The organism is Caballeronia hypogeia (assembly GCF_001544875.2).
Lineage (GTDB): Bacteria > Pseudomonadota > Gammaproteobacteria > Burkholderiales > Burkholderiaceae > Caballeronia > Caballeronia hypogeia.
The window spans coordinates 57,541-114,852 of the sequence record NZ_FCOA02000023.1 but is presented as its reverse complement, the minus strand read 5'-3'; the positions used below and the strand labels follow the sequence as shown (position 1 = coordinate 114,852).

General features: G+C 57.6%; 52 protein-coding genes and 1 pseudogene (2 of these 53 cut by a window edge). 13 read left to right on the top strand and 40 right to left on the bottom strand.

The features are described 5' to 3' along the window. The 10 genes from AWB79_RS27260 to AWB79_RS27215 form a co-directional block, all read right to left on the bottom strand. Positions 1–1,389 carry the 5' portion of a serine hydrolase gene (locus AWB79_RS27260; protein WP_157695862.1) on the bottom strand. It extends 351 nt beyond the left edge of the window, so 1,389 of the gene's 1,740 nt are visible here — the first part of the coding sequence; its start codon is at positions 1,387–1,389; its stop codon lies beyond the left edge, outside the window. A gap of 70 nt (positions 1,390–1,459) precedes the next feature. Further along, a complete protein-coding gene (locus AWB79_RS27255) occupies positions 1,460–2,785 on the bottom strand; it encodes an MFS transporter (RefSeq protein ID WP_061170557.1) in 1,326 nt (441 codons plus the stop codon). A gap of 232 nt (positions 2,786–3,017) precedes the next feature. Beyond that, on the bottom strand, positions 3,018–4,496 hold the full coding sequence (locus AWB79_RS27250) for an N-acyl-D-amino-acid deacylase family protein (RefSeq protein ID WP_061170556.1): 1,479 nt from the start codon (positions 4,494–4,496) through the stop codon (positions 3,018–3,020). A 181-nt stretch (positions 4,497–4,677) separates the two neighbouring features. Then, entirely contained in the window at positions 4,678–5,919 is a 1,242-nt protein-coding gene (locus AWB79_RS27245; RefSeq protein WP_061170555.1) for a M20 aminoacylase family protein, read from the bottom strand. A 193-nt stretch (positions 5,920–6,112) separates the two neighbouring features. Continuing rightward, entirely contained in the window at positions 6,113–6,781 is a 669-nt protein-coding gene (locus AWB79_RS27240; RefSeq protein ID WP_061170554.1) for a type 1 glutamine amidotransferase, read from the bottom strand. A 212-nt stretch (positions 6,782–6,993) separates the two neighbouring features. Further along, complete coding sequence (locus AWB79_RS27235; protein WP_061170553.1) at positions 6,994–7,278, bottom strand: hypothetical protein; 285 nt, start codon at positions 7,276–7,278, stop codon at positions 6,994–6,996. 60 nt (positions 7,279–7,338) lie between these two features. Beyond that, a complete protein-coding gene (locus tag AWB79_RS27230) occupies positions 7,339–8,676 on the bottom strand; it encodes an aspartate aminotransferase family protein (RefSeq protein WP_061170552.1) in 1,338 nt (445 codons plus the stop codon). 28 nt (positions 8,677–8,704) lie between these two features. Continuing rightward, the gene (locus AWB79_RS27225; protein WP_061170551.1) at positions 8,705–9,781 is read right to left on the bottom strand and encodes a phosphotransferase enzyme family protein; all 1,077 of its coding nucleotides are present in this window, start codon (positions 9,779–9,781) and stop codon (positions 8,705–8,707) included. A gap of 118 nt (positions 9,782–9,899) precedes the next feature. Next, a complete protein-coding gene (locus AWB79_RS27220) occupies positions 9,900–11,114 on the bottom strand; it encodes an MFS transporter (RefSeq protein ID WP_063963556.1) in 1,215 nt (404 codons plus the stop codon). 74 nt (positions 11,115–11,188) lie between these two features. Continuing rightward, positions 11,189–12,376, bottom strand: coding sequence for a porin (locus AWB79_RS27215; protein WP_157695861.1), 1,188 nt, complete (start codon positions 12,374–12,376; stop codon positions 11,189–11,191). Between the two features lie 364 nt (positions 12,377–12,740). Between AWB79_RS27215 and AWB79_RS27210 the strand changes: the two genes are divergently transcribed. Both AWB79_RS27210 and AWB79_RS27205 read left to right on the top strand, forming a co-directional pair. Further along, entirely contained in the window at positions 12,741–13,733 is a 993-nt protein-coding gene (locus AWB79_RS27210; protein WP_232471040.1) for an AraC family transcriptional regulator, read from the top strand. A 243-nt stretch (positions 13,734–13,976) separates the two neighbouring features. Continuing rightward, positions 13,977–14,864: a polysaccharide deacetylase family protein gene (locus AWB79_RS27205; protein ID WP_061170588.1), complete on the top strand. Its 888-nt coding sequence runs from the start codon at positions 13,977–13,979 to the stop codon at positions 14,862–14,864. A gap of 74 nt (positions 14,865–14,938) precedes the next feature. On the opposite strand, the gene AWB79_RS38495 is transcribed toward AWB79_RS27205, so the two are convergent. The 10 genes from AWB79_RS38495 to AWB79_RS27160 form a co-directional block, all read right to left on the bottom strand. Continuing rightward, positions 14,939–15,289, bottom strand: coding sequence for a DUF4148 domain-containing protein (locus tag AWB79_RS38495; protein ID WP_096031620.1), 351 nt, complete (start codon positions 15,287–15,289; stop codon positions 14,939–14,941). Between the two features lie 84 nt (positions 15,290–15,373). Then, positions 15,374–16,804, bottom strand: coding sequence for an aldehyde dehydrogenase family protein (locus AWB79_RS27200; RefSeq protein ID WP_061170547.1), 1,431 nt, complete (start codon positions 16,802–16,804; stop codon positions 15,374–15,376). Between the two features lie 191 nt (positions 16,805–16,995). Continuing rightward, the gene (gene paaK, locus AWB79_RS27195) at positions 16,996–18,306 is read right to left on the bottom strand and encodes a phenylacetate--CoA ligase PaaK (RefSeq protein WP_061170587.1); all 1,311 of its coding nucleotides are present in this window, start codon (positions 18,304–18,306) and stop codon (positions 16,996–16,998) included. Positions 18,307–18,577: 271 nt separating this feature from the next. Beyond that, positions 18,578–19,246 carry an RraA family protein gene (locus AWB79_RS27190; protein ID WP_061170546.1) on the bottom strand — a complete coding sequence of 223 codons (669 nt, stop codon included), beginning with the start codon at positions 19,244–19,246 and terminating at the stop codon, positions 18,578–18,580. A 4-nt stretch (positions 19,247–19,250) separates the two neighbouring features. Continuing rightward, positions 19,251–20,081: a carbon-nitrogen hydrolase family protein gene (locus AWB79_RS27185; RefSeq protein WP_061170545.1), complete on the bottom strand. Its 831-nt coding sequence runs from the start codon at positions 20,079–20,081 to the stop codon at positions 19,251–19,253. A 109-nt stretch (positions 20,082–20,190) separates the two neighbouring features. Further along, on the bottom strand, positions 20,191–21,573 hold the full coding sequence (locus AWB79_RS27180; RefSeq protein ID WP_157695860.1) for an MFS transporter: 1,383 nt from the start codon (positions 21,571–21,573) through the stop codon (positions 20,191–20,193). A gap of 17 nt (positions 21,574–21,590) precedes the next feature. Beyond that, on the bottom strand, positions 21,591–22,361 hold the full coding sequence (locus AWB79_RS27175) for an HpcH/HpaI aldolase family protein (RefSeq protein WP_061170543.1): 771 nt from the start codon (positions 22,359–22,361) through the stop codon (positions 21,591–21,593). Positions 22,362–22,463: 102 nt separating this feature from the next. Then, positions 22,464–23,915, bottom strand: coding sequence for an APC family permease (locus AWB79_RS27170; protein WP_232471039.1), 1,452 nt, complete (start codon positions 23,913–23,915; stop codon positions 22,464–22,466). A gap of 229 nt (positions 23,916–24,144) precedes the next feature. Beyond that, entirely contained in the window at positions 24,145–25,344 is a 1,200-nt protein-coding gene (locus AWB79_RS27165) for an MFS transporter (protein WP_061170541.1), read from the bottom strand. A gap of 88 nt (positions 25,345–25,432) precedes the next feature. Further along, positions 25,433–26,545, bottom strand: coding sequence for a histone deacetylase-like amidohydrolase (locus AWB79_RS27160; protein WP_061170586.1), 1,113 nt, complete (start codon positions 26,543–26,545; stop codon positions 25,433–25,435). Between the two features lie 368 nt (positions 26,546–26,913). On the opposite strand from AWB79_RS27160, the gene AWB79_RS27155 reads away from it, so the two are divergent. Beyond that, on the top strand, positions 26,914–27,702 hold the full coding sequence (locus AWB79_RS27155; protein ID WP_061170585.1) for an inositol monophosphatase family protein: 789 nt from the start codon (positions 26,914–26,916) through the stop codon (positions 27,700–27,702). A gap of 34 nt (positions 27,703–27,736) precedes the next feature. On the opposite strand, the gene AWB79_RS27150 is transcribed toward AWB79_RS27155, so the two are convergent. Beyond that, positions 27,737–29,005 carry a D-amino acid dehydrogenase gene (locus AWB79_RS27150; protein ID WP_061170540.1) on the bottom strand — a complete coding sequence of 423 codons (1,269 nt, stop codon included), beginning with the start codon at positions 29,003–29,005 and terminating at the stop codon, positions 27,737–27,739. 310 nt (positions 29,006–29,315) lie between these two features. On the opposite strand from AWB79_RS27150, the gene AWB79_RS27145 reads away from it, so the two are divergent. The 3 genes from AWB79_RS27145 (at position 29,316) to AWB79_RS27135 (ending at position 31,639) form a co-directional block, all read left to right on the top strand. Next, complete coding sequence (locus tag AWB79_RS27145; protein WP_061170539.1) at positions 29,316–30,218, top strand: LysR family transcriptional regulator; 903 nt, start codon at positions 29,316–29,318, stop codon at positions 30,216–30,218. A 358-nt stretch (positions 30,219–30,576) separates the two neighbouring features. Further along, complete coding sequence (locus AWB79_RS27140) at positions 30,577–31,386, top strand: enoyl-CoA hydratase-related protein (protein WP_061170584.1); 810 nt, start codon at positions 30,577–30,579, stop codon at positions 31,384–31,386. Between the two features lie 58 nt (positions 31,387–31,444). Next, positions 31,445–31,639, top strand: coding sequence for a hypothetical protein (locus AWB79_RS27135; RefSeq protein WP_061170538.1), 195 nt, complete (start codon positions 31,445–31,447; stop codon positions 31,637–31,639). Positions 31,640–31,813: 174 nt separating this feature from the next. Here the strand turns inward: AWB79_RS27135 and AWB79_RS27130 are convergent, their stop codons facing one another. Beyond that, the gene (locus AWB79_RS27130) at positions 31,814–32,050 is read right to left on the bottom strand and encodes a hypothetical protein (RefSeq protein ID WP_157695859.1); all 237 of its coding nucleotides are present in this window, start codon (positions 32,048–32,050) and stop codon (positions 31,814–31,816) included. A gap of 269 nt (positions 32,051–32,319) precedes the next feature. On the opposite strand from AWB79_RS27130, the gene AWB79_RS39710 reads away from it, so the two are divergent. The 3 genes and pseudogenes from AWB79_RS39710 to AWB79_RS39175 all read left to right on the top strand — a co-directional run. After that, on the top strand, positions 32,320–32,715 hold the full coding sequence (locus AWB79_RS39710; RefSeq protein ID WP_157695858.1) for a hypothetical protein: 396 nt from the start codon (positions 32,320–32,322) through the stop codon (positions 32,713–32,715). 260 nt (positions 32,716–32,975) lie between these two features. Then, the gene (locus AWB79_RS27125; RefSeq protein ID WP_061170536.1) at positions 32,976–33,434 is read left to right on the top strand and encodes an HU family DNA-binding protein; all 459 of its coding nucleotides are present in this window, start codon (positions 32,976–32,978) and stop codon (positions 33,432–33,434) included. Positions 33,435–33,630: 196 nt separating this feature from the next. Further along, positions 33,631–33,760 (top strand): annotated as a pseudogene (locus AWB79_RS39175) (S-(hydroxymethyl)glutathione dehydrogenase); the annotation flags it as partial. 193 nt (positions 33,761–33,953) lie between these two features. Here the strand turns inward: AWB79_RS39175 and AWB79_RS27120 are convergent. From AWB79_RS27120 to AWB79_RS27070, 12 genes are all read right to left on the bottom strand, one after another. Next, on the bottom strand, positions 33,954–35,453 hold the full coding sequence (locus AWB79_RS27120) for an aldehyde dehydrogenase (RefSeq protein ID WP_061170535.1): 1,500 nt from the start codon (positions 35,451–35,453) through the stop codon (positions 33,954–33,956). Between the two features lie 80 nt (positions 35,454–35,533). After that, positions 35,534–35,848: an FCD domain-containing protein gene (locus tag AWB79_RS40620; protein ID WP_232471037.1), complete on the bottom strand. Its 315-nt coding sequence runs from the start codon at positions 35,846–35,848 to the stop codon at positions 35,534–35,536. Further along, entirely contained in the window at positions 35,845–36,237 is a 393-nt protein-coding gene (locus AWB79_RS40615) for a GntR family transcriptional regulator (protein ID WP_232471036.1), read from the bottom strand. Before AWB79_RS40615 ends, AWB79_RS40620 begins: the two co-directional genes overlap by 4 nt. A gap of 71 nt (positions 36,238–36,308) precedes the next feature. Then, complete coding sequence (locus tag AWB79_RS27110) at positions 36,309–36,899, bottom strand: dimethylsulfonioproprionate lyase family protein (RefSeq protein WP_061170534.1); 591 nt, start codon at positions 36,897–36,899, stop codon at positions 36,309–36,311. 177 nt (positions 36,900–37,076) lie between these two features. Continuing rightward, a complete protein-coding gene (locus AWB79_RS27105; protein ID WP_061170533.1) occupies positions 37,077–38,078 on the bottom strand; it encodes a 4-hydroxyproline epimerase in 1,002 nt (333 codons plus the stop codon). Between the two features lie 134 nt (positions 38,079–38,212). Beyond that, complete coding sequence (locus AWB79_RS27100; protein WP_061170532.1) at positions 38,213–38,983, bottom strand: NAD(P)-binding domain-containing protein; 771 nt, start codon at positions 38,981–38,983, stop codon at positions 38,213–38,215. Between the two features lie 164 nt (positions 38,984–39,147). After that, entirely contained in the window at positions 39,148–40,029 is an 882-nt protein-coding gene (locus AWB79_RS27095; RefSeq protein WP_061170531.1) for a glycine betaine ABC transporter substrate-binding protein, read from the bottom strand. A 66-nt stretch (positions 40,030–40,095) separates the two neighbouring features. After that, on the bottom strand, positions 40,096–40,986 hold the full coding sequence (locus tag AWB79_RS27090) for an ABC transporter permease (protein WP_061170530.1): 891 nt from the start codon (positions 40,984–40,986) through the stop codon (positions 40,096–40,098). Continuing rightward, a complete protein-coding gene (locus AWB79_RS27085) occupies positions 40,983–42,272 on the bottom strand; it encodes a quaternary amine ABC transporter ATP-binding protein (RefSeq protein ID WP_061170529.1) in 1,290 nt (429 codons plus the stop codon). The genes AWB79_RS27090 and AWB79_RS27085 overlap by 4 nt, the downstream gene beginning before the upstream one ends. Before the next feature lie 510 nt (positions 42,273–42,782). Beyond that, positions 42,783–44,108 carry an NAD(P)/FAD-dependent oxidoreductase gene (locus tag AWB79_RS27080; protein WP_061170528.1) on the bottom strand — a complete coding sequence of 442 codons (1,326 nt, stop codon included), beginning with the start codon at positions 44,106–44,108 and terminating at the stop codon, positions 42,783–42,785. 14 nt (positions 44,109–44,122) lie between these two features. Beyond that, positions 44,123–45,016, bottom strand: coding sequence for a dihydrodipicolinate synthase family protein (locus tag AWB79_RS27075; RefSeq protein WP_061170527.1), 894 nt, complete (start codon positions 45,014–45,016; stop codon positions 44,123–44,125). 417 nt (positions 45,017–45,433) lie between these two features. Further along, entirely contained in the window at positions 45,434–46,450 is a 1,017-nt protein-coding gene (locus AWB79_RS27070) for a helix-turn-helix domain-containing protein (RefSeq protein ID WP_232471035.1), read from the bottom strand. Between the two features lie 337 nt (positions 46,451–46,787). Between AWB79_RS27070 and AWB79_RS27065 the strand changes: the two genes are divergently transcribed. Next, positions 46,788–47,363 (top strand): LexA family protein, encoded by a 576-nt coding sequence (locus AWB79_RS27065; RefSeq protein WP_061170526.1) that lies wholly within the window; start codon positions 46,788–46,790, stop codon positions 47,361–47,363. A 182-nt stretch (positions 47,364–47,545) separates the two neighbouring features. Beyond that, a complete protein-coding gene (locus AWB79_RS27060; RefSeq protein WP_082862478.1) occupies positions 47,546–47,899 on the top strand; it encodes an HU family DNA-binding protein in 354 nt (117 codons plus the stop codon). A 200-nt stretch (positions 47,900–48,099) separates the two neighbouring features. Here the strand turns inward: AWB79_RS27060 and AWB79_RS27055 are convergent, their stop codons facing one another. After that, positions 48,100–49,002, bottom strand: coding sequence for a hypothetical protein (locus AWB79_RS27055; RefSeq protein ID WP_061170525.1), 903 nt, complete (start codon positions 49,000–49,002; stop codon positions 48,100–48,102). Between the two features lie 486 nt (positions 49,003–49,488). On the opposite strand from AWB79_RS27055, the gene AWB79_RS27050 reads away from it, so the two are divergent. Further along, a complete protein-coding gene (locus tag AWB79_RS27050; RefSeq protein ID WP_061170524.1) occupies positions 49,489–50,298 on the top strand; it encodes an LOTUS domain-containing protein in 810 nt (269 codons plus the stop codon). 139 nt (positions 50,299–50,437) lie between these two features. Here the strand turns inward: AWB79_RS27050 and xseB are convergent, their stop codons facing one another. The 5 genes from xseB to AWB79_RS27025 all read right to left on the bottom strand — a co-directional run bounded on the left by xseB (position 50,438) and on the right by AWB79_RS27025 (position 55,439). Continuing rightward, entirely contained in the window at positions 50,438–50,701 is a 264-nt protein-coding gene (xseB, locus tag AWB79_RS27045; protein ID WP_061170523.1) for an exodeoxyribonuclease VII small subunit, read from the bottom strand. 4 nt (positions 50,702–50,705) lie between these two features. Next, entirely contained in the window at positions 50,706–52,502 is a 1,797-nt protein-coding gene (gene xseA / locus AWB79_RS27040) for an exodeoxyribonuclease VII large subunit (protein ID WP_082862477.1), read from the bottom strand. Between the two features lie 82 nt (positions 52,503–52,584). Next, on the bottom strand, positions 52,585–53,430 hold the full coding sequence (locus AWB79_RS27035) for a hypothetical protein (protein WP_061170522.1): 846 nt from the start codon (positions 53,428–53,430) through the stop codon (positions 52,585–52,587). Next, a complete protein-coding gene (locus AWB79_RS27030) occupies positions 53,427–54,119 on the bottom strand; it encodes an OmpA/MotB family protein (protein WP_061170521.1) in 693 nt (230 codons plus the stop codon). The genes AWB79_RS27035 and AWB79_RS27030 overlap by 4 nt, the downstream gene beginning before the upstream one ends. Positions 54,120–54,131: 12 nt before the next feature. After that, entirely contained in the window at positions 54,132–55,439 is a 1,308-nt protein-coding gene (locus tag AWB79_RS27025; protein WP_061170520.1) for a hypothetical protein, read from the bottom strand. Positions 55,440–55,784: 345 nt separating this feature from the next. On the opposite strand from AWB79_RS27025, the gene AWB79_RS27020 reads away from it, so the two are divergent. Next, positions 55,785–57,312, top strand: partial view of an Ivy family c-type lysozyme inhibitor gene (locus AWB79_RS27020; RefSeq protein WP_061170519.1) — the 5' portion only. It continues 200 nt past the right edge of the window; 1,528 of the gene's 1,728 nt are visible here — the first part of the coding sequence; the start codon lies at positions 55,785–55,787; the stop codon falls past the right edge of the window.

Genomic DNA, 57,312 nt, shown 5'->3' with positions numbered 1-57,312 from the left:
GATGAGCCACCTGGCATCATCTTCTGGGTCATCGCTCTTTGCTTCGAAGACATCATAGTGATAGTGCTTCAGAGGCAAGTCGCCTCCTCGAAACTGCAGACGCAGGCCGCCTTCTCGGAGTTGAATGCTCATATTTCCGTACGCCTCGTGCCGAAACTCACCGGCATACCAGCCCATGTGATGCGTTGGACGTGTCCCTTCCACCTTATCTTTGTCTCGACACTTGTATGCGTATGAGGCAGCCTGCTTCGCGGATTTCACCAGTTCGCGAAGACGCGCACTCCACGGCGTCAAGTTCAGGCCCAAGAGACGCTCGTAGACTTGATAAGAGACCGCGTCTCTCAGCGTCGTACAGTGGTCCCCAATCGAGAAAACACAAACGCCGATTTGCTCGCTTGGCATGACCGATACCTGCGAGTGAAAACCACGGGCGTCACCTCCGTGACTTTGAACTAGATGACCGCGATAAACCTCACTCTGTCTGCCCAGCCCATAAGCCGGGTTAAGCGATTCGGACCAGCCGTACGCCTCTGGCATCACATTCGGGAGAGGCATCGCGGCTAGTGACGTCTCTCGGATGACTGTCTCGGGTATTACCTGCACGCCGTCGACCCTTCCGTCGTGCAACAGTGTCGCGACCCATCTCGACATGTCATCGAGTGTAGAAATCATTCCGCCCGATGGTCGAAGCGGCTTATCCATCAATGCCCAATTGAGCCTGTGAAGTTCGCTACTATCCCTGCGCTCATTGAAGGGAACGGCAAGTCTCTCATTGCCCACCAAGTCGGACAGGCTGAACGACGTATCAGCCATTCCACACGGCTCAAGAATTCGCTCTCGTACGAAGTCGTTCCACGTCTGGCCGCTCAACAGCTCAATGACGTGCCCAACTGCGAAATACATCACGTTGTTATAGATGAACTTTTCGCGGAGCCCGGTAACGGGTTTCAAGAGGTGAAGCCGCTCAAAAATCTGCTGAAAGCTCAGAGTCGACCCCATCGCCAGTGCCTCGTGCCGGGTGATGCCGGTCCGGTGCGCGAGAAGGTCTCGAAGACTCACACTCCGAGTCAAGTCGTCAGAGAACAGGCGAAGCGTTGGCACCGCGTCTCGGAGCGGACCATCGTAAGTGAGCTTCCCTTCTTCGACCAGCAGCCCGGCAGCTATCGCGACGAAGAGCTTGGTATTGGAAGCTATCGGGAAGAGCGTCTTCGAGTCAATGGGCGTTTTGCTTTCAAAGTCCCGATAGCCGTACGTCTTGACGATGGGTGGGAGATTGCCCGCCACGATGGAGACGCCTAGTCCGGGGGCATTCCATTCACGCACGATTGCCGACATGGCCTCGTCGAAGCCTTCCAGCCTCTGCACCGCATCTAAAGCGCTGATGTTCACTTGTGTTCCTGCCGTCCTTCACGCGGGCTCGTCGGCGGCTTATCCCAGCGAGCCCAGCGTAGCGTTTGCCTTATTGGGAGACGTCAACATCTCGCGTTTCGGGGAGCAGCCATGCTGCAATCAGACTGATTCCCGTTGTCACTGCGACAACGTAGGCCGGTGTCAGAGGGTCATTGGTCAGTTTCAGCAACCAGGTAACAACGAACTGCGTCGCGCCCCCAAAAAGGCTTGCGCCGAGCGCGTACACCATTGAAAGGCCGGTGCTGCGGTACTTCGCCGGCAGTAGCTCCGGAACGGTCACGATGGTCGCTACTGCGGTCATCGCGGTAAGCGACGCAATGACAGTAGTGACGATAAGGAACGATGCGGTCGACGGGGACGCAACTAGCCACATGAAGCAGGGAATAATGCTTACAGCCAGCAACAAACGAGGCAGCACGAGAACTACTTTGCGTCCCTTCACATCGCACCACAATCCCGCGGCCAGTGCGGGCGCGAAAGTCATGATGCCACCTATGATGGAACTGGACTGCGCAACCGCTGCGGGCAGCTTCAGCGTGAGGATGGCAAAGGAGACCAGATAATTGCCGACCTGACTAGCGACGCCAACCGCCATCATCAACAGCACCGAGAGAAACACGACGCGCCCGTGCTCACGAAGAACGCCACCAACGACCTCTCCGGTGGTACGCTCGCCGCTCTCCGCATGTGTTTCGGGCAGTTGACGGCGAATGTACACGGCTATCGGAACCAGCAACAAACTCAGGAGAAACGGAATGCGCCATCCCCATGCTGCCAGTTGCTTCGGTTCCAGGACCATGGCGACAATCACGCCGATGGTGCCCCCGGTCGCGACCGCAATGCCTTGGCTCGCCAGTTGCCAGCTCGAGTAGGCCGCACGTCGATTAGCAGGCGCAGCCTCGACCAACAACGTAGTCGCAGGCCCAATCTCGCCGCCCAGCGCGAAGCCTTGAAACAGTCGACAAAGAACAACAATGATTGGAGCCGCGATTCCAATTGATTCGTAACTAGGCGTGGCCGCGATGCCGAGCGTACCAACGGTAATCAGCATCACCGTAAGAATCATTGCGGGCTTACGGCCAACTCTGTCCGCAAAGGAACCGATGAGGATGGCACCGAGCGGACGGACAATAAACCCAACACCGAAGGTCGCGGTAGCGGCCAACATGCTTCCGTAAGCGCCCTGTAACGGGAAGAAGGCGCGTCCGATGTAGACGGCAAAGAATGCGTAGATGATGAAGTCATAGACTTCCAGCGCGTTTCCTGCCACGGCGGCTACGATAGCGCTCGGCCTAATTTTTGACGCTAAGTGCTGGTCCGTTTGGTGGCCCTCCGAGGGGTCCACAATAGATGCGTTCGAAACTGATTCCAACATGGGTTTCACCTTAATCGATACGCGAATTTACCCAATTCCTGCTCACCCGCTGGGCGGATGATTGTCTCCTGGGCCTCGCGCGGTTATTTACTGAGCAACTTCACTGTAGCCAGCCGAAATTGGCGCCAGCGCTGTATTTCGCGCCATTTGCATGGTATTGTGCGCCATAATTTGCTGTTCAATTTCGGGAACGTGCTGCCGCCGTCCTGCATCGCGGGGAGCTCGACGACGCCTAGGCGGCTTCTGCATCCTTGGGCAGACGGACGATGACGCTGCCGTTGCGCTGGCCGGTGTGTCCACCGTCGCTCCACGTGAGCGCCCCGTTAACGAAAACCGCATCAATGCCCTCGGCCGGGGATGTGGGAGCGTCATACGTCGCGGTGTCGCGGACAGTAGCGGCATCGAAGATGACGAGGTCAGCGTGTTTGCCAACCTCGACAGTGCCTCGGTCTGCGAGCCCGAAGGTCCGGGCGGTTAGGCCGCTCATCTTCCAAACGGCCGTCTCAAGCGGAAATAGGCCGACTTCCCGGCTGTAGTGACCCAAGACGCGTGGGAAAGTACCCCAGAGGCGCGGGTGGGGATTGTCGCCGACCGGCAGCCCATCGGAGCCAATCATGGTCGCGGCGAAGCTGAGAATGCTGCGCACATCTCCCTCATCCATATTGAAGTAGATTGCACTGCCGGGCTGCATTCGCTTCGCCGCCTCAGCGCGGCTTAGGCCCCAGTCGTTGGCGATATCGCCGATAAGCCGCCCCGCTTGCTCTGGATGGGTTTCACTTGTTGCTACCAATACCCGTCCCTCGAGCTTCGATTCGTCCGAGTGAAGCATTGTGGAACTTGCGGAGTACGGGTAGCAGTCGAGCGAAACGCATTGACACTGCATTGCCGAGTGAATCAGAGAAAGCGTGGCCGCCGACTTGCCAAAGTTCCGCTCCCCTTTGAGTTTGTGGTGCGAGACAACCACTGGAACGTTCAATAGGCGGCCAATCTCGAAGCTCTCATTCAAGGCGGCGATGCTTTCATCGGCTTCGTCTCGCATGTGAGTCGCATACACGGCCTTCGCTTTCGTCAGGGGCCGACATACCTCGACGACTTCGGACGTTGAGGCCTTCGCCGCTGGAGGATAGAACGTCCCCGTAGACGCGCCGATAGCACCTGCTTGCAGCGCCTCATCCAAGAGCTGCTGCATCGCGTCGATTTCCGTAGCGGTCGCCTCGTGGTCGAAAGAATCCATGACCACAGCGCGTAACGTAGTGTGCCCTACGAGCGCCGCGACATTCACTGCTGCCGGCGCACGACGAATGGCATCCAGATATTCGACGAAAGTCTCGAAGCAGTAGGTGTCCGACCGGCCGCCTATATGCAAAAAGCTGAGAGGCATTGGCACCGACATGTCTTTCCTGGCCGGAGCAAGGCTGATTCCGCAGTTGCCAGTAATGACGGTCGTCACACCCTGCGAGACTTTGCATGCCATGTCCGGGTCTGTAAGGACGATTCTGTCGTCGTGAGTGTGAGAGTCAATGAAACCCGGTGCGACGACCTTGCCCCTAGCGTCAAAGACAGTTTCGGCCGAGGACGACGAAAGGTTGCCAATCGCCGCGATTCTTCCGTCCTTCACACCGATGTCTGCGTCGAATCGTGGCTTGCGCGTTCCGTCAATGACGGTTCCGCCGGCGATGATGAAGTCGAAGGTATGTGTGAAGTCAGTCATGGGATGCCTCCCGTTGGCTTTGTGCGGAATTCCGACGTGCCTCAGGAACGCCGGTGTCGGCAGGAAAATAAGGCATGGGATTGAGGCCTCAAACTGCTGCGAGCCTCGTGCGGATGTGAAATACGCGCGGGACGAAACGACGTCCTGCGCGTATTCAGGCTGGCTGTGTTGCGATGTAGTCTCAGACCTCTTGAGGCGCCTGACTTGCGAGCATGATGGCTGAGACACCCTTCGGATGCGCCAGGAAGTTCTCTACCAAACGTGCGAAGTAGCTGGCGCCGACTGGTAGAAGGGCGTCGTTGAAGTCGTAATTAGAGTTATGGAGCTCGCAGGGTCCGAGGCCGTGGCCATGCTCACGATGTGCTCCGTCTCCGTTGCCGATGAACGCGAAACATCCCGGGCGCGCGCGCAACATATAAGAGAAGTCCTCAGCGCCCATGGTGGGTTCAATGTTCCGGACGACCTTGTCTTCGCCGACGACCTCGGCCGCGACCTTCGCTGCGAAGGTGGCCTGGTCCGGGTCATTTTGCGTTGTGGGGTAGTACCGGTTGAAGTTGCAGTCAACCTCGCAGTCAAAGGCTGTTGAAATTGCCAGCGAAAGCGCCTTAATTCGTTGCTCGATGAGGTCGGTGACCCTCTCGTTGAAGGTACGGACCGTTCCCGAGACGACGGCTTCCCCTGGAATTGCATTGTCTGCCGTTCCCGCGTGGAATTGGCACACCGACAGAACGGCGCTTTCAAGCGGGTCAACGTTGCGGCTAACGACGCTTTGCAAGCTGGAGACGAGCTGGCTTGCTGCGAGAATTGGGTCCCGGCCGGTATGGGGACGAGCTGCGTGGCAACTGGTTCCGCGGACGGCAATCTTGAAGCGGTTGCTCGAGGCCATAATCGCGCCGTCGCGAAGACCAATTGTTCCCTCGGGCAACCCCGGCCAATTGTGCACTCCGAACACGGCGTCGACCGGGAAGCGCTCGAAGAGCCCGTCCTCGACCATGACCTGAGCGCCGCCGCCAGCTTCTTCTGCTGGCTGAAATATGAAATGCACAATTCCGTCGAAGTCGCCGTGCTTGGCAAGGTAGTGTGCCGCGCCAAGCAGCATAGCGGTGTGGCCATCGTGACCGCACGCGTGCATCTTTCCAGGGTTCGCTGACTTGTGTGCGAAATCGTTGGTTTCGTGAATTGGCAGTGCGTCCATGTCGGCACGCAGCCCAATGGCGCGAAGCGTACGACCACGCTTGAGTGTTCCGACTACGCCCGTGCGGCCAACGCCGCGTTCGACCGTAATGCCCCACTCGGTAAGGCGCGCGGCAACATAGTCCGCAGTTTCGTGCACGTCAAAGCCGAGTTCAGGATTGGCGTGCAAATGTCGTCGGATTTCCTGGATTGCAGGCGTATCCAATTCAATTTCAGGGATAAGTTTCATGATATTAGTGCAGCGTGATGTGCCGCAGGAGAACAACAACGACATTGGACATCCCTGCTTGCGCTGCAATCTTTGAGGTAGAAGTTGCGCGGAACGAAGAAGGGGCAGTTCCGCTGACGCCTCGGGGCACAAGCAACGAAGGCGTTCCACTAGCAGGAGCGACTTGCGAGCTCGCTCCTGGCCCGTAATATGGTTAGGCCTTGCCCAACATCATGTTGAACGACAGGTCGAAGAGCGCGTACGCACGTTGTTCGATTGCTTTTGCGTTCTCTTCCGCGAAGTCGATAGCAGCGTACAGACGTATCTTGCGCTCAGGCTCCTCGAAGAAGGGGTGCGTGCCCCAAGCGCGGAGCACCGTGCTGTTCACCTCCGGGTGAAATTGTGCTCCGACGGCATTGCCGTCTCGAATGCCTTGGATGATGCCGTTCTCCGACGCGAGGACTTCTACACCGGGCCGAACGCTGATGGAGTCACCGTGGAAGCGCATCCATTCCCCACGCCACGTTTCGACGGCAACCGTATCGTTAGCCGTCCACGCTTCGAATCGGCCTCCGGTCGGGACTACGTTCCCACCGCCCTCGATGGCAATTAACTGAGCGCCAAAGCAGACGCCGAATACCGGGACTTTGTCCTGAAGCAGTTGACGCATGAGCCGACGTTCACGAACGACCCAGTCGATTTGCGTTTCGTACACATGGGCCGCAGCACCTAACGAGACGAATGCGTCGCTTTTCTCGACTAAGCCTTGTTCATCAATTTCGTCGGGCGTCACCGCGCGCCAGTTCCACCCCTTCGATTCAATGAATGATGCGATGAGCCCCGGACCAGATGCTGGCGCGTGCTGAATGATGGTTACGTTCACGATGTCTTCTCGAATGGTGCTCGCCGCTTTGGCTGCGACCGCCCATATACTGGGCGGTCAAGCTTGGGGTCAAGAGACCGGTGCAGCAGTAGTTCAATCGATAGTAGCTCAGTTCACGCGTCAAAACACATTGCAAAACGCGCCAAGAGCATGAGAAACTGCGCCAATAGGGCAACTCCTAGTACCGACTTGAACCGTCCTGGCACTTGAAACTACTTCGCCGAGGTCTGGCCGCTGGCAGGCATTTGAGGCACCGGCTGCGGAGCATCGATTCGCGAGCCGCCCGGCTGGTAGCCCCGTTCTTCCAATTCCTTCAGTTCCGCGTTCTTTTTTGCTCGACGCGCTTTGCGCTCAGCACGCTTTTGCGCTTTCAGGTCCTTGACGCTTGACGCCGCCGATGTAGCCGATGCAGGGCCTTGCGCGAAAACAGGCGTTGTTAGAGCCGAAGCCACGGCGAGTGCCGCAAACATCAGAACAGCATTAGTCATCGGTTTCATGATGGTCCATTGGTTGATGAAGCTCGTTGGAGTGCGACCGGAAGGATGGCGAAAACCGGCCTATCGAAGATTCGAAAGGACCAAGTCCATCGAGTCCACGAACTGTGTGACGTGTTCTGCGGTAAAAGGCATAGGGGGACGAATCTTCAGCACGTTGTCGTACTTTCCGATTTTTGAAATCAACACACCTTCGTTGCGCATACCTTCGATGACCCGCTTCGCCATCTTTGAGTCCGGCTCGTAGCGCCCACCTTTCTCGACCAGCTCGACGCCGATAAACAGGCCCTTGCCGCGGACGTCACCAATGCAGTCATGCTTGCTCGTGAGTTCGGAGAGCTTTCGAAGCATGAGCGAACCGGTCTCACGTGCGTTGTCGATGAGGTTTTCACGTTCGATGACCTGAAGCACAGCCGAGCCCGCGGCGCAAGCGACCGGCGTGGCGCCGAAAGTGTTGAAGTACATGACCTCGCTGCGGAAACGGTCGACAATTTCCGCGCGTCCGATGAGTCCGGCAACTGGATACCCGTTCCCGAGCGGCTTCCCCAACGTGATAATGTCCGGTTGCGCATCGTGGAGCTGATAGCCCCACCAGGTCTCGCCGCACCGTCCCAGTCCTGGCTGGACCTCATCGGCGATGTAGAGACCGCCTGCTTGGTGGACCAACTCGACGGCCTCTTTCACAAATCCAGGAACAACATCCGGCAGTCCGTCGGTCGAGAAGATGGGGTCGAGCAAGATGGCCGCGACGCCAATACCATGCGAATCGAAGTACGCAATGGCGTCCTTTACTTCCTTCAGGTAGGCAGCTTTAAGCGTCTCTTCAGTCGGCGAGCCTTCACCACGTTGGACCTTCGGTGGCAGTGCCGGGGCGCGAATTGCGCGAATGTAGTTTGGCAGCCCCGTCGGATTGACGTCAAATGCCGTCGACAATTCCGCAACCGCAGCAGTGTTGCCGTGGTAGGTGTAGTCCGTAACGATGATTCCGGCATGACCGGTAATATGCCTAGCCATTCGCAGCGCTAGTTCGTTCGACTCGCTGCCAGTACAGGTCAAGACCCCGCGAGCCTGCGGCAGGTCGACAATCGAAAGAAGCTGCTCGTGGTAGTCCAGAACCACTTTGCTGACATAGCGGGAATGCGTGTTCAACATGCCCAACTGCTTAGTTACTGCCTCAACGACTGCTGGGTGGCTGTGACCTACGTGCGGAACGTTGTTGTAAGCGTCGAGGTAACGCCGGCCCTTGTCGTCGAATAACCAAACGCCTCTGCCTTCGGTGAGGTACAGCGGCGACTCATAAAGCAGGGGCGCGTTCGGCCCCATAAGCGCGTTTCTGCGCGCGAGAAGCGTATCGACGGAATCTTCAGCTCGCGCTTTGGCGACCTTTGCGAGGTTTGACATCGAAAATCCTGGTCTGAGCGGTTGCTCGTCAATTCGTTAGAGAAGGCGACGCAGCGGAAGACGACAGGTCTGCGGCGTCAAGCAACTGACGCGAGAGTTGCTCGCTGGTCGCAATGACATGGGCGGTAAGCTCACGGGCAGTGTCGGTTCCACGTCGCGAGTGCATCCATCCGAGATAGACAAGCGCTCGAAGCACGAGCATCGAAGGAATCAACGCAAGATGAGAATCGGGAAGTTCTCGCACCGACCTGTATCCATCGATGTAGCCGCGCAGCGCGTCGTCGTAGGTTTGTTCGCCGAGGTGCCAGAAAACAGCGGTGACCAAGTCCCAGAGGTACCAACCGTAGCCGCAATCGTCGAAGTCGATGACAATCAGACCGGCCTCGGTCTCCATGAGGTTATCTGGCACCAAGTCGGCGTGGACCAGCCCATAGCGGTCCGAACTCGTGCCAAATGCATTCATGGCGGCGGACGCAATCTCGGCAGCTCGCGAAAGCACCGCTCGCTGTTCCTGCGATAGAACATCGAGGTCTTTGAAATCGCCCCAGAGCGGTTCACCGATGTTGTCGACAACCTGCTCACTGATGCCGACGCATCCGGCGGTGTCCCACGCAGGTCGAAAGAAGTTGGCAGGCGTACTCCACGTCGAGCTCTGTTCGTGCATGAGCGCCGCCAAGCGTCCAATCTCACGGTAGACCGGTTCGACGCTCAGCGCGTCTGCGTAGTCCCGAGACTCGGCGGAGCCGATTGGCGCGCCGTCAATCCAAGCAAGCATGTCGACCCAGAAGAGCTCAGATGAGCCAGCGGGGGTCACACTGATGAGCAGTTCGTTCGTTTGCGTCGGGACAGCCTGCGATACGGGAATTCCACTTGAATGGAGCGCATGCATCCACTGGAGTTCCGACGTAAGCTCGCATGCGCTATGGTAGTTCGGACGATGGACCCGTATTGCAGCCTTCCGTCCATCGGGAGTGACTGCCTTGAAGACAGCATTTTCTCGGTACTTCAGCAGCGACAGCTCGCTGTCTTCAGGCCAAGCCCAATGCGCGAGCGACGCGCGAGCGGCTTCGTGAAATACTTCATGCTCCTGCTTGGATTTGGTCATGGGATTTACGACTCGTGTTATTGCTAGGGATGGCGTCGTTGTCACTCGAATGCTGCAGGACCAACGACGCCCTTACTGCATGCACAATCGAAAGCGCTGCGCATGCATCCTTTATGGCCTACTGATTCTGAAGACCAGGCTCGACGGAAAGAGGCGTGCTCTTGCCCACAGCGGCAATGCGATTGAGCATCACCGCGGACACGGCGGTGGCGATTGCCGCGACGACATATAAGGTCTTGGAACTTCCGGTTGCTTGAATTAGGAACCCACCGATGAGCGGCCCGAAAGCAAGGCCGCCTCCAACGAAAAGTGACAGAGTTCCGAAAAGTCGCGCCGAAGAAACTTTCGCTGCTGCAGCGAAGATGAAGGGCAATACGAACGTCCAACCGAACTTGAACAGAAAGACCGCCGCAACAAACCCTTCGAGTCCGCCTTTGTAGGAGAGGCCCAGAATCGAAGCGACCATCACTGCATATCCAATCCAGAGCACGAGCGAGCGATTAACCTTGCCTCCCAGATAGGACGCGAGCCCTGCTCCGATGATTCCCATGATGGTCGCGATGGACATGACCTTGCCGGCTGTAGCCGCATCCAATCCAACTGAGTGTGCCGAGCCATGAACGAAGGTCCATACGCCGCCCATCGCAAGATAGAACAGGAACACCGACAGGACCACAACAACAGGCAATGCGAAGCCCGAGGTCGAGTTCCCTGCAGAAGCAGTTCTTGACGCAGCGGGTTCCGGGCGTACCAAAAAGTCCGGAAAGTTACGCGCCACAGCGATAAAGCTAATTCCGAGGAGTCCCATCGCGACATACAGCGCCGCCAATCCGAAGGATGCAAAGAGTTGCGGGAAAACCCACAGGCCGATAGCGCCTGCTATGAGCTGGCCGGTGATACACACGCCAAACAAGCGGTCAGGGTTGTGCGCTCGCGCAGCGGTCATTAGACAAAGCACGTTAAGAACACCCGCTGCAAGCGACGTGATAGAGCGCAGCACCAGCAAAGCGATGAATGTTGTACCTAACCAAGCAGTGGCGAGGTTGCCCAAGCAGAAAACAATTGCCGCCACCAGAGCAATGCGTCGTCCGTCCACCCGATGAAGCGCCAAGCTGCACGGAATAGTGCCCAAGCTGAATGCTCCAAGCTCGAAAAAGAAGTAAGTCCCAATTTGCGCCGGAGAAAGCTTCAACTGCAGCGCCATTTGACTCGCCGCTGCAGGGGCAACTAGAAGAATCATCGGCACGATGGCCGTGATGACGACCAAGGACAGGTACGTCGCCCTCGATATGCCCGGCGCGCTTGTTTGATTGCCTACAGAAATAGGTTTCATACTAAATCCTGTTGCGTTTGTTCAGAGCCGTTGACAGACGGCATCGAAGAGGATTACGGGTCGTCGGTGGTGGCTTAGAAGAAGTGCCGGATGCCCGCATAGAACAAGAGTTGACTCTGTGAGGACGAGTTGCCAATCGTGAACATATTCGCGACCTGCCCAGGAGGGCCTGAAACGCGCTGGAAGTTCGTGGCAAGCATTATGTCGGTGCGCTTTGAGAGGAAATAATCAGTTGCGAGGTTCACTTGATTCCAGTGCACACCATTTGTCCAGGAGTAGGTGTAGCCGCCATTGACGTACAGGTCGGGCTGAATCTTGTACTGGATAGCACCTTCCGCATTCGAGACGGTCTGCTTATTTTGCGCAGCGCTAGCGTCGGTGAAGTAGATTCGCGTGAAATTACTGCGGAAGGTGAATTTGTCCCAGTCATAGGCGGCGGCTACGCCGTAGATGTCTGTGCTTCGCAGCGCAATCGACTGCGCTGGATTTGCGGTGAGCGAGCGGTTCAGGAAGTTCGCCATGCCTGCGCCCGTTCCCGGAGCAATGGACGTCCCACCTACGCTGGTTGTGAAGGCTTCCGCTCTGAAGTTGCCTTCTTTGAAATCGAGCGCAGCACTGTAACTTCTGCGAGTGTTGGTCGGGCTCGTTGCCGAACCGAAGCTGTACATACCGCGTGCGCGAAGGCCGGCGAGGCGAGGCGATTCGTACGAGACAGTGTTAGCTAAAGCGACGCCCGGGACGCGGTCAAATGCGCCAGGGTGGAAGGCGAACAACGTCCCTGATGCGGGAGCCGAGTATTGAACGAAGTCGACCGAGTAGTCGTACTGCTGACCCATCGTGAACTTACCGAGGGTAGTGCTCGAGAGACCAACGTAGGCTGAGCCGCCCCACATTTCATTGGTGCCATACGATTGGCCCGTGTTGAAGTTGTAGGTGTTGTTCAGGTTGAAGAACGCCTTGAGTCCGCCGCCCAGGTCTTCAGTTCCGGTAATGCCCCAGTTGTTCGACCAGTGACCACCGCTCGCCAGCTTGACCAGGTGCGAACCACCGACATTGTTCGCCCAGACAATGCCGTCCACGATGGAGCCGTAGAGTGTCACAGACGATTGCGCATGCGCCTGACTGCACGTACAAAGAATAGCAAGAGCCGTTGCGAGAGTTGCGATTGGTCGCGTCGGTCGCTTCTCTTCACCAAACGAATTTTTCGTAGTCCGATGCATTGCCAGTGCATCCTTGTCGCATTTCATGTCTCGCGGCGTCATCGAAGAATCTCCGGGGTTGAGCTCGCTGTTTTTTAGCGCCTTTGCTTCAAGCACAGCGTGTGGTGTGTTGATGGGCTCAATTGTTGAGCAGTCAAAAACGCGCATACATGATAAAGTGCGCCAAAGACATTGCGAAAAGCGCCAAAACGGGGTTGCGTCAGGGTTTTCCCCACACGATTCTGGTAGGGGGAATCGGGTTATCTTCGAGTCGTGTCGGCTGCAGCGTCCGCGCAGCAGCTTTAGGTAGGGTGGGCTTGCAGCGCGAGGCGAGCACCCGCGCTCAGAAAGGTCTTATTGGTGGACTGATGAAATCATGGGTAATAGTTCAAGTGCGCAACGTGCGCCTCTGTGCCGAGCGGGTCAAATGGGCCCCCTCATCCGGGCGTTGGACGCGGCGGGCGCAGATACCGAGAGCTTGCTCACACGGTATCGCCTCAATCGCAGAATGCTGTCAGACCCGTATGAGATTCTTCCCGTAATCACGTACATCGAAATCTTTGAGGAAGCGGCAGCGTTACTGAGCGAGCCCACACTCGGACTGCGACTGGGGCGCGACTTGCACCTCTCGGAACTCGGCCCTGCCGGCTTGGTGTTCACCTCCTCTTCGACGTTGAAGGTCGCCATGCGGAAGTTCTCTCGAGCAATTGAGTCTTGGCAGGGCTCCACGTCGATGGACTTGCTGCTGAAGCATGATGCTCCCAGCTGGTTCTACCAAATCAGCGACGCCAGCATTTGGCCGCGAGCGCAGGACACAGAATTCAGCCTTTCGGCGATGTGCAACATGATTCGGCTAGTGCGCGGACCCAATTGGAATCCCGTCGAGGTTCAGTTTGAGCACGCTCCGCCGTCTGACCTGAAACCCTACAGTCGAATGTTCCGATGCCCGGTCAGGTTCAGCCAGCAGACGAACGCGGTTTTGCTGTCTTCGAAAGACTTAGATGCACAAATCAAGAGCGCCGACATCCACATGGCGGCGATGATGGAACGTCACGCAGCCGACCTTATTGCGCGCGAGGCAATTCCCCACAGTCTCGTCGAACAAGTGAGAGACCTTGTCGCAAGGCGGTTGTCCCGAGAAAAGCTCATCGTCGGGGATATTGCGAAAGACCTCGGGCTTTCGCAGCGGTCGCTTCAACGGCATCTCGCGGACGCAGGCACGTCTGTCCGGGATATTGTTCGAGAGGTTCGGAAGGAGAGTGTCGAGACGCTTTCCGCGAAAGACGGAATGTCACGTGCCGCCCTTGCGCGAGCAGTGGGATACGCCGACTCTTCGGTCTTGTGGCGTGCGACTCAGAACTGGGCATCGGACAACGAACCTGCCGCCGACCCCTCCGGTCCGGCCAAGAAGCGCGAGTAGTCTCGCGCACTGCAATGCTCGTCAATTGCCCGGCGGGAATGGCGCGAATTATCACGACTTTGGCACCTTTTGCCATGCGGCCGTATTTCTGGTGTGGCTACTATGAAAAGTGCAGAAGCCCGCCGACCGCAAATCGGCTAAATCAGCGGCGATTGGCCGCTTCGTAAAACGTAGGCGTTTTGCCGACGCCTACAGATGAGTGATGCGCATCGAGATGACGCATCCTGGAGGAAGGAGCAGGAGATGCCCAATATCACAGTTTGTCTGTCGTTCGATGTGGATGCAGTCTCGTCGTGGATTGGCACGGCGAAGTCAAATGACCCCTCCACGGTTTCGCGCGGAGAATTCTCGGTTGTCGGCACGCCGCGGGTGGTGAACCTCCTGAAGCGCTTAGACATCCAGGCAACGTTCTGCATTCCCGGCCACACCGCCTACGCATTCCCTGACTTGGTCCGAATGATTCGCGACGAAGGTCATGAGATTGGTCACCACGGCTGGGTTCATGAGAATCCCGCTGACTTCGATAAAGCCGGTGAAATCCGGATTCTCGAGAAGGGGCTGGAAGCACTCGAGCGAGTTGCAGGAGTCAGGCCCGTGGGTTATCGCTCACCGGCGGTCAATCTCAGTCACGATACGTTGAAGTTGCTTACTCAGTACGGCTTCGAGTGGGATTCGAACTGCTTCGCCAACGACTTCTATCCGTACTACCCGCGCACTGGCGACAAATGGGGACTAGACGAGCCCTATCAGTTCGGTGAAGTACTTGACTTGGTCGAGATGCCCGTCAGCCACGTTCTCGGGGACTTCTCGGCGTTTGAGACCATTCCGGGCTTCTTTCCTGGATACGTTCCGCCCCGCACGCTTGAGGGAATGTGGAAGGACGACTTCGATTTCGCAGTGAACGAATGTCCCGACGGCGTCTTCATCCTGACCATGCATCCGCAGACGATTGGGCGCGGCAGTCGTATTCGAATGCTCGAGCGTTTTATTCAGTACGCTCGCGAAAACGCAGACGTGACGTTCACAACCATGGGTGGGTACGCGCGCTCGTGGCGAGCGGCCAATCCACTTGAAGAGTGGAAACAAAAGAATCCGATGCGTACTGGGGTGCACGCTATTACGAAGGTGTAAATCCGCAGTACGTACAGGCGCGGCTGAGCCGCGCCTGTATAGGCACTCGCCTGACAGTAAAGCTCGCCTCTTCCTTACTGCGCGACAGTACGTCCGTGACGATTCTCGGTGACACGCTGAGCGATGGTCGCAAAATAGTCCGGGTCCGCAACCCAGCTCTGCGGGTTGTAACCCGCATTCCGCCATTCAACAAGGTCGGCTTTAACCTGCGCGCGCGTCAACGGGCGGGAGGCGTCGTTATTTGTTGGTTGAGCATGGGCGACCGAGCATAGGACTGCTGCGCCAACGGCGCCAGCTCTAAGGAAAGTAATGATTCGTCTCACGAGAGGCTCCTGTTCGTTGCTGCCGCGTAATCGCGGTGTCAACGATTGTAGTGCGCTCGTGAAAGGGGTGCAGTAATGAGGACCTTTGGCGTAAATTATCATTTCCGCCGCTTGAGCCAGCGCTCTTTTCCGAGGCGCGGCTACAGCAAAATTGACTCCCCGGCCAAGCCGGGAAGCCAGCATCCGCTACTTCTTGATGCTGATGACGTGCGGCTGAGTCATTGCCTTCAGACCTTCAACGCCAAACTCGACTCCCCACCCGGAACCCTTGATTCCGCCGAACGGCACCATCGGGTGGATTGCACCGTGTTGATTGACCCAAACGGTACCCGCCCGAACCTTCGTTGCTACCTCGGCCGCACGGTCCAGGTTTGGTGACCAGACTGAAGCTCCCAACCCTACGTCGAGTCGATTGGCGCTTGAAATTGCATCGTCCAGTTCCCGATACTTGATGATGGGCAACACGGGCCCAAACTGCTCTTCATCGACCAGACGAGCGCCGTCATTCAGGCCCGTCACCAGCGTAATCGGATAAAAGTAGCCGCGAGAATCTGACGTGGTTCCGCCGCATTCGATTTTGCCGCCTTCGGCTTGGGCCGATTCAACTAGCGATACCACCTTGTCGTACTGTTTCTTGTTTTGAATCGGACCGACCGCCACGCCGTCGTTCATTCCGTCGCCCATCGGGAGCGCTTCAGCAATGGCCTTGAGTTCAGACACTACAACATCATGAAGAGCTTGGGGGACGTAGAGGCGCTTGATGCAAGCGCAGGTTTGTCCCATATTGAGGAAGGCTCCCCAAAACAAGCCCATCGCGATTGCTTTGGGGTCCGCATCCGGCAGTACGATTGCCGCGTCGTTACCACCAAGTTCCATTGTCGTGGGGGTCACGGATTCCGCCGCGGCCGCGGTGATACGGGCGCCGGTTGCAGTCGACCCTGTGAATAGAATCTTATCGACATCGGTATGAGCGGTGAGGAGACCGCCGACCTTGCCATCGCCCGTAACGGTGTTCAAGACGCCGGGGGGAAGCGCTTCGGCCATCAGGCGAACCATTTCCAGCGTACCGATGCTGGTTAGCTCCGACGGCTTGATGACGACGGTATTGCCAGCGCGCAGCGCCGGCACGATTTGCCAGATTGCGATGAGCAACGGCCAGTTCCACGGGGCGACAGCCGCCACTACACCGTATGGCTGACGGTACATGACGTCGCGTCGGGTATCGTCTTCGAAGACCACTTCCGGCGACAGGTCGAGACTTGCCGGCACGCGGGTCCAAACCTCGCAGCCCCACATCTCAAAGCGTGAACCAGGCACTTGGTCGGGGCCAACGCCGCCGAGCGGCTTGCCTTGTTCCCGAGTAATCCATGTCGCCAGATACTCAGCGTTTTCCTTCAACACGTCGGCGACGCGCTGAAGCGCGCTTTTGCGCTCGGCGTCTGAGAGAGCTGACCAAGCCGGCTGCGCGGCACGAGCGGCTGCGACCGCCGCATCGACTTGCGCTGGCGTTGATACCGGAACCCGGCCGATGGCTTCCGCCGTGGCCGGGCTCAGGGAGTCAAAGTACTCCGGGCTGTCGACCAACTTCCCGTTGATGACATTGAGGTAATTCTTCATGCGGTGCTGTCTCCTTGTACAACCTATGCACTCGGGTTTGTCCGTCAATGGAAAGCCACTTCGGACGTAGGGATTGAGCTAGAGTACGAAGTCAGTAGCAGCGAGTCGCTTGCAAAATGCGCCAAATTGATGACCCTTTCCGCCACCGCGAGCGCACTGGACGAAGGTGGGAAGCTGCTACAACCCAGGCCTCAACGATTGCGAAGGTCGACGATTCGTTTCGCTTTACCTGTCGACGACGTCGGGATTTGGCCCGCGTCCAAGACCGTCACGTCAGTCGTGACACCGACCATCGTCTTGATGCGACGCTGAAGTTCTTTCGAGAGCCAGTTGCGCTCCTCATCGGTTAGCGACGCGGTCAATTCGGAGCGCGCCTCAACGCGTACCCCGAGGGCGTCAAGATGGCCTTCCCGCTTCAGCGTCAGCTGATACTGCGCACTCAGTTCCGGCATGGCCAGAATCAGTTCTTCAATCTGACTCGGGAACACGTTCACGCCGCGAACAATCATCATGTCGTCGGAGCGTCCCGTGATGCGCGCCATCCGACGCATCGAGCGCGATGTCGGCGCAAGTAGTGCCGTCAAATCGCGAGTGCGATATCGGATGATGGGCATTGCCTCTTTTGTGAGGGAGGTGAAGACGAGTTCGCCCGGACTGCCATCGGGAAGAACTTCGCCTGTCACAGGGTCGATAATTTCAGGGTAAAAGTGGTCTTCCCAGATAACCGGACCATCCTTTGACTCGATGCATTCACAGGCGACGCCTGGCCCCATCACTTCGGAAAGCCCATAGATGTCGATAGCGTCGATGCCAGCGCGGCTCTCAATCTCGCTGCGAAGCGCTGCGGTCCAAGGCTCGGCGCCGAAGATGCCAATCTCCAACGACGAACTTGCTGGGTCCATACCCTGCCGGACCATCTCGTCGAGGAGGTTCAGCATGTAGGACGGCGTGACCATGATGATGCGTGGCTCGAAGTCATGGATGAGCTGGACTTGCTTCTCGGTCTGGCCTCCCGACATAGGAATCACAGCGCATCCGAGGCGCTCGGCACCGTAGTGGATTCCGAGACCGCCCGTGAACAGCCCGTATCCGAAAGCGTTGTGCAGCATGTCGCCGGGCTTACCGCCCGCCGCTCGAACGGAACGAGCCACGACTCCGGCCCACGTTTGGATGTCGTTGGCTGTATATCCGACGACCGTCGCCTTGCCTGTCGTGCCGCTGGAAGCATGAATACGTGCGAGCTGGTTGCGGGGCACCGCGAAAAGGCCAAACGGATAGTTGTCTCGCAGGTCGGATTTCGATGTGAACGGAAACTTCGAGAGGTCGGAAAGCTGCTTCAGGTCATCAGGGTGAACGCCTGCAGCATCGAAAGCCTGCTTGTAATGTGGCACGTTCGAGTAGGCATGCGACAACGACCACTTCAGCCGTTGCAGTTGCAGCGAGCGTAGCTCATCCTGGCTCGCGTTCTCGATAGGTTCTTTACCATTCGTTTCCATCAGCATCTTCGTCTCCGACATCCTGTTCGTTCTTGCGCATCGGCTCTGCTGCCGCAATGTTTCTCGCGACCGAGCGTTTGCGCACGGCGCACGACCTCAGCCTTACATGAAGTCGAGGCCGCAAAATACGGCCTAGTGCTTAATTTTTAGAGAAATTCGAATTGGCGAACGCTATAAATTGCGCCAATGAGGTGATATTCCGCGCCAGAAGTGAAACGACGGTTCTCGACCAACGCGGCGGCGGCGGCGATGACCGAGCCATCGCCGAACGGCGCAGTTACTGGGAATTTAACTTTGCTTTCACGAGGGAAGTAGCCCCCGAGAGTTCACCGAAGTTCGAGTTCGTGGCAAGAATCTTCAACGCCTCTCGCTCAGCACGTTGCATGGATGCGGCTCGGTCAATGTCCGCATGGGCCTCGTCAACTGGCAAGAAAACTACCCCAGCCTCGTCAGCGATGACAAGGTCCCCTGGATGGACCACCGCGCCGCCACAACTGATGGCGAAGTTCATTTCCCCGCCCACGCCCAACAGCCGAGTAGTTATCGAGCTCACCCCGGTCGCCCATACCGGCAAGCCGATTTCCCGAAGCTCGTGTGGGTCGGCAACAGGCCCGTCAATGACGACGCCCGCTATTCCTTTGTTCTTCAATGCGAAAGCGACGCCACCTCCCAGACAGGCATGATGACCGTCTCCAAGTCGGTCAATGACCAGCACATCCCCCTCACGAAGGAGGTTGACCGCGTGATGCAGAAGGCTCGAATCAGCACCCGGCAATGCAAGCGTGACTGCTGGGCCCACGATTCTCGGCACGGTAATCGCGGGGCGGACCGCAGGGCGCGGAAATCCCGTCAGGCGGAAGTGCCCAATTGTTGCGGGCTCAACGCCCAAGGCCATCTCGACGAGCTCAGAGCCGATTTTCTCTGGCATTTTTTTCAGACGAAACATCGATTCAGCCCTCCGTCTTGGGTTGATTTAGGCGGCGATGCTGCCGAACGGGAATCCGCGCACGAACGTTCCCGATGAGCTTCGTATCGACGGTCGCTGTGGCCGACCCTTCCACGTTGGACACCTGGGCGACGACTGTGCCCCAAGGGTCAACAATCATCGAGTGACCCCACATGGAATATTTGCCGCCGCCGAATGAACCGACCTGGTCCGGCGCAACGACATAGCATTGCGTCTCAATGGCCCGAGCACGGAGGAGAATTTCCCAGTGGTCAGCACCTGTCTGAAACTGAAATGCGGACGGCGCGAAAATGACGTCTGCGCCGGCATCAGCTAGGGCGCGGTACAGCTCGGGGAAACGAAGGTCGTAGCAAATAGAAAGTCCCAACTTGATGCCCTCGACCTCGACGCATACAACATCATTGCCCGCATCAACGAAGTCCGACTCCTTCAGTTCCATACCATTCGGCAGGACGGCGTCGAACCGATGCATCTTCCTGTACTTGGTGACAAGTTCACCCTGCCGGTCGAAAAGCAGCGCGCAGTTGAATACACGGTTCTCGGCTCCGGCCGACTCCATTGCGCTCCCGGCAAGGAAGTTGATGGAGTGTCGTTTGGCGATTGCAGAAAACGCGTCGAAGAGGTCGCCTCCCGGGAACAGCTCGCCCGAGTCGGCCATCCGCTCGGTCTCGCCACAAATGAAGGCAATCATCTCGGGAAGTGCGACCAAATCAGGGCGGTCTCGAGCGACGACCTCCTCGACGAGGCGCTCGATTTTCGCGAGATTCTCGACCTTACTTTCGCCTGCAGTCATCTGGATGACGGAAATCTTCATGTTCTTCTCCTTTCATAATTGAGCATCGAGCCGATTGACCAGCCTCCAAACCGGCGAAGCGGCGGATTGAATCTATGCCGCAACTACGCGGCTGCCACGTTTAACCGCCTCAGTCGTTTCGCTGCGGAACGGCCTGTAACCCGTCGAAGTTATTACGCAGTGCTTGTTGCGCTCGCATTTGCTTCAATATGAAAGCGAAAAACAAAATGCAAGATGTCAGCGCGCCTCCAACCCCGACAATCGACACAGCTGTACGCAAGGCTCCGCCGCCCGTGGGCAACATCGAGACCGTGATTCCAACTAGCATCGGGGAGATAGACAGACCGCAAATGTTCACAACCAGCACATACACCGACGACACGCGACTTCTGATTGGCTTCGGTGTGCGTGTCTGAATCAGCGCGGGGGCAATACCTACAGCACAGCAACACAGCGCGTGAAGGACCGCCACTGAGCAAAAGATTGCCAACGGCGAATGAGCGAAGTGGAGGAAGGCGGCTGTCGGCAAAGCGGCCAGCGCACCGAAAGCGGGAATCAGAATGACCGCAGTCGGCCCGCGTTTGCGCTGTACTCGGTCGGCCAACATTCCGGCAACGAGCATGCTGAATCCACAGGAAAACAAAACGATGAGTCCGTAGGGCCGACCAACCTGTCCCGGAGTCCAGCCGAACTCTCTGACGAACATCGTCGGAACCCAAGACAGCAGTGTGTAGTTCACAGTCAGAATTCCACCCATGCCGATGAATAGGGTGGTTACAAATTTCCAATCCCCCTTCATGTAGCTGAAGGCGCCTCCGCCGTGCGAAGCCGATAGAGCATGCGTCTCATTCTGGGCGACCGTAGTTTCCTCGTCGCGGACGTTCGAGCCGAGCACCCACCACAACACGGGAATCAGCAGAATTGCAGGCAGAGCCACGGCCAAGAACGTCAACTGCCATGGAGCCAAGGAACCAAGCCCCATTGCGTTGATTCCACCGTGGGCCTTCAACCAGTCGTACAGACCGCCGACGATATAGAACGAGGACCCCGCTCCGATGACCGCTCCAACCTGAAACACGCTCAGAGGAGCATTCTGTTTACCAGCCGCAAATCGTTCGTGAATGATTGCGTAGGCAGCCGGTGCAAGAGCCGCTTCACCTGCCCCGACAAGCATTCGCGCAATGAGAAGGCCTGAGAAGCTGTGCACCAGGCCACAGGCCGCAGTCGCGCATCCCCAGATAACAAGGCCGAGGAGGATAGTGCCTCTGCGAGACCACCTGTCCGCCAACCATCCGCAGGGAATGCCGAGCACAGCGTAAAACAATCCAAATGCCAAACCCTGCAAGGCACCGATTTGCTGGTCGGTCACGCCAAATTGAGCTCGAATAGGGTCAATCACCAGTGCGAGTGCAAATCTGTCGATGACTGAAACAATCATCGCGAGGCAAAGCACTAGCACCAACGACCAAGCCGAGCTTACTTTCGAAGATTGTGTTGTTTTGAGCGGGTCCACGTCTCCTCCCACAAGTATTAGGACTTGTTCGATTGGCGCTTTTCCACCAAATCGATGGTTGTCGTCCACGCCGCTGTCAGCCCTTGAGCAAGGGCAAACTGTTCCATTGCGATGAACATACGGCTAGCGCCATGTTCAATCGCGAAGGCTTTCTCCTCCGGGCTCCATGCAGGAAAGAGCCAAGGCTTGCCGGCCGCTTTCGCTGCTTCGATGATTTGCTTGAAATCGGCATAGTCGGCGTCCGTCTTCTTATAGATTTTTCGGCCGCGACGAATCGCAAGGTCCGTCGGCGCGATAAAGACGCCGTCGACCGTATCAAGGGCGAGAATCTTTGAGACTTCCTTCAGAGCACGCTCATCCTCAATCATCGGAAAGCACTTGGTGCCTCGATTCTGTTCGTCAATCCAATCGTCTTTCGGATACACGAAGTTAGTGGTGCGACCACCAGCCAGGCTCCGGTCGCCCAGGGGCGGGAACTTGGCGTAACCGCAAACCCGCGCCGCTTCTTCCGCGCTGGAAATGTGCGGAATCGCCACAGCATCGCATCCGAAATCCAACGCCTGCTGCACGGCTTCACGAGTAGGCCCCAGAATCTTCGCGAACACTTCAAACCCGAGCGCTTTCAGGAACGGCACGAAACGGTCGAGTGCAACCAAGTCGAACGTCCCATGCTCGATATCCAGAATCGCGGTTCGGTATCCAATGCTGCGTGCGATTTCAGCGGCGGAGATATTGGGCCCGGAGAACCAGAGGCCAAGATGATTCTTGTCGTATACGGCGTCGCTCATAAAACCTCACTAAGGATGCGAACAAAAGTGGAAGGACGCGCGGCAAAGCGATGCCCCGCGGGCATCGATGGTCCGCAAAATTTCAACGGGAACTACAGTGAACTACTGACCGAATTGCTCGTAAATGTCTGGCCGCCTTGAGCGAACAACTAGGGCGACAACAAAGCCCAGCACAGCTATTGCAAGGAGAAGCCAAGGGAAGCTCTGCACAATCGGGCTATCGGACCCGGAGAGCACCTTCAGATTTCGCAACAGAATTACCCCAACTCCGAGCAAGCCGACTGTCCCCAAGACGGGAGCGACGAAAGCGTTCCACACTCGAGTGTCTTTGCGTGTTCGGCGGAAGAAGGCGGCGACTGCCAAGCTCGTCGCTGCTTGCAAAAAGACGATTCCTACCGTTCCCAACGCAGCTCCCCAGCTGAACATCACGCCATAGGGGTCGCTTCCAGCGAAGATGAAGGGCACAACAAGCACACAAACGGAAAGCGTCTGTACATAACTGGCGATGTACGGCGAACGATGCTTGCGGTGCAAGCGGGTTAGTGCACGCGGCAACATGCCGTCCACTGCAAGACCATGGATATACCGAACGATAGTGTTGTGAAACGACAGAAGGCTCGCGAAGATGCTTGTCAAAAGAAGGTAGCTCATCGACGTGGTCGCAAGAGGACCGAGGTGCCGGTCCGACTGTATGAACCAGAAGTTGCCGGGCACTTTGTTGGCAATCTCGGTCACCTCTCCCACGCCGTAGGCGCAGACGATTGCCCAAGTGACGAACGCGAAGAACACGAGTATCAGAACCACAGAGACGTAGGTCGCTCGGGGGACAGTAACGCTCGGGTCACGACACTCCTTTCCGAAGATGGCCGTAGCTTCGAAGCCAATGAACGAGGCGAAAGCAAACATGACCGCAATGCCCAGATGACCACTTAACACGAGCTTTGGCTCGAGAGGTGCCGAGGTGAGGCCGCTCGGACCACCCCCGTGAACGACAATGGCGACACTGAGCAGCAGCAGAATGCCCATCTCAAGGCACATCAACACACCCAACACTCGGCTATTGAGGTCGATGCCACGAATGCCTAGCACTTGGACCATTCCAAGGCACAAAATCGAGTAAGCAAACCACGGCACCGCGACATGAAAAAGCGGCGAGATGATTTCGTTGCAGAAGAAGCCGAACAGTCCGAAAAGCGCGACTTGAATGAACGTATAGGAAGCGAGCGCGACAAGCGCTCCCGCCATACCGGCAGGACGGCCAAGGCCAGCGGTGATATATGCGTAGAACGCGCCGGCACGAGTCACGTGTCGACTCATTGATGCGTAACCGACGCTGAATACAAGCAGAACTGCACCTGCGATGACGTAAGCGCCCGGAATCCCCGCGCCATTTCCCAAACTGATTGCAGGAGGAACTGCCCCAAGCATTCCCGTGAGAGGGGCCGCAGCCGAAATCACGAGGAACACCACCTGCCACATTGTCAGAAATCTGGTCTGCGTCTTATCCTGCTGAGCAGAATTCGATGCATCTGTCGACGTCATGAGCTTGTCCATCGAACCGTCCCTTGTAAGTCCGTGTCTAATTCAGTTGCCGCGCTCGGTGAAACATTCGCTGCGCAAAGTAAGCCTGCTGATGTTTATCTTAGGCAGACCAAAACACGGTCGATGCTTGCGCTTTGCGCCAAACCTTTGATGAAACGCGCCACACACTTCGCACGCTCGTCTACTCCAGAGCAGAGAAAAGCGCGGGCTGATGCCCGCGCGTCGTGGTTCAGCGAATTACTCACGAGGCTTGCACCTCTACGCTTCGGAGAAGAGGCCGCTCGCTGCGCTCGACCCTGAAGAGCACTATTCCGGATACAACGGAGATGCCCGCGGCAAGCATGAAGAGCACTTCAAGCGACATACCGGAATCCAGCAGTCGGCCGGCGAGCAACGGCCCGATTGCCAGGCCCGAACCGATGATGAGATTGAGCGATGCGACAAGTCGGCCGGTGCGGTCATGGTCTGCAGTTGCTGCCATGATGGACGGGAGTACGAACGTCCAGGCGAACTTGAACGCGAGGACCGACGCAACGAATCCAATCAAACTCCCTTGTGCGGTCAGACCCAGCAACGCGACCGTCAAAATCGCGTAGCCGGTCGCCAGCATGATGGAGCGCGCGATTCTTCCGCCAAACATCGAAGCGCACGATGAGCCTGCAATTCCCATGATGCTGGCAAAGGCCAGAACGGTGCCCGTCCCCTCGGCGTGCAGGCCGGCGGACACCGCTGCTTTGCTTGCGAAAGTCCACACGCCTCCGATGGCGATATAGAACGAGAACACGCCGAACACCACCATCGCCGGAATAACGACGGTGTTTGCACCAGGCGTGTCCTGCTTCTCTCTTTTGGTGGCAGTTGCGTCGGTACTTGTCGACGCAAAACCGCTAATGAGAGGCGTGGCGCAAAGAGCCAAGACTGCCGATGCGATATACATCACCCGCAAACCAAACCGGTCGAAGAGGAAGGGAAATACAAGCGTGCCGGTCGCTCCGAGCACAAGTTGCCCGATAACCCACAAGCCATAGACGCGGTCGCGGTTTCCGCTTTTGGCCGCGCTAGTCATGCAGAGGACGTTGAGAGTGCCACCACCCAATGCCGTAATCGCGCGTAGCGCGAGCAGCCCTGCGAATCCAGGCATCAGCGACGCCGTTGCAATGTTTCCAGCGATGAAGATGACTGCTGCGATGACGCCGACTCGTCGCCCGTCTACCTTTCCAAGCCATAGCCACGAAGGCAGTGCTGCGGCACTGAATGCGCCCAGCTCGACGAAAAAGTAAGTGCCAATCTGCGAGGCCGAAAGCCCGAGCTGGTGACCCAGCTGCGACGCGACGACAGGCGCGACTAATAAAAGCATGGGCGTTATCGCTGCGAATACGATGAGTGCCCACAGGGTTGTTCTCGAGAAGTTGCTCGAGGGAAGTGAGGACGAGGACGTCATGGATTCAAGACCCCTTCGAAGAGCATTAGGTATGGCGGCCACGCGCGTAGTGCCGCCATTTCCGTGTGGTTTTCCCTGTGCGGGCCGTCTATTGCAGGTTCAGCGCTGTGGCGATTTCATCTATCAACTCGCGTTGGAATGCCACGAACCGGCCGCTGGGCTGCCAAGCGAGCGCAATGTCCAGCATCGGGTCCACGACCGCCGTACGCACGCCCGCGAGTGTCTCGACAATCGCGTGTCCGCAAAATGGAACGTATGCCTCCGAGTAGCCGCCCTCGTGAACAACGACGAGACGCCCATTGCAGAGGCGCTCCGCTGCGTCGAGCATGGTCTGCGTCATGGCTCGGTAGCTTTCACTGTGAAGCATCATTCGAGCGAGAGGGTCGACCGAACTCGCGTCCAGCCCGCTGGCCACGACGATGAGGTCGGGTTTGAAGGTCGCGAGCGCGGGCAGCACGATACGCTCGATTGCATAGAGATAGGCCTCGTGACCGCTTCCTGGCAACAACGGAATGTTCACGTTTGCGCCCACGCCCGCACCTACGCCGCGGTCTTCAGCACCGCTGTAGCCGGGAGGGAAGCAGTTCTCTTGATGCAGCGAAATCGTCAGGGTGTTCGCATCTTCGTAGTAGATAGACTGCGTGCCATTGCCGTGGTGAACGTCCCAGTCGACGACAGCAACTCGCTGAACGTTGTGCTTCACTCGTGCGGCTTCAATCGCAATGGGGATGTTGGCGAGCAAGCAGAATCCCATCGACTTCTCGCGCAAGCAATGATGACCAGGGGGCCGCGAGAGCGAGAACGCATTTTTCGCCTTCCCTGTGACCACCGCATCGATAGCGTTTATCGCGAGGCCAGCTGAAACCGCAGCGATTTCATAGCTACCTTTGCCGAAAGGGGCAAGGTCGCCGAGGTCGCCGCCGTTCTCATCGCTCAGGGCCTTGAATTGCTCGAGATACGTATGCGGATGAATACGCAACATGTCGTCTTTGGTCGCGGCCGGCGCGCCCGCCATGAGTAGCGAGTCCGCCAACCCGGACGCCTGAATCAGGGACAGGAGTCGACGCTTCGAGTCCGGAGATTCCGCGTAGCCACTGGATGACGGGGGTTGCACCCAGCCGCCGACCGGGAAAAACAAGGCATGAGTACCGCCCGTATGCCAAAAGGTCCGCTCATCTGTAAAAAAGGCAGTCTTACTCATAAGGTGCTCTCGCTCGTGGTCTCGTGTTGGGAACTGCGGCGCTTCACTACTGAGTGCGTCAACGGCCCGTTGCACGGGCAAACGCATCCCTGACCTCCACGACAAAGCGGTACGCTCAGCCTAAGTGTCAAGGACAACGTAAAAATTAAATCCGGAATCTCTAAGATTTGTGCGGGCTCGGGTGCTTTGCACCGTCCCTCCGCTTTACGACGTCTCCTGCTTTATGCTTGGTCCGTCATCGAGTTGCTGCCTGACCCGCTGCAACTAGCCTGAAGCCATTGTTTAAGAACAAAACTGGGCGGTGTTTCGTAAAGTGCGCCAATGTGTTGATAAAGGGCGCCACGCCTGCCCTTTGGAGCTCAGTTTTTATGGAAAACCCTGTGTCGTCGAACGATATTTTCCAGTTCCTTAATCAACTTGGAGATGAGTCTCGCGCGCTCGCGATGACGTATTTCAGGGCGCGCTTTCATGTGGAGAGAAAATCCGACAACAGTCCGGTCACCGACGCAGACCGAGCTATCGAACATCGACTTCGCGAGCTTATAGCTGAGCGCTTTCCATCTCACAGCATCGTGGGCGAAGAGGAAGGCGGGAGTCTTGCCGAGGGGACGAATTGGGTCATTGACCCTATCGATGGGACGAAAAGCTTCGTTGCTGGAATCCCGCTGTTCGGCTCGTTGGTAGCTATGCTCGAGGCCAGACTTCCGAAGTACGGCTTGATTGAGATTCCGGCGTTAAGCGAACGCTGGATAGGCAGCGGCGATGTCGCACTGTTCAACGGCTCCGTTTGTAGGACGAGCTCATGCGAACACCTTCATCAAGCGCGGCTGTGCGCGACTGACCCGCATATATTTCGAGACGCGGCACTCGAAGCGTTTGAGATTTTGAGGCGCTCCGCTTCAATCACAAGGTTTGGCACGGATTGCTATGGCTACGGATTACTTGCATCTGGCCACGTGGACCTTGTTGTAGAAGCGGATTTGGAGGTCTACGACTTGATGGCGGTCGTACCGATAATCGAAGCATCTGGCGGCACGGTGACAACGTGGTCAGGCGAACCACTTCACGAGTGTTTCGACGGTACCGTTATCGCGGCAGCGACTACTCGGCTTCACGCAAAGGTCGTCGAGATGTTCAGAACGGCGCGACCTCAGTGACGACGTGGTAGCGTCGAGAATCCTTGTGCGCTATTCAGTTGGATGAAAGATTGCGAGTGCTGAGGCCGTATGGCGCCGCATCAATCTCGGCCGGTCGCCTCCGTATCGTCGCCGTCACCAACCTCGCGCTCGCGGCAGCCAACGTGAATCCAAGCGAGCCCTGCCCAGTGTTCAACCACAAATTTGATACGCGGGTCGGCCCAATGAGGGGCTTGCTATCAGGAGTCGTCGGGCGCGCTCCTGTCCATCGGATAACGGAGGAGTAGTCGCCTCCGTAGGGCATCGTGGCTTGGGCCTGCGACTTCAGCAAGTCGATTCGCGTTGCGTCTTCACGAGAGCCGGCCGGCGTCATATCGACCATTCCGGCAATCCGAAGCGTCTGACCGAGCCGCGCGTAGACAACCTTGTGATGCAGGTCCGTTACGCTGACTGCGGGTGCGCAGTGTCCATCCCTAACTGGGACCGTGAGGCTGTATCCCTTAAGCGGGCACATCGGTAGGTGAATCCCGAGAGGCGCGGCCAATTCACGGCTTCCGTTTCCGAGTGCGAGAACGTATTCGTCTGCGACGATGTCCCCAACAGAGGTGCGCGCTGCAACGACCTTCCCGCGCTCATGCTGAAGGCCGTGCAACCTAGTTCCGTACTGGAACTTGACCCCGTACTTAGCGGAGGCGATGCGAGCAAGCTCCCGTGTGAAAAGATGGCAATCACCGGTCTCCTCGGAGGGCGTGAAGATGCCCCCAACGAGTTTGTCTCGGATTGATTCCAGTGCCGGTTCTGTCGACACGCAGGCGCCAGGACTCAATGCGGCTTGCTCTGCGCCGAACTTGGCTTGGAAGTCCATCTGTCGGCGAGCACCCTCAAAGTCCTCTGCGTTGCGATAGACCACGAGTTTGCCGCTCTTGCTAAATGCGAATTCGAGGTGCTCGGTTTTCATCAACTCGTGCATGACGCTTCGACTGTAGGCGCCGAGTTGTAACAATTCGACCGTCGTTCGGCGGCTCCGCGACGCAGTGCAGTTGCGCAGGAACTGCGCGCACCATGCCCACTGGTCAAAATCGAGACTCGGCCGGAATCGCAGCGGCGCCGTCCTGCTCAGCAGCCAGCTCGGAAGGTGGCCAAGTACCGATGGTCCGGCAAGTGGAGCGACGTAGCTATAGCTGAGTTGGCCGCCGTTTGCGAAGCTCGTCTCAGCGCCCGCCTCCGAATGCTTCTCAACAACCGTCACCTCAAATCCCTCACGGGCCAGAAAGTAGGCTGTCGTCACGCCAACAACGCCGCCGCCAAGAACACAAACGCGCATCTGCTTTTCGCTTCGAAGGTCGCCGACTGTCGTCTCGGCCCATGACGAAGACCAGCTTTGACTGGCCCTCAATCAGTATGAGAACGAGGCTTGGTGGCCGCAATTGAGAAAACGCTGGGCGGTATAACGGGGGGTTAAGGGCATGCGCAGGTTCGGATACACCCGCGCCGTCGCGGGCGAAAAAATTCATGCGAGGTAGCTCGCTGGGGTAATCTGACCGAACGCCGCGCAGTGAGACCAGCGGTGCTTAAGCGCGCACCGCCGATTCGGCGACGCATGGTTTATGTCCACAATATTTTGATGCACCGATATGCGCTTGCGCCACATTGAGGTCTTCCACGCAGTGATGCAGGCCGGCTCGCTTTCCGGTGCCGCGGCGCTGCTTCACATATCGCAGCCCGCCGCGAGCAAAATGCTGGCGCAAGCTGAACAGAGCCTCGGGGTCGAACTGTTCAAGCGCCTTCCCAGCGGCTTGAAGCCGACGCCCGAAGCCACCTTGCTCTTCCAAGAAACAAAGACCCTGCACCAGAGTCTTGAAAGGGTGAGGCATCTAGCGCGCAACCTGTCCGCTCATCCCGGCGGGTTGCTGCGAGTTGGTTGCATACCCAGTTTGGGTTTGGGCCTCGTGCCGCGAGTAATCGCGTCGTTCATGAAACAGTGCCCGGATGTTTCGATAAATATCCGCACTGAGAACAACGAGACACTGGCGGCGCTTCTGCTCGCTCAGGAGATTGATGTCGCGGTCGCGTTCGAACCGCCCGTCACGCCCGGTATCACGATAGAGGAACTCGGGCGCGCGCGAGCAGTGCTGTTCGACTCTCGAACCCACGACATAGAAGAGACGATGGTCCAACTCTCAGACCTCGACTTCCCCAACTGGATAGCCCTGGACCCAGAGGACCCGCTCGGCGCTCGCGTCTCCGCTGCAGTGGCGGTTATGGGCCGGGAACTGACCCCTATGATAGAGGTGAAAACGTACTACCTCGCCCGAGCTTTGGTGGAAAGCGGCGTTGGATTCACCATCATCGACGAGTACACGGCCTATTCGCATGCGGGCGACCACAGAAACGTAGTCCCGGTGGAGCCCGAAGTATCAGTGGGAGTCTGCTTGATGACATCTGCGAGCAATGCAAGCTCACAAGCGCTGAGAGTGCTCGTCGAGCAATTAACGAGGGAGCTCGCGAAGCACGGGACCAGAAGCACGCCGGGATGAATTCGTGAAGGGGCCAAACTTCGGCTTCACCAAAAGAAAAAGCCCACACGATTGGTGCGGGCTGAATCCATATCGGAGACATGGAGGAGACATGGGTTAGTATAAACCCCTATCTTTCCTTGTCAAACACTTCCTCGCCGAAGCTTCCGTTCGGGCTGGATTACCAGACCCGGACCGATACAGGAGCTATGCCGAAATTTTCTCGACGACCGGGCAACGACCAGTATATAATTAACCGACCGGACGGTCTGTCAATTGACCGCCATGGTCCGACGGGCGCCGAATCTGTGCTTTGGCTTGTAAGCAAAGAACGATTCTAAGCGGTCCCATGTCCCACATCCGCTGGAAGAGTCTCCCAATGAGCGTTGAGTCCGCTGCCCCATTCAAAAACATTCAGTGTCGTGTCGATGAGCGCGGCGTGGCCACCGTCCAGCTAGAACGGCCCGATGTCTACAACGCTTTCGATGAAGAGATGATTGCAGAGTTGACCGCATGCGTCCGCCAAATGGCCAATCGCTCTGACGTCCGGGTTCTGGTTCTTGCCTCCGGCGGCAAGGTGTTCTGCGCAGGCGCGGACATCAACTGGATGAAGCGTGCCAGTGCCAACACCCCCGATGAAAATCGGGCCGACGCTGAGCGATTCGCCGCCATGATGAGCGCATTCCACCAATGCCCGAAGCCGATTATCGGGCGGGTTCAAGGTGGCGCATTTGGCGGCGGTGTCGGGCTGGTGTGTGTTTGCGACGTTGTTGTTGCCAGCGAGCAGGCGACTTTCGCTGTTGCGGAAGCTCGATTCGGAATTTTGCCGGCAGTCATCGGACCGTACCTTATTGAAGCAGTTGGTGTGCGCGAAGCAAGAAGGCTCGCGCTGACGGCGACTCGCATCCAGGCAGGGGAAGCGAAGACTACAGGACTCGTCCATCACGTGTGCCGGCCGGACGAACTCGACATGCAGGTCGAGGCCGTTCTCGCTGACATGCTCGGCAACGGCCCCACCGCGTTGCAGGAAATCAAAGAGCTCTTCGCCTCGGTGGCAGAAAGACAGATTGGGCCAGACGTTATCGCGGAGACGGTAAGCACCATTGCGCGAGTACGCACGACAGAGGAAGCCAGAGAGGGATTTGCTGCTTTCTTTGACAAACGGCAGGCGACTTGGAGCGTTCGATAACGGGCCACGTGCCCCGCAAACTCGTAACCGAATCTAACCTACCGAAAGACTCTTAGTCATGGCTTCGCTTTTCGCATCGAAACTCCGCCGCAGTCGTCCGCCCATCAACGTTCAATTGAACCCGATTCGCGAAACCGCGGACACGGAACTGAGCTTCTACCGCAAACTTCTGCTTGGTCCAGCCGCACTCATGTCCCGAAGCATCGACGAGCGTCCGGACACCGATGGCGCTGCAATCCTCGGATACAACTGAAGACTCTGGGTGAACAGACGGACAGCGACCGGTTTGACGACCAGCGTGCTTGAGGCTTCCTCAAAGCGACTCTCCGCTCTCAGTCCGAGCGATTGTTGAACGCCTGGCTCCTCTTGGCGAATACACTATCACGAGGCATCCCGGCACCTCGTCGAAAGCGCTGGCTTGGCTCGGTTACGGCGAGCGCTTGAACGCGAGAAGAGCATCAAATTCATCTCGCGCTTTCTGAAGCTCGCTCATCGCTGCAGCAAGCCGGGCCAGTTGCAGCGTCGGCGCCTCCGTCCTCTCTGCTTTGAAATGCTCTTCCAGTGCGCTTGACGCGGTTTGCACCGCCCGGGCGGCTTCCGCGACACGAGCAACTGCCGCGGCTTCGTCTGCATTCTTCTGGACTTGCCCCATCATCTTGTCCACAAAATTCCAAACGACGCTGGACTCGCACCCGTCAAGGGAGGGCTACGCCAAGTGGGATGCTGTGCGAAGTTGAAAGCAGCAAGAATAACGAGCGACGGTCACGTGCGATGGTGTGTTGCCACACCGAGACCGTCGTCCCGTGCTTTGGTCCCTCGTTCTCGAAATATTGAAATCCGCGTGCTGCGAAGCTGAGTCTGTCCAATGCCCTTCGGACCACCGTCCGTGACTTGGACGGCGTGGCGAATAAACCGGCGTGCCTACAAGGACGCATGGACCAAGTCGACAACTACACGAGACCCGAGCGCCAGCGACCAAGCGCAGCGACGACGAAAGTCGGCCAACTCGCCGACATTTTGCTCGCCGATGCGACGGCCGGAATTGAGTTGGTCGCAAGAGAGCTAGGCTTGCGAGACGAGATGCGCGAACGACTCCGTCGGTCGCTCGACGGATTGGCTTGCGCGCAGACCGTTGTGGAGGCCCTGCGCGTTGGATTCGCTGTTGATGCGCCCGACGACGGAATTCACCACGAAGTTAACCTGATGGAGAGCTCTTGCGAGCAATGGAGAGGCTCGGCCGAGAATGGCCAACAGAATACAGCGCCGACGCTGTCGAATGGCTCGTGCTCGGCGAGCTCCGCTATTGAATCGCAATGCCCGCGAGCTTGAGGCCTTCCGCCCCACCTGCCTCCGAGAGATGAACCCCTCTCAGACCACGTCACCCGACCGCTTTCCCGCAAGAACTGAGGTACAAGCGTTGTTTTTGAAGAAAAGAATGCGAGAAGTGCTTTGTTTTGAGACCCTATCCAATTGCGCATTGCGAAACCGGCTGCTACGCTTGCCGACAGCTTAAGACGACGCATGTGTCGAGTGCTTCACACACCCGGGGTGCTTCGTCTTAAGCAGCGTTCAATTTCAGGAGAGCCTCAATGGCAACGAAGAAAGCTGCTGCACCGGCCAAGAAGGCCGTAGTCGCGAAGAAGGCTGTGGCTGCAAAGAAAGCCGCCGCGCCCAAGAAGGTCGCTGCAACCAAGACCGCTCCGGCAAAGAAGGCTGTTGCGGGCGCAACGCTCAAGCCGGTGAAAGACACGTTCACCAAAGCGTCGCTCGTGGCTCACGTGGCTACGCAAGCCGGCGTCGAACCGAAGCAAGCGAAAGCTGTGTTGGCAGCGCTCGAGGACACGATTCTGGGTGCTGTGAACAAGAAGGGCTTGGGCGAGTTTACGCTGTCCGGCCTGCTCAAAATCAACGCGCAAAAAGTGGAAGCAAAGAAGCGTCGCTTCGGCAAGGACCCGTTCACGGGTCAGGAGCGCTGGTTTGATGCCAAGCCCGCCAGCGTGAAGCTCAAGGTGCGCGCTCTGAAGAAGTTGAAGGACGCAGCTGCCTAAAGTTGCTGCTTGAACTGGTCAGAAGCCCGCCTCGAGCGGGCTTCTTCGCATCTGCTTCTCGGGCTGGCGTTTGAAACAACGACGGACGGGCCGCAAGTCTCACAATTTGCGTCTTCGATAAGTCGGGCAACGAACGTGGTGTATGCCTTCACCCGCGCAGACTCGGTACCGAGCTAGGGGCGCATGGCCTAGAAAGGGTGCGACCGACTGCACGAATCCGAAAGACTACGACAAGCGCACCCAGCAGGTCATCGTCGAGATGACCACTTGGGAGTGAGGACCGCAGCTTCGAATGTATCGGCAACGTGAACGTGATGCGCGCTGCAGCCGCAGCTTTTGTGAAGCTTGTGTACCGGGTAGCCGCTTCAAGCTCCACAAGCGTGGTTAGCGAAGGCGTCGATAGCCCTTCGCTTTCTCTGTTGGCAGTTTCATCGTGGGTCTTCGACGCTCTTCTTCTAACTGTAAAAACCGCGCGCCCCGGGGCTCCCGCGAGCGAGGAGCACCGGAGTGTTCTCACGGTCAGACTTCGTCCGAGTCGCCATCGGTGAGGTCGAGCCAGATGGTCTTGAGCTGGGTGTACTGGTCGTGCGCATGCAAGGAGTTGTCACGCCCGCCGAAACCAGATTGCTTGTAGCCACCGAACGGGGTCGTGATATCGCCTTCCCCAAACGAGTTCACGGTAACCGTGCCCGCGCGAATTGCCCGCGCGGCGCGCAGGGCGCGTTTCCCATTCCCGGCAAAAACGGACGCTGCGAGTCCATACTCGGTGTCGTTGGCGACGTCGACGGCTTCCTTCAGGCTATCGACCGTGATAACCACGAGGACTGGCCCGAAGATTTCTTCGCGAGCAAGCTTCGTGTCATTGCTCTCAACCTCGATGATGGTCGGATGTACGAAACGACCTTCGCTCGTCTCACCACCGTAGATAACCTTTCCATCACTGGAAAGATAGGATTGGACCTTCTCGAAGTGCTGCTTCGAGACCAAAGGCCCAACTCGGTTCTCGGGGTCCAACGGGTCGCCAACTCGCCACTCGGCAGCGAGCTCCGAAATCTTGGAAAGCAACTGCGCTTTGATGTCACGATGGACGACGAGCCGAGAGATGGCGGAGCAGTTTTCGCCCATGTTCCAGAGAGCGCCGTTAACGATATGAGCGGCGACGTCGTCGACGTCCGTGATGTCAGACATGACAACGCACGGATTCTTCCCGCCCATCTCGAGCACGACTTCCTTGAGGTTGCTATCCGAGGAATAAGCGAGGAACTTTCTACCGGTCGCTGTCGACCCGGTGAAGGACACCATGTCGATGTCCGGGTGACGCCCAATCGGCTCGCCCACCGCACGGCCGCTGCCGGTCACGACATTGAAAACACCTGCAGGAATGCCTGCCTCAAGAGCGAGCGCAGCGACGCGCATCGCGGTGAGCGAAGTCTCCACCGCCGGCTTCACAACCAGCGAGCACCCGGCCGCGAGCGATGGGCCAATCTTCCAAGCTAACATGAGGAGAGGGAAGTTCCAAGGCAAGACAAGTCCTACGACACCAACGGGCTCGCGGACAATCATCGAAATGTGATGGTCCGAGGCGGGAGAGACCTGGTCGTAAATCTTGTCGATAGCTTCGGCGTGCCAGCGAAGCACGTTAACCGTCTCAGGCACGTCGACCGTCTGGCAATCGAATATCGTCTTGCCTGCATCGAGGCTCTCCATCACCGAAAGCTCGACCGTGTTCTGCTCGATGAGGTCGGCCAGGCGGAGAATTGCGCGCTTGCGCTCAGCCGGATGGAGCTTGGACCAGCGCCCGTCGTTGAATGCTGCCCGTGCGCTACTCACAGCCGCGTCGACGTCTTCTTTCGAACAGGCCGGGATGTCAGCCAGATGCTCGCCAGTTGCCGGGTTCAGGGTCGCGAACGTCTCGCCCGATGCAGCGCCACGCAACTCCCCGTTGATAACGGCGGAGGTCGGGAGCTTCAGCTCTCGCGCAACTTTCTGGTATTCGCTCTTGGAAAGCAAATCGCTCATTTCAATCTCTCTTTGATAAGGAATCTCGATTCAAAACAAGTCGCTGACTTGGCCTGCTGACTAGAACTCCAACGGCACGCTTATTCCTTCAGGAGCACATACGAAGCCAGGTGTTGACGCGATGTCTGAAGAAGCTCGTTCACCGCTTCTGAGGCCCGTTCAGAATCACGCTGTTCAATAGCTTCGATGATTGCTTCATGCCGCTGCACCGCCTCCGAAAGGTTGCGGACCATCTGCTCGTTGCGTGGCCGGAAGAACACTTTTCCGAGCCTGGCATGGTCAATCAGCAAACGGCGCAAACTTGGAGCGAGATAAGGGTTTTGTGCCATCTCTCCGATTGACGACAGGAATTCCACGTTTCGCAACAAAGCGTCGTCAGCGTTTTTGTCATTCACAGCCGTTCGAAACTGTCGTGAATTGCTTTCAAATGTTCGACGCCCGCTCGCGTCGCATGCTCAGCTGCCAGCTTGACCGTGGATATGAAAACGAGCGGTGCAGCCGGGAAGTAATCGCGCAATCGCTTGTAGTCCATCGATGCGACACGAGGAGCACGATTCGCCTGAAGTTCGATGTACCCCTCTGCAGACATCTGGTGCATCAACTCCCGCACTGGAGGCCGCGAAAGACCGAACTCCTCAGTGATTGCGAGTTCGTCCAAGGTCGAGCCCGGCGCCAACTTCATAGTGAGAATCCGGTGCCGCAAGACCTGTCCAAGAGCAGCTTTGCGGTCGCGAGGCGAGGCCTGCTCGTCGTGCCACTCAATGACAGTTGAAACACCCTTCATTCAATCCCCCGTCGGCCGCCGATGTGCGCAATCCAAGTTCGAACAAGACGCTGGCTGCTACGGAACACTCGTCACACCAGCAAACACCACACTGCGAGAAATGGCACTTCGCCTGAGCGCATCGCGTGGATGCTGAACGGGCTGTTGTGGATTCCACCTCCCAACCCGGGCGAGAACCAGTCGCCACCTTCCTGGAGGAATTCGCCCTCCGTGAAAAGCACGTACGCTTCCTGTGGTGGGTGGTTGTGGTCGGGATATCGAACGCGCGGCGCCATCACTGTGAATCCGAGCTGCACGTCGTAGCGGCTCTCTGCACCGCCAGGTCCGCAAATAATCCCGTGGACGTGGCTATCGACATACCCCGAGCTTCCGTTCTCACCTGAGGTACGACGATTCCAACCTACGACGGGGACCAACGCTTGAATTGCACGCGCAGCGACCCCGAGGTCCGTCTGGCGCTCAACCACCGGAGCGAGCGCCTCATCTATCCACGCAGAAGCCGGGAAGTGAGCGTGCAGTCGATGTCCGTCGTCGGACGGGCCTCGAAGCCGTTCGAATACACGGGTCGCAACGAGACGTCCTTCAGCCGGAAGCATTTCTGACTGAAACAGCTTTTCAGCGATGCGGACAAACACTTCCACGTCTTCATGTCGAGTGACCATCGGTAACTTCAGCGGTTCGGACTTAGGAAGAGGAAAGATGCGCTCTCTACTGGCGTCAAACACAGTCCGGGCTTGACGCCGGCTTAGTTTGAGGCACGGCAGGGAGCGCCCTCGCCGGCACACCAACCCTGAGCTTCGCGTTATCTGCTTCGATTCGCGAAAGCGAGGTGGTAGCACTTACGGAAGTTGGAACCCGTGTGCGAGCGGGTCGCGGTCGTCGATGAAAATCGTGTTGTACCCGTAGACGCGCGCCCAGCCCGCGACACTGGGACGAACTCCGTCAAAACTGCCCACGCTCGTTCGCTGCTCTGCTCGGCAGTTGAACGTCGTGCCCGTGAAACTCTCGTGGACGAAGGTCTCGCCGATTGCAAGTTGGCCTCGCGCAACAAGCTGAGCGACGCGAGCGGATGAGCCCGTACCGCAGGGCGAACGGTCGATTGCCTTGTCACCATAGAACACGGCATTACGAGCGGATGCTGCCGCCGATTTCGGCTTATCGCACCACATCACATGATGAATCCCGTTGATGCGGTCATCTTCCGGATGTACCGGGGTGATTGCTTTGCGTGCGGCGTCCCGGACCAGATTGCTCATGCGGACCAGGTCATCGGTCTTCAGACCGTCGAGCCCTTGATAGTTTTCTTGCGGCTCGACGATGGCGTAATAGTTGCCACCATATGACACGTCGATTTTCAGCTTCCCAATCTGGGGCACGTCGAGAACGATATCCTTGGCGTGGAGATAGCTTGCCACATTGAAGAACCGAACCTCGTCGACGTACGCGCCGTTGCGAACGTACTCGATATCGACCCGGCCGGCCGGCGTTTCAAGCGCGATGCGTCCTTCTTCCTTCGGGACCACAAGGCCTTCTTCGATGGCCACAGTTACCGTGCCGATGGTGCCCGCGCCACACATCGGCAGACAGCCGCTTACTTCGATGAAAAGCACACCGACGTCACAATCGTCGCGCGACGAGGGGTAGAGAATCGAGCCCGACATTGCGTCATGACCACGCGGTTCGAACATAAGACCTCGACGGACCCAGTCGAACTTTTCCTGGAAGATGATGCGCTTTTCCGCCATCGACACGTTCGGCAACATCGGAGCACCGCCAGCCACGACACGAACCGGGTTGGCGCACGCATGCGAGTCAACGATGAAGAATGTATTGCGAGCCATTTTGCGTCCTTCCAGATTAGGTAAATCGCTGCGGCATCGACCGCAACTTCTTGCGTTAGGGTGTCTGTCTGTAATTCCCAGCTGAGCCACTCGTCTCAGCCTGGAAGAGGGGTGTCATTCGAGCGTTTGTTGCGCTAGCCAGGCTCCTTCTCAGTCAGCAGTTCGAATACAGCTTCGCTGGCAGTCTTCCAGGCCGCATTCGCTCCGAGGCCATTCAAGACCTCCAGTCCTTGTGCCGTGTAGGTGCCGGGCGGCGCTATAGCTGCGCCAATTTCCCGAAGCTCAGTCGGCTGCTTGTGTCGGGAATAAGCTACGCAATCCTCGACACTGCTGAACGCAAGTTCCCGAGCTTGCTGTGCGGTCAACCCTTTCTTCACAAACCACTGCTCAAGTTCGTGGAATAAGAAATAGAACCATCCGTTCATGCATGCGCCGACTGTGGCAAGCTCGAAATGCTCTTCGGTGTTGAGCGATACAACATTCCCGAGCGATGAAAGTAAAATCTCGGCAGGAGAGTCAGGTGGATAAACGGCCACCGTCGACCGGTTGATTTCCGACGCTGCCGACAGCATCGCGCGACTGCAGTTCTCGGTTCCGAATAGCTTCGTCAGTTCACTCACCGGCACGCCTGTCACGACTGAGACGAGCGCTTGATAAGGCGTGAAAGACACCTGCGCTGCGAGTTCAGCAACCTGGCTCGGTCGCACCCCAATCAGGACAACGTCCGCTGCATCCACAACATCTTGGTTGCTCGCGAGCAGCGTGCATCCCACATCCTTCGCCAGAGCTTCAGCTCGCTCACGATTGCGCGGAGCAAGAAGAAGTTCGATGCCACTCTTGCTCCGATACAGTCCCCGAACCATCTTCTCTGTCAGGTCACCAACTCCCAGCACACCGAGTTTCATCGCTAACCTCGCCGCGTTTATGGAAGGCCGGGGCGGCGTCGACGAGGCCGCTCGACCTTGTACGAACTCGCATGTCCCCGGCCTTTGATATTTGACCAGCTGCTTTAGGGCTCCCAGTTAGGGCGGGCGCGACCTCGGCCCCCCGTCGAACTAGGGCGTCACACTTACTGCGCCAACCAGGCCTTCACACGGTCCGGATGGGCGTCCACCCATTTCTTCGCGGCAGCCGGGAAATTGTTGGAGTTGACACCATCGAACTGAACTGCCTCGACTTCTTGAAGATTGATGTCGTAATGCTTGAAGAACGCATAAGCGCGCGGGTTCTTGCTGGCAAACTGCTTCGATGCGAAAGCGTGAATTTGCTCGTCGCCACCCATGGCGCCCTTCGGGTCTTTCAGGTAGCGCATCTTGTACTTCTGAAACAGCCAATGCGGGCTGAAAACGGTAGCCACAATCCACTGCTTGCTGGCATATGCGCGCTGGAGAGAGGCCAACATGCCCGCTTCGCTTGAAGACTGAAGGTTGTAGCCGTCAAGGTTGTAAGCCTTCATCGCCTTCTCCGACGTTTGCATTTCGCCGGTGCCGGGCTCCACGCCCGTGATAGTCGAATGAAGCTTCGACTTCACATCTGGCTTGTTCAAATCGGCGAATGAGTCCAGCTCCGAGGCGGGCACGTAGTCGGGAACTGCCCAGCCGATTTTTCCGCCCGTGTAGATGACGCGCACGTCGTCCAAATTGTCTTTGTATTTCTCGTAGTAGTTGTGGTGCGTGATGGGCATCCAGCCGCCGACCATGATGTCGACGTCGTTTCGGGCGAGGCCTTGATACTGGACCCCGAGGTCGGCGTTCACGAATTGAACCGGAATGTTGAGCTTCGTTTCCAGGACATACTTCGCGACGTTTGCTACCGCCTGAACGTCGGCGAAGTTTGCAACAGTGATTTTGACCGGGTCCGCTGCGACCGCAGACGTTGCGCCGACGGACATCGCCAGTGCGGCAGGCGCGAGAAATTTCGCCGCAATATTCCTGAAGGTACTAGCTTTCATCGAGGGTTCCTCTTTCAAACGTGTGGTTTTGGACTTCAAACTTTTTGGGCCGCAATGCCCCGCGCCTCAGGTTCCTACTGTCTTGCTGGCAGTAGCCGCCTTCGTCGAGCTGCTTGCCACCTTCTTCTTTGCCTTCTTCGCCTTTACACCGAAGCTCTCAGTGAGGCGGTCCAGGATGATGGCGAGAAGCACGACCCCCAAACCGCCTTCGAAACCGATACCGATGTCGAGTCGCTGGATGCCGCTGAGCACGTATTCGCCCAGACCACCGGCCCCAATCATCGAGGCAATAACAACCATCGACAGAGCCATCATGATTGTTTGGTTCACGCCAGCCATGATGGAAGGCAACGCGTTAGGCAACTGGATTTTCCAAAGGAGCTGTGCATCTGTGCTTCCGAAAGACCGGCCTGCTTCGATGAGTTCCTCGCGCACCTGACGGATGCCGAGGGTCGTCAGTCGCACGACGGGGGGCATCGAAAACACGATGGTTGCGATGACTGCGGGAACGCGCCCAAGCCCGAATAGAACCACTGCAGGGATGAGATACACGAAAGGCGGCATCGTCTGCATGAAGTCAAGCACTGAACGGAGCACGACCTCGACCCGCTTATTGCGCGCACCCCAGATGCCCAGCGGCACACCAACGAGCAGGCTGATTACAGTAGCGGCGATGACGAGCGCGAGCGAAGAAACGGTTTGCGGCCAAAGGTTCATGTACTGAATGACCCACAGGGCGGCCCCAACGAAAGCAGAAAAGATAACGCCCCGGCGCCACAGCGCGAGTGCCATCAGGAAGATGAGCATTGCGAGAAAGGGCACTGCCGCGAGACCGCCTTCCAGGACTTTTACGACAGCACCAAGCGCGGCGGAGAACCCGTCGAAGCCGCCACGGAAGTGGTCGAATAGGAAATTGACGAAATTTTCGGCGAACTGTCCGATAAGAGAGGAATTCATTCTGCTGCCCTCCGTTGCATTACTTGCTTGAGAATGGTTCGGCACGAAACGACACCGGCCAGGCGGCCTTGCTCGTCGACAACGGGGACGTCATGCTCTTGCGCCAGTGCGATTGCGGAAAGCTGATGCAAATCGGCCGTGAGAGGGACGGCCGCGACGTCGTTCAGGATTGCGTCTCGAATCGGGCGCTTCCCGTTCTTGTGCACCGAGGCAGGCGTTACGCAACCCTGGAAGCGGCCTGCCTCATCGCAGACGAATCCGCAATCAACGCCGCTATCAATCAATTCGTTTAAGAATCGGTCAGCCGGCGCCGCCGAATCGCACTTGATGAGTCCTCGGTTCACCTTTGTCATCAGGCCGGAAGCCTCCAAGAACCGAGATACGTCGACATTGCGGAAGAAGTCACGCACGTAGCCGTCGATGGGCGACTGAATGAGCTCAGCAGGCGTTCCCACCTGAATCAGACGGCCGTCCTTCATAATTCCGATGCGCCCGCCGATTTTCACGGCTTCTTCGATATCGTGCGAGATGAAGACAATGGTGCGCTGCTCTTCCTTCTGAAGGCGAAGCAACTCGTTCTGCATCTCAAAACGGATGAGAGGGTCGAGCGCGGAGAAGGCTTCGTCCATCAAGAGCACTGAAGGATTTACAGCCAATGCGCGCGCAAGACCGACCCGCTGCTGCATGCCGCCCGAAAGCTCACTCGGAAGGAGCTTCTCGTAGGAGCCAAGGCCCACCCGCGTTAGCGCCGCTCGGGCCGTTTCGTAACGTTGAGACTTCTTCTGCCCTGCAACTTCCAATCCGTAGGCGATGTTGTCGATAACGGTACGGTTCGGCAGAAGAGCGAAGGACTGAAACACCATGGCCATTTTCTGACGGCGCACCGCGCGCAGTTCTGGCGTGCTCATCGGAGCGATGTCGCGGCCCTCGAGAATCACTTGACCGGATGTCGGCTCAATGAGACGGTTGAGCAGGCGGACCAGGGTCGACTTGCCCGAGCCCGAGAGACCCATAATCACGAAGATTTCGCCCGAGTTCACCGACAGGCTCACATCATCAACTGCCACCATGTTGCCGGTCTGCGCGAAGATGTCGTTGCGCCCGAGCCCTTGCTTCAGCATTTCCGCCGCGCGTTCCGGCTTGGCTCCAAAAATCTTTGACAGATTTTTGACCGTCAGGATTTCGGTCGCCGAGGCTGCGACCGAGCGTGCCTTTGACTTGGCGCTGCCGTGGAGGTCGTCGGGGTTCCCTAGCGCATCCGCTGCGATACTGAGATTCGATATCATCGGGTGTTCCATCCAGCAAGTTTGAATTACGAAAGCCCACGGACGACTGGTCACGAGGCTCTGCATGCACGACGCAGTACAGCCTTAATGTCCATAGGAGTGCATATCAGATGCAAGTTCAGACAGCGTTAAAATTGTTTGGTGACCGTCCAACTCCCGTCATCTAAGGACTGGGCAATGACCTTCGCTCCCTTGTTACCGAGTCAAGCGCGTGTCCCTGCAGTTGGTCGGGCTCCGAAACTCGCTATGTCATCCGTTCCGTTGATGCAAAGGTACGCAGCCATTAACGCGCGGACTATTGGATTTCGGCATCATAGGGTTTGTCCGGGTCCGTTTAGTGCACGCGAGCTAGGCGTATCCAGCGTTCGACCGCCGCGCAAATGCAGTCGCCACGCATTGGCCCGGGTGCGTGAGGGACTCTTGCTGCCAAGATGCAACCAATAAAAGCGCAAAGCCGTCGAGGGCCATCGACGGCTTTGCGCGGTTCTGCCCGTTGTCCCTAGGCGTGGCTTACTCTTTCCCTGCTCGCCACTCACGAAATCCGAGGTTCGCCTTCGCCCCGATGGTGAGGAAGGGCTGAGGTGGAAGGCTCTTCGGTGCTTCGAACTGGCCAAACGCTGCGAGAAGCTCGCTCTTAATGCCAAGGATTGAATCCGCAGCGGCAATGCCCAACGCTGTCGCCTTCGTCGCCCCAACGCCGTTGCAAGCGCATGCCGCGAACAGACCCGATTCAATCTCACCGTAAGCGGGCACACCATTCCATGTGAGAGCCATAGCTCCGCCCCAACGATGCTCCATTTGCACGCCTTTGAGTGTCGGGAATCTCGCGTCGAACTTGCGGTCGTGTACACGGCCAGCACGTTCGACGTCGTTTTCGCTGATTTTCAGGCGCGGGTTGTAGGTGTACCGAGACCGAATCAAGATGCGGTCTCCTCGCTCGCCCCGGACTCGCCGTACAGTGGTACCCATTGGGAATGCGGGCGTAGCGGCCCAACTGCGGTCGCCGCCGAGCCTGGCCGGACTGAACTCCTCGGTCATCGAAGCATATGTGAAGACATGCATCAGCAAACCGCGATAGATGCCGAAGCTCTCGGCGTGCCCGTTGTTCGCCAGGATGACCTTGCCTGCCGTCACCGCTCCTTGAGGAGTCTTGATGCGCCACTCTTTGCCGACCGCCTCTAAGGAGAGCGCCGGCGTCTTCTCATAGATTTTGACCCCACCCTTTAGAGAATCCGCCAGCCCGCGAACATAAGCCGCAGGTTGGACGATGATGGTGCCAGGCGTAAATATCGCCGAGGTAAATGCAGTCGTGCCAGTCACATCCGCAACCTGACGCGAATCCAGAAGCCGATACGGCTCTTTCAAGGCGTCAAGTTGCTTCGCATAAGAGGAGATATGTTCGTCACCCTGCGCGCTCATCGCGATGTTGTACTTTCCGCAAGGGTCGAAGACGTCCTTTCCCCATCCTCGCTCCTGAGCCACGTCGCTCGCAAGCTGGATGGCAGTACGGTTAATCATGATGTGGCGCCGCGTCGGGCCCGCATCGCTTCCAGCATATTCGTCGGAAGACACCTCATGGGGCAAATCGATGATAAAGCCCGAGTTGCGGCCGGCGGCTCCAGCAGCGATTTCACCCGCTTCAAGGACCGCCACGCGCAGTTTCGGGTTGCACTGAGACAGGCGACGCGCAGCGGACAATCCAGCAAAGCCCGCGCCGATGATTGCGACATCGACGTTGATGGATTTGCTAAGCGATGGATTTGGCGTCCGCTCTGGCAACATCTGAACCCACCCAGACACCTTGGTGTTTTCCGGCAATTTGGTAGCTACGAACATGATGTCATCCGACTCTACGAAGCGAGCTTCTCGCGCTTGACCAAGTCCTTCAACGCAGCTTGCAGTGCGTCGACCTTGCTGGAATCGAGGCGCCTTAGCGGTCGACGCGGAGCGCCTGCACCGTATCCGGTCATCTCGGCAGCGGCGTACACGGACTGAACGTATTCGCCTTCCCAAATGAGCGACATCGAGGGTTCAAGTGTCCGCCACAGTTCTCGCACTTCATCCCATTTACGTTCCTTCGCCGCGCGTACGAGTGCAACGCACGTTCTCGGCGCAAAGTTTGCACCGCCCCAAATCAGACCCTTGGCGCCGGCGTAGAGCGCGTAAGGAACAAGCGGGTCAGCACCGTTCATCACCGGAAGTCCCGTTCTCGTTAGCGAAGCCTGTTTTGCCAAGTCACCACTGCTGTCCTTGACCGTGTGGAATTGAGGAATCTCGCTCAAGCGACGGAACAACGACGGCGTAATCTCCACGCCGACCGCATGCGGGACGTTGTAGCCAATAATCGGAATGCCTGCTTCGCCGACAGCAGAATAAAAGTCGAATACGCCGTCGGCGTCTGTAGGACCCTCGAAGAATGGCGGAAGAACCATGATGCCGTCAGCGCCCTGCGCGGCAGCATGCCGGGCTCGCGCAACGACGTCGTCGACCAGCAGCGCAGACGCCTGAGCGATAAGTTTTGCTCGCCCACGAATTACCTTAGAGCCCCGCTCAACCAGCTCCATCGACTCATCTTGGGAGAGATAGACATGCATACCCGTCCCGGAGCTCAATACGAACCCATCGACGCCAGTTTCGACGTATCGCTCGAACAGGTCCTCAAAACGACCGAAGTCGATGCTGCCGTCGGCATTGAAAGGAGTGGTAACAGCCAGGTTCACTCCGGGAAATTCAAACTCGCTCATTCGCTACACCTTTTCAGTTTCGTTCACGTTGACCAGACCTGCTCCGTATTCCGGGATGCGACGCGTGGCACAGGTAATGGGGCCTAAACTCCGGACCCCGCAGAAGGCGTCGCTTCGTCTGTCTCATCGCAAACCACGCGCAACTGCCCTTTAGCGCCTACAGTAGTTGTCCACAGTCCGCTCGACTATTGGATTTCGGCATCTAGGGGTTTATACGGGGCAGAGGCTCGTTCTGCGGGACTAGGCGGCGAAGAAACGCGCTCGTTTGCCGTCGCGTCGACTCGCAGATTGCATCGTCAAAGGAAGGCAGAGAGTTTCGCCGGGATGCTGAGGACGGTCGAAGTCTAACGACTTCAAAACCCGGCAGTGATTCGACCTGAAGTCAGGTCGCAAATTTGAGGAAGGTGGAGTTGGCGGCTAGCGGAATACCGGTGACAGCTTTCTTATCTTTCGAGCGGTTTCGGATGGCAGTTCGCCGAACATTTTTTTGTAGTCTTGGGCGAACGCGCCGAGCTGAAAAAATCCCCAACGAAGCGCCGCCTCGGTGACAGTCTGTCCAAGTCGCAGGTCTCGTCTAACGTAATTAAGACGCACAGCGCGCAAATATGCGGTCGGGTTGATGTCTAGCGCGAGTTGGAAAGCGTTTTGGACGGTGCGACGACTCAGTTGGAGCTGTACGCAAAGTTCGGCTATCGAAAGAGGACATGTGGCCGGGTTCTCCAATCTTTCTCTCACGAGGTTCACAGTCGCCCAGTGTTTGATTGCACGGCTGGCGCTCTCGCTCAAGGTGTTGGCTTCGATTGCTTCCGACAGTCCAAAAAGTATCGTCTGCTCCATAAGCTTCGAACGAGACGAGTTTTCGAAGGCGCTCGCGGACGCGGCGGTGGAACTCGCAAGGCCAAGTTTGACGAGCTCCCTGAGGCTTTCGGCAACGTCCCCGCTCATCGGGACCACAGGCATGTGAGCCTCTTGCCGAAGCTTTTCAGCCTGAGGCCTCAGCATCGGATTCGAGAGTTGGTCGATATCCACTTCCACGTTCACGAGGACGTGCCTCTCGGGCGAGTAGAACTCGAAGTTCGGCGCGCTGGAGAAGACGTGGAGACTGTCGCGGTCGCTCTTCTCACCGCACATGCACGAATGGCCCTCAAGCTCGAGCGGCACGGTCACGACAAGCCGATTTGAAGGAGTCGACCCGCGTGAGAGGATGACTTTGTTCCGCTGTTCGAGGACCAGTCGTACACCGCCAATCCAGGCGACCTTCACCGTACCCTCGAACCTGCCACGAGAAATCTGGGTGTAATCGAGCTTCCAGCCGTCGATTCCACGCGCTTGCTCATGGACGTCCTTGAATGTGGAAAACGCCACCTGCTCTGCAGGCAACGACATTCCATGCATTCCGAGGATGGACATCGAATCAGCAATTTGCGCGTTCATGTGGAGCCGCCGAAACTGTAAAACTACGACCTCGACTTCATAAGAGACGTCGAAAAGCGACGACCAATACCCAGACTACTGCAGTTCCGCCTTCCTGGCATGCCTTCGTTCGCAGCCACGTTCGTCAGCGTGAACACGACCCTGCTTTGCGTGGAAACGCAAGCGGCCCCCTCGTGGACTGAAATACGCTGTCTACAAATTGTATCCGTCCTAATGCGGAGTGTGTCAAGTCGGCACTTCCCGCGCTGCTTGCCAAAAGATACTCCCACCCTAGGCGAACAAGCCGCATCATAGTAAGCTACAATTCCATCGAATATCCATTCGATGAGTCGAACAAATGGGCGATGACGGCCACCTAGCGGCTTTGCGCACCTACTGGAAGCGCAAGCAAGCATTTCCCAGCATGTCGAGACTTTGCGAAGTTGTTGGGTTGTCCAGCTCGAGCAGTGTATTCGCCCTAATTAAGCGCCTTTCGGACGCGGGCTATCTCGAACGTGTCGACGGCCGCATCGCTCCGACCCGACAATTCTTTGGACGGCCGGTTATAGGTGCCGTTCGAGCTGGACTCCCGGAACCGGAGAGCCAAGACCAAGCCGAGTTGCTTACGATTGACGACTATCTCGTCGACGACCCAAACCGTACCGTTCTGTGCCGGGTGCGGGGAGAATCCATGCGAGATGTCGGCCTTCTGGACGGTGACCTCGTTGTTGTCGAGAAGAATCGGCCGACAAAACCCGGAGACATCGTCGTTGCGCTCGTTGATGGCGAACTGACTGTCAAGACGTTACGGCTTGACAAAGACGGGGCCTTCTATCTTGACCCAGCCAATCCAGACTTCGCGGCGATTCGGCCTCAAGGCTCGCTGGAGATTGTTGGTGTTGTTACTGGCTCGGTGCGGAAGTACGGGAGATAGCGGCCGTTCGCGCCGCCGCGCTTCGGGCAAGTGTTGGTACCATGCGTCGACGAGATGAAGCCATCACAGTATGCGCAGGTGCGGTGGGGCGCTTCAACGAGGCTTGACTCGCATCCCACGACGGCGGTCGCGGTCAACGCGATGGACAGCGTCCTAGCAGCAATGGAGCCGCTCGCTCGTGAATGGCCAACAGGCTACAGCGCAAAGCGGAGCTTGCCGAGCACGAGCCATTCGACCGCCTCAGGCAAGCGTCGCTCGTCACTCATGTGGCTACGCAAGCCGGCGTCGAGCCGAAGCAGGCGGAGGCCGTGTTGGCAGCGCTCGAGGACACGATGCTGGGGGCTGTGAACAAGAAGGGGCTGGGCGAATTCACGCTCTCGGGCTTGCTCAAAATCGACGTGCAGAAAGTGGAAGCGAAGAAGCGCCGTTTTGGCAAGGACCCGTTCACGGGTCAGGAGCGGTGGTTTGATGCCAAGCCGGCCACGGTGAAACTGAAGGTGCGCGCGCTCAAGAAGCTGAAGGACGCGGCGGCCTAACGCCCATTCTTCATGTTGACCAGAAGCCCGCTTCGGCGGGCTTCTTAGCATCTGCTTCTCGGACCGGGGTCGGAAACCTCGACAGATGGGCCGCAGGTCTCGTGATTAGCGTCTTCGATACCCTACTATCGAACGCCGTACCCGCATTCACCCTCGCAGACTCATTCCCGAGCAAGGGACGAAAGATGGCCCCTTCAGGTCTATTCTTCAACAACACGACGCTTCTTGTACCTCACTGCGGTCGATAGACCGGCCCGCGGCACGTGGGCGGTGTAGTCGCCATCCTCACGCACTTGCGGCAACGAGCGCTCTTCCCGGCGAGCGAGGAACGTGTTGGTCTGCAGCGGATTCGGCCTTCGTGGTCGAGCGTTCTGTCCGTTCGGATGCACCTGCTGAGTTCGAGCGCGTCGCACCTGCGGTCCCTCTTCCGTCACGCGCAGCGTTGTCTGAGGCGCGCCGTCCGCTGTTGATAGGAACACGCCCGAGACCAGGGGGTCCGGCCGGAGTCGTGCCTTTGCCGGAGAAGCCTCTCGAGCATTCTGACGTCGAGATTCTTGTGTTCTCTCGGTCTCGCGAGGTGGTCGATGTGCCGGTCGCTTCGACATGCGCTGCGCCGCGTCGCGCGCAACGCCGTGCGATTGTATCGATTCAGACTTTTCTACTTGGGGCTTTCGCGGTTCTGTTTGCACGCCGCCGTGATTGGACTTTAAGCGCGCCTCCTGCTTGCGCTTCGAAGAACCGGACGAGTGCGAACTTGTGAGGCCCCATATCCGAACGAACTCGGTCGCCCTTTTCTGCTCACACTTCAGATATCGCTGAACCGCGCTACGTTGGTTTTGAAGCCGCGACGAACGGACCTCGTCCGAGACGTCTCGGTCATACGCCAGCATTTCCTCGGGAAGCGCAGCCTTCTCAATCGCACGCTGTTCGTAGAAGCGCTTTAAATCCCGCCAGCCTTTGAACCCGCAACCTTGGGCAGTTGCCTCTAGGGCGTGCAGATAGTTCAATGCGTCTTTACCGCCTGCAAGTTCTACGAGCAGGCGCGCTTTCGCCTTCGCGATGCTCTCAGGAATCGCGAAGCGCACGTCTGTATTGTTAATCAAATTCTTACCTCTGCATTTTTGCGAAACGGGCGCTAGCCCAACGTTTCGGTCGACCTCGCATCGGGAGATGATGCGGACGATGTACTACCAATATATCCAACCTCGAGTAAACCTCGGGAGGCGTCGAGTCCCCGTCGATGCGACGGGATTGCCCGCTTAATGCATTATCGTACCGGATTTTCGAAGGGGGTCGACCTAGAGTCCCCGAATACGCGCTCGGAGGTTTCCGCCACGGACACTCTAGACCACATCCAGCACTCGATACTACGTGTAAGCGCCGCTCGGCAAAATCCGCAACACGGAGGGGTGTCAACGTTCCACACCCCTCTTTGGAGGGGATGTATCTTGGGTACGTCAGCCCAGAAAATTGGCACCGACCGAACTCTCCGCCGGAAATTGATTGTCACGCGTTAGTGCGTGGCGAGTATCGCGGCTCCCAGCTAACACCTGTGCGATGATAGATACTCGATTTTCGCAGAATCCCTCATGGCAAACGAACACGCAACGCTGCTGAATTCGGTTCTCGGTCGGCTCGGCCGCAACATCCTGCTATTCCAGCAGATTGAAGCGGGATTAAAGCTCACGCTGCCTTATATGCACGCGAAAGGGAGCGCTAGTGGTGACGTTGCCTTCGCCAGATTTCGGGAGAAGACCAAGGGTCAAACGCTAGGCAAGCTGGTGCAAGACCTCCAGGAGTCGATGATGGCGGACAATGACATCCTGGCGCTGTATCTCGAGCTCATGGTGGAGCAACGTAATCAGCTCGTTCACCATTTTTTTGAAATTCCTGGCGTGTCGCTATCTACCGCGGCCGGCTGTCGCGCAGCGATACAAGTTCTAGACGAGCAGCATAGTGAAGCGCGAGCGCTCCAGGACTTGGTCCACGTACTAGGTGTCAGTCTAGCAGCGGCGCTGACCAAGGCAACGTTCAAGGACGACGCTGAGTTGGTGGCCGCCCGCACAGCACTGAAGCAGCAGCTTCCTGCTCATGTCGAGTACATTGACCTAGCCGACCCATCCGAGACGAATTGGCCCACCACTCGCATCGTTCAGGCTCTCAAGGAAGCCGAAGCTCAGACTGAGCCCGTCAACGGCATGACATCATTGGCCCTTGCCGGGGCCTTCCTCCGCTCGCTCGATGTCGACCTAGGTCCAAAGGCATACGGCGTCGGTAAGCTCAAGCGCATCCTTATACTGTCAGGTGCCTTTGAAATCGTCGAACACTTTCCGCACGAGGCTGCGAAGCCCATCACGCTCTATCGTAGCAAACCGGTCAATTCGGACGGGCCTGCCTGAGCATATGCTTACGGACGAAATTTCTTCGCTTGCATCACGGAGCTGAGTGGCACGGCTGGACGCATTTCGGTATTCGGCGCGAAACCCTTCGAATTCGAGGCGGTTCATACCGACGCAATCGTCGCTTTTGCCCGAGCGGCTAAAACGGTATGTCATCATCAGACGATGCAGACTCTTCCGGTTGCTCCGTCACCGGCTCTGCACCGCTCACCCCCGCACCGCTGAGCGCCTGCTCAAGAGCTGCCTCCACCGCGTCAATCCGTTCCTTGCAGACTTTATAGGCCGTGACCGACTCAGTAACGATGGTCAGTAAGTCGTCGATATTGGGCTCCTGTTGATTACGCAAAGTCTCTGCGTGCCTTTGGAGCACTCCATACGCTTGTTTGAAAGTCTTTTCACTCATCTGTTCACCATCCCTGTTTAACGCCGACGGCTACTCGGCCATCTCTTAGCTCGATTTCCAACTCAACCATCGACTTTGCGTCGGCAGCGGACGTAACGGGCTGACCTCGTTGGTCTCGCACAATTGCGAAGCCCCGCCCCAAGGTTTTCTCGGGCCCCTGCCCTGCGACCTCACGGAATACTGCGGTCGCGCGATTTCGCGCGCTCGCTATTTGGTGTTGTGCTGATAAGGCGACGCTCTGCAAACCTTGCTCAATCGATTCCTTGCTTCGACGAACATCGAGTGATGTTCGGTCATGAATGGCCTCGAGGCGCGTCGTCGTGAGGGCCCGTGCAGTCTTTACAACGTTGCCGGCCCCGCCGCTTATCCCTGCGAACGCGCTCGGAACATCGCGCTTTGCCATTGCCAACAGTTGGTAGGCCTTGTGCTCAATGTCTGTCATCAAGGTGCCAGCATCGTGTTTTGCGTCGCGCACCGTCAGGTTCGCCCCAAGCTGAAGCTCGCCTATCAAAGCAGACGTGGTCTGCCTTGCAGTTCCGACCTGCCTTATGGCGCCGGACTGAATGGCTGTGAACCCTTTGTCAAGAAGAACTCTTGCGGCATTTCCTACTCTTGTCGCGTGCGCAGTCACAAACTCGAAATTGACCCTGGATTCATCAACCCGACGTTTGATTACCTGCTCTATGCCGGCAGCCACCTTGCTTGGTGTGTCGAACCGAGTGTTGGCCACTTCGTCGATAATCGTGCTATCGCGCTCATGCCCTACGCCGGTCAGAACAGGGACTCTCAGACAGCAGATAGTCTTGGCCAACTCGTAATCATTCAACCAAGCCAAGTCATTGACAGCTCCGCCGCCCCGAATGATTACTACCGCATCGGGCGACGCATTACCTGATTCGTCCCAGTCCGCTAAGGCGTTCAGCAGCGCATCGCGTATTTCTCGCGCGGCCCCTTCGCCCTGAAAACGGCTCGATGCATAGACAAAACGGCAAACACCAAAGCGCTCAAGCCGCTTCGCTTCGGCTCGGAAGTCGCCAAGGCCGGCAGCCTCTTGTGGAGCTATGACCAGGATGGCGTTGAAGTCCCATGGCGCAGGAAGCTTCTTGTTAGCGTCGAAGATGCCTTCCTGCTGCAGACGCGAACGAATTTCCCTCTTCCGAGCTTCAAGGTCGCCCAGGGTGTAGTCTGGGTCAATGGCATCAATCTCGATGCTAAAACCGTACTGCGGCTTGAAATTCGGCTTGGCCCGTACGAGAAGTTTGATACCGGGGGCGATGCTGGCGCCTGTGGCTCGTTCGAACTCCGGGAGAATGCGGTTTGCAATATTCGCCCAGATGATGGCTCTGGCCGTTGCCAGCAGACTGCCGTCCGTGCTGCGCTCAGAAAGCTCAAGGTACACGTGGCCATTTCTGACTCGTGTCTCGACGACTTCCACGATAGTCCAGACGCCCGACCTGAAGGACTGCGCAACCGCTTGAGCGACGCTGGCGAGCAATTGCGAGAGTGTGACGCCCTTCTTCGGCAAGGCGACGTCTCGACCTGCACTCTCGAGGCTAGGTGCCCGCTGGGATGTAGGAACAGAGGCCGAATTTGCGGTCTTCGTCGATACCGGCAGCCAAGCGCTGAACAGTGCTACGTCCGTCCCTTCAGGCACATACCACTTGCGCTCACCGGCGTCCCACCGGGCACCGAGTGCCTTGGCCTCATCCTTCTCCTTGAAAGGAACTTCCAGATAGGTCGTCACGAGATTTAGGTTGGTGTCGGTAGGACCGGGAACATCGCCAGCGGCGGGTCTTGCCATCTTACCGCCTACGCGGAACGACTTAAAAGAGGCGGGCCGACAGATGCTCCCGGCGACCCTCGCAGCGGGTGGTCACGTTGCGCTACCTGTATCTCTCGATGAAAACTTTATAGTCAGGCAGGCGCTTCATATGTGAGTGGAACGGCTCTTCCGCATGACATCCGATGCAGAGAACGTCAAGGTTCTCGTCACGATTGTCATTCTTCTGTCCATTCCGGTGGTGGACATGGAGGAACTTCGCATCCGTTTGCACCAATGTCGTCCGACATTTTCCGCAGCAGAACCCGCGGTTTCGCTTCGTCTGAGCGGAGATTTCGGTCCAGCCAGATGGGTAATCGTTGAGAGGGGCAGTGTCAGACGTGTGGCCCGGCTTGTTCGCCATCAGGTCACGCGGGTACTTCGCGAAAAACTCCGGAAGCCTGAAGCTCGAGACCAGGTCCAGTCGATGCGGTCGGGGCTGCTGCATGTCAAACCCCTTCCACGAGATGCCGGCGAGACAGTTCTGGCAGACGTTGAGCGCAACGAGCTTCGAGTTTACCGCGCCATCGATGACATTTACCTGGAAAAGGCCCGAGTCGGAGTTTGCGACGACGTATCGCTCTGACCGCTTGTTGCGGTACATCATTTCGAGGGTGTGGCAGTAGGCGAGATGATATCGCGGCATCTCCTCTCTATGGCCCAAGTTCGGCACATCTCTGATGTAGACCAGAACGCGGAAACCCTTGTATGCGAGCGTGCGGTCGTCAAGGATTTCAATTTGGTCGACGCTGACGTCGACGCCGCCGTCCTTGAGACGCTCACCAAGGGGTAGCTCAATCTCTTTGATGGGCCGCTTGGGGCAGAACCGGTCGATAAGCGGCGCGCCCATGTGGTGTCGGAGCGTGTTGAACGCTCCCCAAGCGAGAAAATCAGGTAGCTGGATGCTCATTGCTTTTGCAGTTTCTCAGCGATAGCGTCCATCTTCTCGCTAGCGTTCGTTACGATGCGGAACTCGACCCGCTGATTGGCAAGCTGTGCCTTTGACGTCTGCTCATCCGCAGACAGCGGCCGCGACGACGAGAGCCCGTTGGCAGTGACGTGTTGTACCAGCCACTTCTCGTTGTCGCGAAGCGCCGACAGTGAAAGAAGGTACTCGAGGGTGCTCCGCGTGCGCGCCTGCGATAGTTCCATATTTCGGAAATACGCTACCTTCTCGTCGGAAGTTCCAGTCCACGCGGCGCTCGTGTGGCCCTCGATTCGAATCTCTTTGACTGCGCTCTTGTACTGCTGCGACGTAAGCAAACGAACGTACCGAGGGAAGAATTGACCCAGTACCTCCTTGAATTTCGGGCGAAGTTCCGAGGAGCCGGTTGCGAACAACACCGTGGGGTCATTGAACCGGATAGTCATGTCCCCAAGAATCTCAGCGTTCCACTGTTTCAAGTCTTTCGCGAACTCCTTCTGCAGAGCGAGTTGCATGTCGCGCTTGGTCGTCTCGTATTCTTTCACCACAAGCGTTGTAGTCTGTTCGACTCGGAGCATGAAGGCGGCCGTCAACAACATGAAGACCATCATCAATCCGGTCATCAAGTCGGCCATCGGAATCCAGTATGACTGGTTGCTGTGCTCGAAATCCATGGCGCCCGTTCCTTAGGCTGATTTCGCGATTCGGACGACTTCGCGCAGACGGTCGGTCAGAGGCGTGTAATCCGAGACGAACTTCTCCGAGAGGGATGCCAGTTGGCGCCCGAGCGATTCAAGGCTCTTCGAAAGCTCTTCCTGCAGTCCCTTGTCCAAGGCGACGACACTCTGCCTGATTGACTCCATTGACCTGGTCAGGTTGTCGCTTACCTCAGTCTGCGATTTCTTCATTGTGTCCGTGAGCAACTGCTTCAGCTCGGCCGACGACGATTGCAACTGCGTGCCAAATGTCTTCACAACCTCCGCCGTATCAGAGTGAACCTTCGCGACGCCTTGCTTCATCGCCTCAGTCATCTCATCGACCTTGCGCGAGAATTGTGGTGTGACATCCTTCATCTGAAGCAACACCTCAGCCATTGAACGCTGAGACTGGTCTATCGCCTGGTGTTGCTGCGCCAAACCCTTCAAGGTCCGCTCGAGCGCTTCCGCCGTGCTAGCGAAGCCCGATGCTCTATCGATGAAGAGCGCCAGTCCGGACGATGCATTGCGGAGGTCGTCAGCCGACGACTTCTGGAGCACCTGTAGCTTGTCCAGTTCCTCCTTGTACTGCTGCTGCCAGACCACTAGCTTCTCGACCGCAGAGTTCAGATGCTTGAAGTTCTCGCCGAACTGCTCGTTGATTTGTGTGTTGAAGTCCCGAATCACTTCCTTGAGCGCTTCGATGAGTGCCTTCGAGCCGTCTTCCGACATTCGCTTAGCGAACGTATCGAACGATGTCCGTAGTTGCTTGAGCTCGTCCCCTTGCTCTTGGCGCATCAGCTTCAACTGCGACAAGAGGCTGCCCTCTTCGGTCCCAGAGAGACTGCGTTGCAAGGCGTGCGTTGCCGCGACTACATCGTCCAATGTCGCGGACTTCGGAGCTCCATCGGCCTGTGGAATTGGCCTTTTCTGAAGACCATGCCTCGCCCGGATAAGAAGTGACCCGAAGACGCCGCTGACTGATGCCCAGAAAGCTGTTTTGACACCTTCCAGCAGGTGCGGAACGCTCTCCGAGACGTTCGACGCGTCAAAATGAAGCAGCGCGAGGGCGATGCCCAGGAAACAGCCGAGGATGCCGACGGTCGTCAGTATCTCCGGCCCGTGGACCACCGCAAAGCGGTTAAATCTATAGAAGACGAAATAGCACGTCAGTACAGCGTTCAGGAGAATAAAAAACAGTGTCGTTGTGTCAGAAAACACCGCTGAAAACGGACTTGCTGCCACCGCATAGGGCGACAGAGCTGCGCAGGAGACTGCGAGAACTGCTCGTGCTTTCATGATTGCTTGGTCTCAGGTCCAAATCGGCGCGTGTTCGGCGCGCACGCATTTTCCGTTGAATGATTGCTTTTCTTCGTCGCGACAAAGCGACAAGGACATTTTTCTCATTACGTCCCAAACTGACGAAACTTGAGCTTTCGCGGCCTCAAGTTTGCGAGCCATCGGTCGATAACTGTTAAGAGGTGTTATTTGGTCGCTCGTCAGGGGCACGTCGCGCCTGAGTTCGTCAATGAGCCGAGTCGAGGGTCCGGTGATGGGGTGCGCTATTGCCGCGGTTGCAGGACTCTTTAACTCGCCGGCGCGGCCCAGACGTCCTCGGCCCGAAGAGAATGACAGGAGCATAGAATGGGTTGGAGTTTTCGCAAGAGCATCAAGGTCGCGCCGGGCATCCGTATCAATCTCAGCAAAAGCGGGATAAGCACGTCAATCGGTGGAAAAGGCTTCACGTACAACACTCGGGGACGCGTCACTGCCAGCATTCCCGGTACCGGCATACGCTTCACGCATAGTTTGAAGAGCGCCAAGCGGACGTCACTCCCGGTCAGTTCGGTGCTGACCGGAAGCCGCAATCTCGACTCCGACGTCTCAGAACGACTCTCAAAGCGCGAGCAGGCCACGCGGGATTTCGTCGAGAAGGTTCAAACACGCACGGCCACCGCCTTGGTCGATTACTTCATCTCGCACGGGGTCTACGTCTGCGCCGAAGACTTGAGCGAGGCCGTGACGCTCGAGGACCATCAGGATTTCCTGCAATCGCTTTCACGCGAGTTTCAGACCACAACGGATGCCATCAGGCTCGCTGTCGATATCGGCTCAATCTCGTTAGCCGAGAAGGAGAAGGCGATGAGGGCAGTCTACGAGATTGAGAAACACTGCTCCGAGCATCAAGGCCAGCAAGTGCAGTTGAGCGAGGCGGCGTCCGCTCTGCGGAGTGCTGTGAGAGGCTATCCAACGACGCCCTCTCTGGTGAGCCCCTTCATTGTCGGGTTGGTTGGCGCCTTCATTACCTATGCAGTGAACGTCGGCGCCGGCCTTGGCCTGACCTTGTTGGCTCTTTTCTATGGCGGCGTGAACGCATCGAAGTACCTCCGCGCCCGCGACGCGGCACTGGCTGCTTTCGAAAAGGCAGACCAGCGCTTCGACTCGCTGCTTACAGCAGAGGTCACACCTCGCCCGGTGCTGCACGCTGGCAGCGACAACGTGAAACCCAAGGCCTTCGGTTTCGCCGGCATAATTCTCGTAGCGGCGCTTGTTGGCGTCGTTACCCACGTCTCGCATTCAATACCCACCGTGACCGACAACGCGGCGCCCGCGACGTTGACCGCCACCGGTTCAAGCAAGTCACAGGCGCCGTCAATTGGCTCGAGCCCGACGGCCAGTGGGTTCGCGTGGATGGTCGGAAAATATCCGTACGATGTCGTCAATGACCGCAGGTTTAGGGCCGCGTTCCGAGGCGTGTCGCGTGCAGACTGGAAGAAAATCGCTGAGCGACTGACGGTAGTCAACGAGGCCGGCATCCAGTCAAAGCAAGGGTTCCTTGTCGGCGAAGGCTGCAAGGCTCACGAGTGCAACTCAGAGAAAGCTACGTTTGCCATCAACGAGAGCACCGGCAAAGGGGTGCTTATAATGATGGAAACGTCCGGCGACACCCCGGTTTTCGCCACTTTCAGCTGGAAGGACCTGTCCGTCGGCCAAACTCCATTGGCGGACTGGAAACAGCAGCAGCTAGCGGATGTCCTGCCGCAGGCACACTCGACACAGACAGAGGCCGCGACAACCGTGTCGGCCGCCCCGACATTTCCAACGAGCTTCGACTGCGCCAAAGCGCATTCGGACGCCGAGCATCTCATCTGCGGCGACGCAGAGCTAGCAG

What these genes read in the sequence shown, in the direction of transcription:
- AWB79_RS27090 (WP_061170530.1), bottom strand. Translation starts at nt 40,986, where the DNA reads ATGAATTCCTCTCTTATCGGACAGTTCGCCGAAAATTTCGTCAATTTC.
- xseA (WP_082862477.1), bottom strand. Translation starts at nt 52,502, where the DNA reads ATGGCAAGACCCGCCGCTGGCGATGTTCCCGGTCCTACCGACACCAAC.
- AWB79_RS40615 (WP_232471036.1), bottom strand. Translation starts at nt 36,237, where the DNA reads ATGAAGGGTGTTTCAACTGTCATTGAGTGGCACGACGAGCAGGCCTCG.
- AWB79_RS27220 (WP_063963556.1), bottom strand. Translation starts at nt 11,114, where the DNA reads ATGAAACCTATTTCTGTAGGCAATCAAACAAGCGCGCCGGGCATATCG.
- AWB79_RS27215 (WP_157695861.1), bottom strand. Translation starts at nt 12,376, where the DNA reads ATGACGCCGCGAGACATGAAATGCGACAAGGATGCACTGGCAATGCAT.
- AWB79_RS27160 (WP_061170586.1), bottom strand. Translation starts at nt 26,545, where the DNA reads ATGAGTAAGACTGCCTTTTTTACAGATGAGCGGACCTTTTGGCATACG.
- AWB79_RS27230 (WP_061170552.1), bottom strand. Translation starts at nt 8,676, where the DNA reads ATGTCAAACCTCGCAAAGGTCGCCAAAGCGCGAGCTGAAGATTCCGTC.
- paaK (WP_061170587.1), bottom strand. Translation starts at nt 18,306, where the DNA reads ATGCTGATGGAAACGAATGGTAAAGAACCTATCGAGAACGCGAGCCAG.
- AWB79_RS27255 (WP_061170557.1), bottom strand. Translation starts at nt 2,785, where the DNA reads ATGTTGGAATCAGTTTCGAACGCATCTATTGTGGACCCCTCGGAGGGC.
- AWB79_RS27140 (WP_061170584.1), top strand. Translation starts at nt 30,577, where the DNA reads ATGAGCGTTGAGTCCGCTGCCCCATTCAAAAACATTCAGTGTCGTGTC.
- AWB79_RS27075 (WP_061170527.1), bottom strand. Translation starts at nt 45,016, where the DNA reads ATGAGCGAGTTTGAATTTCCCGGAGTGAACCTGGCTGTTACCACTCCT.
- AWB79_RS27050 (WP_061170524.1), top strand. Translation starts at nt 49,489, where the DNA reads ATGGCAAACGAACACGCAACGCTGCTGAATTCGGTTCTCGGTCGGCTC.
- AWB79_RS38495 (WP_096031620.1), bottom strand. Translation starts at nt 15,289, where the DNA reads ATGATAATTTACGCCAAAGGTCCTCATTACTGCACCCCTTTCACGAGC.
- AWB79_RS27200 (WP_061170547.1), bottom strand. Translation starts at nt 16,804, where the DNA reads ATGAAGAATTACCTCAATGTCATCAACGGGAAGTTGGTCGACAGCCCG.
- AWB79_RS27225 (WP_061170551.1), bottom strand. Translation starts at nt 9,781, where the DNA reads ATGACCAAATCCAAGCAGGAGCATGAAGTATTTCACGAAGCCGCTCGC.
- AWB79_RS27145 (WP_061170539.1), top strand. Translation starts at nt 29,316, where the DNA reads ATGCGCTTGCGCCACATTGAGGTCTTCCACGCAGTGATGCAGGCCGGC.
- AWB79_RS27245 (WP_061170555.1), bottom strand. Translation starts at nt 5,919, where the DNA reads ATGAAACTTATCCCTGAAATTGAATTGGATACGCCTGCAATCCAGGAA.
- AWB79_RS27125 (WP_061170536.1), top strand. Translation starts at nt 32,976, where the DNA reads ATGGCAACGAAGAAAGCTGCTGCACCGGCCAAGAAGGCCGTAGTCGCG.
- AWB79_RS27100 (WP_061170532.1), bottom strand. Translation starts at nt 38,983, where the DNA reads ATGAAACTCGGTGTGCTGGGAGTTGGTGACCTGACAGAGAAGATGGTT.
- AWB79_RS27135 (WP_061170538.1), top strand. Translation starts at nt 31,445, where the DNA reads ATGGCTTCGCTTTTCGCATCGAAACTCCGCCGCAGTCGTCCGCCCATC.
- AWB79_RS27085 (WP_061170529.1), bottom strand. Translation starts at nt 42,272, where the DNA reads ATGATATCGAATCTCAGTATCGCAGCGGATGCGCTAGGGAACCCCGAC.
- AWB79_RS27110 (WP_061170534.1), bottom strand. Translation starts at nt 36,899, where the DNA reads ATGGTCACTCGACATGAAGACGTGGAAGTGTTTGTCCGCATCGCTGAA.
- AWB79_RS27170 (WP_232471039.1), bottom strand. Translation starts at nt 23,915, where the DNA reads ATGGACAAGCTCATGACGTCGACAGATGCATCGAATTCTGCTCAGCAG.
- AWB79_RS27250 (WP_061170556.1), bottom strand. Translation starts at nt 4,496, where the DNA reads ATGACTGACTTCACACATACCTTCGACTTCATCATCGCCGGCGGAACC.
- AWB79_RS27035 (WP_061170522.1), bottom strand. Translation starts at nt 53,430, where the DNA reads ATGAGCATCCAGCTACCTGATTTTCTCGCTTGGGGAGCGTTCAACACG.
- AWB79_RS27175 (WP_061170543.1), bottom strand. Translation starts at nt 22,361, where the DNA reads ATGAGCGACGCCGTATACGACAAGAATCATCTTGGCCTCTGGTTCTCC.
- xseB (WP_061170523.1), bottom strand. Translation starts at nt 50,701, where the DNA reads ATGAGTGAAAAGACTTTCAAACAAGCGTATGGAGTGCTCCAAAGGCAC.
- AWB79_RS27080 (WP_061170528.1), bottom strand. Translation starts at nt 44,108, where the DNA reads ATGTTCGTAGCTACCAAATTGCCGGAAAACACCAAGGTGTCTGGGTGG.
- AWB79_RS27025 (WP_061170520.1), bottom strand. Translation starts at nt 55,439, where the DNA reads ATGAAAGCACGAGCAGTTCTCGCAGTCTCCTGCGCAGCTCTGTCGCCC.
- AWB79_RS27070 (WP_232471035.1), bottom strand. Translation starts at nt 46,450, where the DNA reads ATGAACGCGCAAATTGCTGATTCGATGTCCATCCTCGGAATGCATGGA.
- AWB79_RS27105 (WP_061170533.1), bottom strand. Translation starts at nt 38,078, where the DNA reads ATGGCTCGCAATACATTCTTCATCGTTGACTCGCATGCGTGCGCCAAC.
- AWB79_RS27030 (WP_061170521.1), bottom strand. Translation starts at nt 54,119, where the DNA reads ATGGATTTCGAGCACAGCAACCAGTCATACTGGATTCCGATGGCCGAC.
- AWB79_RS27235 (WP_061170553.1), bottom strand. Translation starts at nt 7,278, where the DNA reads ATGAAACCGATGACTAATGCTGTTCTGATGTTTGCGGCACTCGCCGTG.
- AWB79_RS27185 (WP_061170545.1), bottom strand. Translation starts at nt 20,081, where the DNA reads ATGAAGATTTCCGTCATCCAGATGACTGCAGGCGAAAGTAAGGTCGAG.
- AWB79_RS39710 (WP_157695858.1), top strand. Translation starts at nt 32,320, where the DNA reads ATGGACCAAGTCGACAACTACACGAGACCCGAGCGCCAGCGACCAAGC.
- AWB79_RS27165 (WP_061170541.1), bottom strand. Translation starts at nt 25,344, where the DNA reads ATGACGTCCTCGTCCTCACTTCCCTCGAGCAACTTCTCGAGAACAACC.
- AWB79_RS27120 (WP_061170535.1), bottom strand. Translation starts at nt 35,453, where the DNA reads ATGAGCGATTTGCTTTCCAAGAGCGAATACCAGAAAGTTGCGCGAGAG.
- AWB79_RS27205 (WP_061170588.1), top strand. Translation starts at nt 13,977, where the DNA reads ATGCCCAATATCACAGTTTGTCTGTCGTTCGATGTGGATGCAGTCTCG.
- AWB79_RS27155 (WP_061170585.1), top strand. Translation starts at nt 26,914, where the DNA reads ATGGAAAACCCTGTGTCGTCGAACGATATTTTCCAGTTCCTTAATCAA.
- AWB79_RS27150 (WP_061170540.1), bottom strand. Translation starts at nt 29,005, where the DNA reads ATGCGCGTTTGTGTTCTTGGCGGCGGCGTTGTTGGCGTGACGACAGCC.
- AWB79_RS27210 (WP_232471040.1), top strand. Translation starts at nt 12,741, where the DNA reads ATGGGCCCCCTCATCCGGGCGTTGGACGCGGCGGGCGCAGATACCGAG.
- AWB79_RS27190 (WP_061170546.1), bottom strand. Translation starts at nt 19,246, where the DNA reads ATGTTTCGTCTGAAAAAAATGCCAGAGAAAATCGGCTCTGAGCTCGTC.
- AWB79_RS27095 (WP_061170531.1), bottom strand. Translation starts at nt 40,029, where the DNA reads ATGAAAGCTAGTACCTTCAGGAATATTGCGGCGAAATTTCTCGCGCCT.
- AWB79_RS27065 (WP_061170526.1), top strand. Translation starts at nt 46,788, where the DNA reads ATGGGCGATGACGGCCACCTAGCGGCTTTGCGCACCTACTGGAAGCGC.
- AWB79_RS27060 (WP_082862478.1), top strand. Translation starts at nt 47,546, where the DNA reads ATGGCCAACAGGCTACAGCGCAAAGCGGAGCTTGCCGAGCACGAGCCA.